Below are 40,510 nucleotides of genomic sequence, written 5' to 3' on the forward strand. Positions count from 1 at the left end.
GGAGCACACGCTCAGAAGAAATACCGAAGATCTTGCTGATATCGCTCTCAAGCAACGAGTATTGAAAAACATGCAGGATCTTAGCCTAGAAACAGAGATTTTTGGTGAACAGTTTTCAATGCCCATCGCTCTGGCACCAGTTGGTCTTACAGGAATGTACGCTCGTCGTGGTGAAGTTCAGGCCGCCAAGGCTGCCGAGAACAAAGGGATTCCTTTTACCATGTCGACCGTTTCTGTCTGTCCAATTGAAGAAGTGGTGCCTCAAATTCAGCGCCCAATGTGGTTCCAGCTCTACGTACTTAAAGACCGTGGTTTTATGAAAAACGTACTAGAGCGCGCCAAAGCCGCGGGCGTCACTACGCTGGTGTTTACCGTGGATATGCCCGTACCGGGTGCACGCTATCGAGATATGCACTCGGGAATGAGCGGCCCCAATGCAGCGATGCGTCGTGTATTGCAAGCGATGCGCCACCCCAATTGGGCGGTAGATGTTGGCCTGTTAGGTAAGCCTCATGATTTAGGTAACATATCAACCTACCGCGGCGAGCCGACTAAGCTTGAAGACTACATCGGCTGGCTTGGCGCCAACTTTGACCCTTCAATTTCATGGCAAGACTTAGAGTGGATTCGTGAGTTTTGGGATGGTCCAATGGTAATTAAAGGTATTCTTGACGAACAAGATGCCAAAGACGCAGTGAGCTTTGGCGCCGATGGAATTGTTGTTTCCAACCATGGCGGTCGCCAACTCGACGGTGTTCTGTCTACAGCCAAAGCACTGCCGAGTATCGCCGACGCAGTCAAAGGTGACTTGAAGATTTTTGTTGATTCAGGCATTCGTACTGGCCTAGATGTGGTGCGTATGCTTGCTCTTGGCGCAGACTGTACCTTATTGGGTCGTTCGTTTATCTACGCACTCGCCGCGCAAGGACAAGCCGGAGTCGAAAACTTACTCGATCTATACGAAAAAGAGATGCGCGTCGCCATGACGTTAACCGGTGCCAAATGTATTCAAGATCTCAACCGGGATTCACTGGTCAACTTTAAGTAACTCAAGTGGGTGTCACAGCAAATAACTCGATACTGTGACACCTTGTTTCTACTGGCCACCAATAAAAAATCATAAGGCCAGCAGCTCGCACAAGGAAGCCGACATGTCGACACGTAACAATGACACTATCTACCAGCAGCTCCAATCGTTACTCGCGGTTGAAATTGACACGAAACGAATCGTAACAGAGGAAGCCAAGCGCCTCGCCTATGGAACCGATGCCAGTTTTTATCGTTTGGTTCCAAAGATCGTTCTGCGCTTAAAGAGCCTCGATGAAGTCATTTATGCGATTCAGTGCTGTAAAGAGATGGCGGTGCCTTTTACGTTTCGCGCCGCAGGGACTAGCCTTTCTGGTCAAGCGGTTTCTGATTCCGTCTTGATCACCCTCACCGATGATTGGCGTGGTCACCAGATCATCGATGGCGGCGAGAAAATCCTCCTTCAGCCGGGAGTCATCGGCGCCGATGCGAACAAATATCTGGCACCGTTTCAGCGTAAAATTGGCCCAGATCCGGCTTCAATTAACACCTGTAAAATCGGCGGTATTGCGGCCAACAATGCCAGTGGTATGTGCTGTGGTACCGCGCAGAACTCCTATCGTACCGTCGATAGCATCAAAATCGTCTTTAGCGACGGTACGCTACTCGATACCAGTAGCGCCGACAGTATTGCGGCATTTCGTGTTGCAAGACCCGATATTATTGAGGGCCTAACCCGACTGGTCGCCGAAACCCAAGCCAACGCTGAGCTAAGTGAACGTATCCGACATAAATATCGCCTGAAAAATACCACTGGCTATGCGCTCAACGCCTTGGTTGATTATGAAGACCCAATAGAGGTACTTGAACACTTGATGATAGGCTCAGAAGGCACCTTGGGCTTTATCGCTGAAATTACCTACAACACTGTGGTCGAGCATCCGTTTAAAGCCTCTTCATTGTTGGTGTTCGCTGATATTGAAGAAGCCAGTCGCGCTGTGACGACACTATCAAAAACCCCCGTGGCGGCCGTTGAGCTGATGGATGGTCGCGCTCTGCGCTCGGTGGCGGATAAACCAGGCATGCCAGAGTTTATTGCACAGCTTGATATTGAAGCGGCCGCGCTGTTGGTCGAAACCCATGCTAGCTGTCAGCACAGCATCGACGACCAATGTCAGCAAATCATGGCGTCGCTGGCTGATTATTCGATTATTGAGTCCGTTCCTTTTACTCTCGATGCAAATATGGTCGCTACCCTTTGGGGCATTCGTAAAGGGATGTTTCCCGCGGTTGGCGCTGTACGCGAAGTCGGGACAACTGTCATCATCGAAGATGTCGCTTTCCCAGTAGAGAACCTTGCTAACGGCGTGCGCGATCTGCAGTCACTGTTTGATAAGTACCATTACAACGAAGCAATCATCTTTGGTCACGCACTTGAGGGCAACTTACACTTTGTCTTTACTCAAGGGTTCGACTCACAACAAGAGATTGACCGCTATGGGCAGTTTATGGATGAGGTGGCAGAACTGGTGGCCGTTAAGTATCAGGGCTCTCTTAAAGCCGAGCATGGTACCGGGCGTAATATGGCACCTTATGTCGAACTCGAATGGGGCAAAGACGGCTACCAATTGATGCAGCAAATCAAGGCATTGTTCGACCCACAAGGTTTGCTCAACCCAGGGGTGATTATTAACGATAATCCCCATTCGCATATCGAAAATCTCAAGCCAATGCCCGCTGCCGACGACTTGGTCGACCGCTGTATCGAGTGTGGTTTCTGTGAGCCGGTTTGTCCTTCACGCACGTTAACCCTATCTCCACGCCAACGGATCGTGCTTTATCGAGAGTTGCAACGACGCCGGGCGGCAGGCGAGAAAACCGCTGCCACCGAGCTTGAACAGACGTTTGAGTACCAAGGCCTAGATACCTGCGCCGCAACCGGGCTATGTGCAGACCGCTGTCCGGTTGGCATTAATACCGGCGATCTGGTCAAGCAACTCCGTACAGCAAAATACCGTAAGTTTACCCCAATCGCCAAATGGACAGCCGACCATTTTGCTACCACGACAACACTGACTCGCGCGTCACTCAAAGCCAACCAAATTGCGGTCAAGATGATAGGTGAAAATGCGGTGGGAGGTATGACAAATGGGCTGCGTAAGCTGTCGGGGGGGAAAACACCTATCTGGCTCGCCGAGACGCCACAGTCGAATAATCATAAGCTCGAACAAGCGATGGAACTGCTAGTACGATCGGATAAAAAAGTGGTTTATCTGCCCTCTTGCGCCTCTCGTACTATGGGACAACAACCTAACGCTCAAGATCAACGCAGCCTAACAGAGGTGACATTGTCACTTATTAAAAAGGCAGGATTTGAAGTCATCATCCCTGAGGCACTCAACGACCAATGTTGTGGCATGCCCTACGACAGCAAAGGCATGCATGAAGTCGCCGACAACAAAGTCAAGCAACTAGAGACGGCGCTTTGGCAAGCGAGCTATGAAGGTGAATACCCAATACTGATGGATACCAGCCCCTGCGCTAAACGAAGCGTCGAACACTTCACGAAACCGATGGAAATACTCGAGCCAACGGGTTTTGTCTCTAAATACCTACTCGATCATCTAACCATCACACCTAAAGACGAAACCGTGATGCTTCATATCACCTGTAGTTCGCGTCGAATGGGATTAGACAACGACATGCAAGCACTCGCCAAAGCGTGTGTGTCGAACGTCGTGGTTCCCGAGCACATTTCTTGCTGTGGATGGGCTGGCGATAAGGGGTTCACTACCCCTGAACTCAATGAAGCCGCTGTCCACCCGCTGAAATCACAAGTACCTGCTGACTGCCAGCGCGGATTTAGCAACAGCCGTACGTGTGAAATTGGGCTTTCTCATCACAGCGGCATCCCTTACCAGTCAATTCTTTATCTGGTTGATGAGGTCAGCTCCTCTCTCTAGCACGCTCGCTGAGTTCGAGCTACCTACATGGTAGCTCGAACAAAAACTTCCCTTCACGCGTGCATTTTTTGATGCTTTTCGCCAACGAAAATGCTTAGATATCACGAGCAGTAAGCGCGAGGAGTCACATGAAAATCATTATCTTACATGGTCTGTATATGCACGGAATGGTGATGAAACCACTGAGCTATAAACTCAATGGCATGGGTTATCAAACCCAAGTACTCACCTACAATAGCCTCGCCATCGACGAACAACGTGTGTTCAGTGATATTGATCGTGCACTGTGCCCAAAAGGAAGCAACATATTGGTCGGCCACAGTTTAGGCGGGCTGATTATCAAGCATTACCTAAAAGCCCGCCAACCTTCCACTCGCCAAGTCTCTCATGTGGTCGCCATAGGCTCACCATTAAAAGGAGCATCTATCGCTTCAAAAATTCAAGACATAGGCTTGGGAGCAATTTTAGGCAACGCGCCCGAATTTGGCCTGACTCAACACGAAGAAGATTGGCATTTTGCTCAAAAACTCGGCAGTATCGCCGGCACGCTACCCATAGGTGCCCGATCTCTTCTGATCAGCGACGACGACAAACGCTCCGACGGTACTGTTACGGTTGAAGAGACAAAAATCCCCGGCATGACTGACCATATTGAGATTAATAATAGCCATACCAGCTTAATCTATGGCGCGTCGACCTTAGAGCAAATTCATCACTTCATTCAATATGACTGTTTCAAACATTAGAGAAAGCATCCGCGTGCTTTTGGCCAAGAATACCAACAACACGAGTATGATCGCTCAACAATCAATTTGAACTATTTCAATCGTTGGCAGCGTAAAACGTAAGCATCACTCACATCCATAACCCACTACAGTGCATTTTATCAACAGCAAGGCAATGTGAATTGGTTATAATATAATGATAAATCGAGTAAATTGCGTACCGCACACTGGCACAGGTTGTCGCTCACGCAAGTTCCGGTTTCAAGACGTCAGGCTAGATCAAACATAGGGTAAACAATTTTTGGTATTTAAGTTTAAGCAGTTCACATTGAGACAGCTCGCTTTTATCGGTTCGACGCTAACCGTGGTGCTGTTTCTTGTCTGCTACATGACGTTTAAGTTGCTCTGGAGCTACGATCGAGACTTGCAAGACTCGATTCATCGACAACAATTTGAAACTGAACGTGTAAAAACCGTGTTAGCGATGGAAGAGCTCGAACTTAGAGCTTCCGTTGAAGATTACGCAGCGTGGAACAACATGGCTGATTATGTTCAATCTCCTTCTCCGGTTTTCATTGATGAGAGCATTGGTATTCACGCCTTTATATCCAAGATCATCGATGGCATTATCATCTTCGATCGCGATGCCAATCCGGTGTGGAGTGGTTTTTTTAACGGCAGCGAAGTGGTCGAGCAGTCTTTTATTGCACTTGAAAACCAAGCGACGGTCGACAAACTCTTGTTCAACGCTCGCCAATCTGACCCAGCCACCATTGCTTCTTATGTCGACTACGCCACCTATCAAAACAGTGCCTTCATGATCGCTTCGTCACGAATCTGTACCAGTAACGCGGTTGACTGTAACTATGGGTTCTTGGTCTTTATTCGCAAGATTCGACCCCAGTTCGTTGCCCAACTCGAGCTGGCGACAGGCGTCGATATTACCGTATCCGTATCCGGTGATTCGGAACATCCTCGCTCACAGCCTGCTGATAACACGAGCTTTTTATATAAAGAAGATAACTTAACGGCAAGGTTGGTCGAAATCAAAGTGATGCATAACGAAAAGCTGCCCGCTTTTATCTCTTGGCAGGAGATGACGGCTCTCGCCTTTTTCGCTTTGGTCATGTTTGGTGTCAACATGTATATCGTCAATTTCTTTATTGCACCTTTGAGTGACGCCGAACGCTATTTGAAACAGTTTGGTCGACATGGCGACAAGCTCCCCAGTGAAGACTCTTTTGTGTCTAAAGAGATGCGCAGCTTCGCGAGACAGATCAATAGCATCATCACAGAGCTGGAGCACAATCGCGCCCTCCTTAAGCAACAATCGAGCATCGATACACTGACAGGCATTGCCAACCGACGCTGTTTGTATCAACAAGCGAAACAATTTTTTGATGATTTAGAGTACCGTTATGCCGCCGTTATTTTAGTCGATGTCGATCATTTCAAACTCTACAACGATAATTACGGCCATATTCTTGGTGACGACACACTCAAACAAGTGGCGGAGGCACTCCAAGCGGTCGACAGCGATTACGAGAAAATTGTCGGTCGCTATGGCGGTGAAGAGTTTTGCATTATTTTGGCTGCGGATAAGCCCATTCCACTTAAGCCCTATCTCTCCAAGCTTATCACCGCTGTGAGAGAGATGAATATTGCTCATCATTACTCGCCGACCAGCGAACACGTCACCGTCAGTGCGGGCGCGACTCTGGCTCAAATCGACGCCTATTCGGAAATTTCACGCCTGATCCAGCAAGCCGATGACGCGTTATACCTCGCCAAAGCCAATGGTCGCAATCGAGCTGAAATTTACTCTAAACCCGAGGTCAAGGCCGTTTAGCCCTTTACTAAAGGGGATTTCCCCTTACAATTGAGCCATATTTATCTAGCAAGGTTAAGTTATGTCTATCCAATGGTTTCCGGGACACATGCACAAAGCTCGTAAAGAGATCGAAGAAGCGATCCCGCAAGTCGATGTCATTATTGAGGTCCTCGACGCACGTATTCCGTTTAGCAGCGAGAATCCGATGATTTCTGAAATTCGCGGTGACAAGCCCGTGGTAAAAGTGCTGAATAAACGTGACCTTGCAGACCCAGAACTGACCCAGCTTTGGATAGAGCATCTTGAAAAAGAGAACAATGTCAAAGCGATGGCGATCACCACTTCTAACGTTCAAGAAGTCAATAAAATCCTTGAGCTTTGTCGCAAGCTTGCACCGCATCGTGAAGAGATTGGTAAAAACATTCGCACCATGATCATGGGCATTCCGAATGTCGGAAAATCCACCATCATTAATACCTTGGCAGGACGCACCATCGCTGTCACTGGTAACCAACCCGCTGTAACTCGTCGTCAGCAACGTATTAACTTACAAAATGGTATTGTTCTCTCTGATACGCCGGGGATATTGTGGCCTAAAGTTGAAAACCCTCACAGTGGTTTCCGACTCGCGGCAACAGGCGCGGTGAAAGATACCGCAATGGAGTACGACGAAGTGGCGTTCTATACCGTCGAGTATCTCGCCAAGGCCTACCCTGAGCGCCTTAAACAGCGCTATGAAATCGAAGAGTTGCCAGATAACGATATCGAACTGATGGAAGAAATCGGCCGTCGCCGCGGCGCATTGCGTTCCGGTGGCCGTGTCGACTTACACAAATGTTCAGAAATCCTACTCCATGAGCTACGCAACGGTACTCTAGGCCAGGTGACTTTAGAGCTACCTGAGATGATCACTCAGGAGCTGATCGAAGTGGAAATAGAAGCCGCACGCAAAGCAGAAGAGAAAGCGAAAAAGAAAGAAGAGCGACGTAAGCGCTACCTGAGAAACAAACGCTAATATGAAGGCAGCCATTGGCTGCCTTTTTTATCGTCATTGCCGCCACTTTTGTTATAATATAACAAAATATTTTGGAGTCTAACGGAATGAAAACCCCAACAAACATCATCACAGGCTTTCTCGGTAGCGGAAAAACCACCGCTATTTTGCAGTTACTCAAAGAGAAACCCGCAGATCAGCACTGGGCAGTTCTGGTCAATGAATTTGGTGAGATTGGTATTGATGGTGCGATGATGACCGACCAGGGCGCTCTGATTAAAGAGGTGCCAGGTGGGTGTATGTGCTGCGCTGCTGGCGTTCCCATGTCGGTCGCGATCACCTCCCTACTTCGCACAAACCCAGACCGGCTGATCGTCGAACCCACCGGGCTGGGACACGCACACAAAGTGCTCGCGACCTTATCTTCCAGCCAGTTCGAACCTTATATAGAACTCAAAGCCACCATAGGGTTAGTCGACCCGCGCAATTTGTCTAGCTCCAAACATATGGACAACCAAAATTTTCTCGACCAACTGGCTATTTCGGACATTATCATTGGCAATAAGGTAGACCAATGCCACGTTAGCGACATTGATAAGTTCAACGATTGGGTCACGGATCAAACACCGCCCAAAATATTCAGTCAACTGGTCAAACACGGCAGCTTCCCCATTGAGCTCCTCGATAGTCAGCGCCGACAACCACTACCGACAAGTGAAACAAGCCATCACCATCAAGATGCCGAGCTAGAACCACAATTCCAGTTATCACCAGACCAAGTGTACATACGCAAAGAGAACAGCGGACAAGGTTACTTTAGCTGTGGCTGGATATTTGGCTCAGAAGTCATTTTCAATTTCGATGATCTATTTTCAATGCTTTCAGATTTAACCGCCGAGCGCGTGAAAGGAGTGCTCAACACTAACAATGGTTGCTTTGCATTTAACGTGAGCCATGGCGTCGTTTCTGTGAATCAAATGTCGTTGGAAGGGTTTGAAAGTCGCCTCGAGGTGATAGACAGTCAGCCTCTACCCTGGGATCAACTCGAAGCAGTATTAAAAGTGATTGGTGGGCTCGACTCGCATTAAGCACTCAGCAATAAAAACAAACGGTTATAAACGACAAAAGGCGCACTTGAAGTGCGCCCTATCCCTCGTTACTCAATCGTGAGTCTGCGAATCAGGATGTCATTGAGGATCGACCTGATATTAAAACGAGGCTTTCAACTGTGGTTTGAATCCATCCAAATTGTAGGTAAGGCGATATTTCCTCCATGCGGGTCGGTTCAGATTGCCTTACCCTTTAACTATGGTTCAAAACGAATAATATGCAAGGAGATATCCTGCCGGTAACATGCGTTTTTGTGATACTGGTCGACAAATTATACCTTAACTTCGACACCATCTCTGCTCCTTATAATTGCAAATCAATATTGCAATCTTACCGCTATAGATAACATTAGACAGGCGTATAATTTGCGTCATAAGCCTAAGCCAAGCCTGATATGACGGAGCCTTTTTATCAATGACCAAGAGAGAGAAGTTTAAACAATCCTTACTTGCCAACGTGCCCAAGGATGCGATCAATCAGTTTCTCTCCAAAGACAAAACGCCGATTTCCGTGCTGGTTTTATCATTAATTGTCGGTGTGCTCGCAGGTTTAGTCGGCACCTATTTTGATATCGCCGTTCACTTTGTGTCTGAAACACGAACAGAATGGCTTAGAAGTGAAATTGGTGCCGTTCTGCCGTTGTGGCTTGCCGCTTTCTTGATCAGCGCCTCACTCGCCTTTATCGGATATTTTCTTGTTCATCGATTCGCACCGGAAGCATCAGGCTCGGGTATCCCAGAAATCGAGGGTGCAATGGATGGGATTCGACCTGTGCGTTGGTGGCGAGTTCTACCCGTCAAATTCATCGGTGGGATGGGCGCGCTCGGCTCAGGTATGGTTTTAGGGCGTGAAGGTCCAACGGTACAAATGGGTGGCGCGATCGGTCGTATGGTGACCGACCTGTTCAGAATCAAAAATGACGATACTCGACATTCATTACTTGCTTCGGGGGCAGCAGGCGGACTGGCGGCTGCGTTCAACGCTCCGCTAGCAGGTATTATGTTTGTGGTCGAGGAGATGCGTCCCCAGTTCCGCTATTCATTGATCTCTATCCGTGCGGTTATCATCTCTGCGGTGTCGGCCAATATCGTGTTTCGTTATATCAATGGCCAAGATGCGGTGATCACTATGCCACAGTATCAAGCGCCTGAGCTCGCCACTTTATGGCTATTTCTGCTGCTTGGGGCTCTGTTTGGCATTTTTGGCGTGCTGTTCAACCAACTAGTGACGATAGCGCAAGATCTGTTTGTTAAGTTGCACCGCCACGATAGAAAACGATACCTGTTGATTGGCTCGATGATTGGCGGGTGTTTTGGGCTGATGCTGCTCTACTTCCCTGAGGTCACCGGAGGCGGGATTTCGTTAATTCCCACCATTACCAACGGCGGCTATACAGCCACTCTACTGTTAATGCTGTTCGTCGCTCGTATCGCCACAACTATGATCTGCTTTGGCTCTGGGGCGCCCGGAGGGATCTTTGCGCCAATGTTGGCACTGGGTACGCTGTTTGGCTACGCGTTCGGTTTGATTGCCAAAGGCTTACTGCCAGAACTCGACATCACACCGGGTATGTTCGCCATTGCGGGCATGGGAGCCTTGTTTGCAGCTACGGTCAGAGCCCCGATAACTGGCATCTTGTTGGTGATAGAGATGACGAACAACTATTACTTAATCCTGCCATTGATCATTACCAGCCTTGGCGCGGTCATTTTTGCTCAAATGTTGGGCGGTCAGCCAATTTACAGTCAATTGCTGCATAGAACTGTGAAAAATGAGAAGTTAAGACAGAAAGATCTCCCTAGCAACCCGCAATGAGGTTTGCCACGCAACCGTTTGGCTTGGTATCATCGCCGCCACAAAAACTTTGCAATGGAAAAGGCTGGCTCATCAGTGATATACAATCTGACTAACCGAGCCGCCGAATGATGATCTAAGGACTCGACTTGTTCAATTGGCGACGTTTCACTCAATTCCAGAGTGTGCCTCCTTCTCAAGCCTCACTGGCGCTTGGCATGATTGGCCTCGGCCATGCTTGGGCACTGTATATCCCTCATATTGGCCAAACTGTTCGCCCTTATATGGCTGGGCTCGGCGCACTGCTGCTGTTCCCGGTACTGGTTAAATATCTGAGTAACCACCGAACATTTATCAGCGATATTCGCCACCCACTCAGTGGTAGTCTGATGGCACCAATGAGCATGGCATTGTTGATTCTGTGTGACTATCTAGCCATTATTTCACCCGCTATCGCCTATCCTCTTTGGTTTGCGGCATTGCTGCTCCACTTAACAATGATGACGCTGTTTTTTTCTTTTCAGATGCGCAACTTCAAAATGTCTAACATATTGCCAAGTTGGTTTCTGTATCCAGTCGGCGTCATCTGTAGCTCACTCGCGGGCACGCAATTTGGTCACACGGTCTTTTCCGAAACCATCGTCACGATTTGCATCATCATTTATTTCTTTATGTTGCCACTGGTGCTTTACCGATTGGTTTTTGAAGGCATGCTTCCGAAGCGCGCCAGGCCGACATTAGCCATTATGGCCGCTCCAATTAACCTTACCCTTGCAACGTACTTGGTTAACTTTACTCGTCCAGACCCAATTCTTACCGGGGCATTGGCCGGCATCGCCATCACCATGACTCTGTTAATCTATTTGTGCTATATCCGTTTGCTGCGCCTCCAGTTTCAACCTTCTATCGCCGCCGTAACGTTTCCCTCGGTGATCAGTGCTATAGCGATGCACAGATTAACTGACTTTTTCAGTGACCAATATCCACACTGGCACTGGCTGCATCACTTTGGGTTGTTTGAACTTTCTGTCGCAACAGGCTTAGTCGGTTGGGTGACGTTTGGCTATTTTAAGATGTATTGGCCCGAGGTTTTCATACAAAACAAATAGCATAAGCAACCAGATTTATAAAACCAAACGCTATAACCTCTTCATTATACAGACGGGCCGACGCTAAGGGTGTGTGATGTCCGTCGCCACTGATGATATTTTTATTTGTAACTATACACACAAACATTAATTTATCGACTCGTAATACTATCAAAACTCATTCATATATTCGTTGTCAGCTGGCAAATGATTTGAACATAAGGATATATGAAGATGAATAAACTCAATAATTATTCGACCTTACCCGGATTTATCAATGATAAATTAAACGCATACCTGAATGATTTAATTTATTCTAATAATAATAAACACCATTTAGTGATGGGCGCGATACCAGGGAAAAATGATATTACCCTTCAAAGCAATGATTACTTAGATCTTGCAAATAACCAAGACATCATTGACCACCATATCAATGCAATTCGCTGTCAAAAAAATAGCCCATTTATGTCTGGTATCTTTTTGCAAAATGAAAAATCAAAACCTAAAACTGAACAAAAACTCGCCAATTACGTGGGTTTCAAATCGTGTCTATTGTCGCAATCTGGTTGGGCGGCGAATATGGCTTTATTGCAAACCATTTGTGACAGTACGACCCAAGTTTATGTCGACTTTTTTGCCCATATGTCGTTGTGGCAAGGGGCGAGCGTAGCAGGTTCTGATATTCACCCTTTCATGCATAACAACGTTAAACACCTAGAGAAGCTCATCAAGCGCCATGGTCCTGGTGTCGTGCTAATTGACTCGGTGTACAGTACCATAGGTACTATAGCCCCGATTGCTGAGATCATTGCTATTGCGAAGGAGAATGGATGCGCGATCGTGGTCGATGAATCACACTCGCTAGGTACCCACGGTCAAGACGGTCGCGGATTACTATATCAACTTAACCTGACCCATTTAGTCGATTTTATGACTGCCAGTTTGGCCAAAACGTTCGCGTATCGCGCCGGAGCGATCTGGTGCAACAACCAAGCCGATCAGTGCATCCCGTTTGTCGCCTATCCGGCTATTTTCAGTTCTGCCATGCTACCGCACGAACTAGATAGACTCGACAAAACATTAGAAGTTATTAAACACGCCGATAATAAAAGGCAGCGTTTGGCTGAGATTAGTCGATATATTAAAAAGGAGTTAGTCGCTACTGGAATAACCATTCGCAGCGAGTCCCAAATTATTGCGCTAGAAACAGGCGATGAAAGAAATACAGAGAACGTCAGAGATTACCTTGAGGCAAACGGTATATTTGGTGCTGTATTTTGCAGGCCCGCCACAACGCGCAACAAAAACATTATTCGCTTCTCTATTAATAGTTCGATGCAAGATAGAGAAATTGAAAAGCTCATCTCAGTGTGCCGGAATGCTTATCATCAACCAGATTTAACCATTCTTTAATTTATAAAGCCCACTCGGTGGGCTTTTTTAAATCCAATTAGCTATCTTATCGAGCAGTAAATGCGTATCTGCAGGTTTAACGATATAATCGTTCATTCCAGCTTGCTGGATTTTTTCCAACATACTGTCGCTAGAATCACCAGTATGGGCCAAAATCGGGATCTCACTATTCTCCGAAGCAGAATGGCGAATTTGTACTGTGGCCGCAAGTCCATCTACTTTTGGCATCTCTAAGTCCATAATGATCAAGTCGACACTATTCTGCGCCACTTTTTCGACCGCTTCCTGACCATTTTCGGCCTGTAAAACGTGAAAACCCTGCTGCTCAAGCAGTATCGAGGTGTACGTCCTTAACGATTGATTATCGTCAGCCAACAAGATGGTCTTGCCTGCAACGGTTTGTTTTCTTGGCAATAAGTTACGATTGGCGCTTGGCGTCTCAAACAGGAGCTCATCGAGTATCGCTCTCGATTTAAGCAAAAAGTTATGCACTTCAACAGGATAAATGGTGAGGTGACGTTCAACATCATTGTGATAGCGATTTTGCTCATTAAACAGAAACACGATTCTGCCTTCGGTGAAATGGAGCTTACTCTCTAGCTCATGGAGGGCATCTGGGTTGGCGACCGCTTCATCAAGATCAATCACGATAAGATCGTACTCAAACTCGTACTCTTGTTTGTCACGTGCCGCGTCTAGTGATAGCTGACGTAAGTTGAAACCTCGATAAAACGCTTCTTCGTTAATTAAGCGAAATGGCTTGCTCTGTCCACCAACATACAGCACGGATTTAGACTTCATAATATCGGATTTAATCACCGAGATTTCTTGAGAACCATATTTGGGGAAACTGAGGGTAAATTCGGTCCACTCACCGAGTGTAGATCGACAAGCTATTTGTCCACCTAGTGCCATCATTACTTTGCGACAAAACGGCAAACCTAACCCGTAACTCCCCGTTTTTCCGAACGTGTAAAAATCTTTGAACACATCATTAATAACCTCAGGCTCAATGCCCACTCCGTTGTCAGTAAAAATGAGCTCGTTGTGGCGTTCAAAGGACCTTAGTTCTACCGTAATCGCAAATTGATTGGCATTCTGGTAGTAGAAAGCGTTCTTGAGCAAGTTGTACAAAGCATACTTAATCAAGGCATCGCTACCAAAAAACTCAAAATCATCGCCCGGCAGTAAGGTGACCGCCTGCCTATCTTTACTGCTTTTGTAAGCAAAGCTTTGCAATGAATCCTTAACCACCTTACGAATGGAATGCTTCTTAAACGTGGTGCGCGACACCCGGTTTTCATCGATGGACGTGAGCAGTAAGTCGATCGTTTCATTGCCTGTCCGAATGACTTCATGCGCATCTGATAGCACCTCTCGTGCCATGGCGACCTCTTCTTCAGTCAATTTGTACTGGCTACTGCCACCAGCGCCAGACTTGGGCAATAACGATTCCACTACATCCAACGATGACTTTAAGGCGCTCAGCGGATTGCGCATTTCGTGCGCAATCCCGGCGCCAAATGACTTGGCTAAAGAGACTTTACTTTCATGTTCAGCCTGATTTCGAAAGTAGAATAGGTTGCCAAACACATATGTAAACAAAAAAATGGGGATATATGGCCACACGACTTGCTGCTGAATGATTGCGATATCAAAACCATACACAGATAAGTACGCCAATACGACGGCGACCAAGGCTTGCAGCAACATCAGTCGGGTCTGATGAACCAATAACACATGCAAGAATATCGACGCCATAAACGACATGGCCCAAATCGTCGACCATTCGTTCATAAACATCATAAAGCTGAAAAAGAAGGGTAAGCATATCCCAATCGATATGAAGTAATATTCCGCGAGGTACTGTTGTAGATATTTCGGCAAGTAGTGACGAAGGGCAATGCCCGCAAACAGTAATGAACACGCTAAACGAAGGGTTAGGTTTTCATACGGCTGCGGGAACAAGTCACTCCAAATGTAGTAGTAGGTCGGAAAGCCAATCAATCCCATCCAACCTACTAAAGTTAGGTTGGGTTCTGCATATTGATAAACCTTACGAATCGAGTCGAGAATTGCGTCCATTCAGTCCCTTATCGAACAACGACTTCATTAGTGGTTTTTATAAATTTCATAACGTTATTTAAGTTTTAGCACACTTTAGCTAAAGCCTTATCTCAATCCGCGCACCACACATCGTTTATGTGACCACCAGCTGAATTGTACTGCCAACTCGGCTTGCAATGACGTCTATCCTTTGCGCCATTTGCTCCTTAAGTTCACTCACATGAGAGATAATACCGATCATTCGCCCCGATTGCTGCAAGTCAATAAGAGTTTGGATGGCCAAATCTAGTGACTCAGGGTCTAAACTACCAAAACCTTCGTCGATAAATAACGTATCTAGGCGAATTCCCCCACTATAGGACTGAACCACATCAGAGAGGCCGAGTGCTAATGCCAGAGCCGCCATAAATGATTCACCACCAGAGAGTGTTGCGACATCGCGAACTTTGCCTGTATAACCATCCTCCACACTCAAGTCGAGACCTCGACCCGCAGCGCCCTTAAAGCCTTCTGTTTTTCGAACTAATTGATAGCGTCCTTTACTCATCAGCGTCAATCGCTGTGAAGCCTGAATCAACACATCATCGAGTAGCACACCCAATACAAAGCGGTGCAAGCTGACTCGACTCCCAGTCTTGCCACTAGCGACATCATAAAGTGTGCCGTATACCCTATACTCGGCTTCTAATTGGCTGTTTTTTTGATGCAATTGCGCAATGTCTGCACGCACTTTTTCAACACGCTGATAGTTTGAGTAGGTGTTATCGAGGGCTTCTCGAGCGGTTTGATAGCTCTGTTTCGTTTGTTCCAGGGCCTGTTCAAGCGCGGTTAGATCCGGCTTCTCGGTTTGTTGCAATTGCTCTGACAAGTCACTTAACGTTTGCTCGAGTTTGGTGGTTTGTTGGTTATACTCTTCAACCGTTTGTTGCCACTGTTGCAGTTGCGCATCGGCTGCCCGGCTGAGAAGAAATTGCTGTTCGTCCTCAAACTCAGACTGTTCGAGACGATGTTGCCACGTCTTTTGAGTCTCATCGCGTTGCTGCTTCGTTTGCTCTAGCAAGTCGGCGTTGGTTTGCCATTGGCTATCTATGTTCGTTTTCGCTAACTGCGACTGTTGCGCGGCTTGTTGAGCAAGGTCTAACGCTGACTTAAGCTGTTCAATTTGCAATTGATTAGCTTGATACGCTTGTTCAACATCGGTCAGCCTAGTGTAATGCCCCTCCATCGACTGATTCAGTTTTTCCAATTGCTGACGCTGCATTGCGAGGGCGGATTCATTCGCCGACTGATCCCGTTTGAGTTGGTTAATTTTTTCATCACCATTAATGCATCGTTGATTCAGTTCAGCCACTCGTTTTTCTTGCGCGTCTATATCGATAGCAGACAGTTGCACCAGCCTTTGCTGCTGCTGACGCAATAATTGGTCAATAGAAGTGAGCTCTCGCTCGGCGTGTTCACCAAGTTCTTGACGAGCTTGGGCAAGTGAATTCTGCCTCTGCTCAATGTGATGTAAATGTTGACTCAACACATTGCTAACACGGTTGTATTCATCCAATGCCAATCGCTCTTGTTGGCGAGCAGCTTGTACCGCTTGTTTATTGACGTCATCATTGCCAGCCAACGCAGGAGATGGGTGCTCACAACTGCCACAAACTGGACACGGCTCCCCCTGTTGCAGCTTTTGAGCGAGGAGCGACGCTTGCGCTCTGTGCCAACGCATCTCTAACTCATCCGCAAACGTCTGTTTGTCATTTAATGCCTGTTGAGCCTGGCTCTGTTGCAGCTGCAATCCCTTAGTGGATGACTCAAGTTGAGTTAACTCAGCTTGTAACTGGTCACGTTTTCGTAGGTCCGACAGCAATCGTTCGTTACGGACCACCTCTGTCTCTAATGCTGCTTTTTCGGTCAGGGCTTTACGCGCAGTTTCTAACTGCTGATTACCCTCTTCGGCCTCACGCAGTAACTTTTCTTTGTGTGTTTGGTACTGGGCGAGTGTTTGCTCAAATTCGGTGCGCAGGCCAGTTAAATGGGCTAAGTGCTGCTCAAGTTGCGTCTTTTCGGCCAGTTTCTGTTTGATCTGTTCGAGTTTAAACTGCTGCTCACTTAACCCACTCACTTGCTCGGCCTGCTTCTGGGCATGTTCGAGAGCTTTAAGACTCTGTTTATGCGCCTGGTCGGCCTCGTCTCGCTGCTGTTGCAACTGCGTTAGCTTGGCTGTGAAAGTCGCCACTTGTTGGTGAAGAGATTGCACGCTGGAATAGATGACTTCGAGCTTGCTCGCACGCTGTGCCTGCGCGATCTGCTCACTCAGCTTGTCTATGTTAGGCCTGTTTTGTTGGTGGTTCAGCAGCGCTGACTGCGTTGTATCTAACTTAGTGAACTGCTGACAAAGCGTTTGTGCGGCTTGATATTCTCTCTGAGCCGCATCGAGTCGCTTGCGTTGTGCTTGTTCGGCATCCTTAGCCGCAGATAAGCCTTGCTCCAGTTCTTGATAACGCAAGAGCAACTCATCTTCACTACTGGCCTCAGCGACCTGTAATGCCCCGCGAATCTGGTTGTCGAATTCATCTTTGGCTTTACTGATGGCGCTCGCTTTATCTTTGAGCGCATACTCGATTTTTTTGTACACATCGGTCTGAAACAGCTGACCGAAAATCTCTTCCCGCTCTTTAGAGCTCGCCAGTAATAACTCTCGAAACTTACCTTGTGGCAGCACCATCACTTGTCGAAACTGAGTGTCATTCAATCCAAGTAACGACGCGACCTCAGTTTTGACTTGTGCGGTTCGGCTTGTGAGTAGTTTCTCTTCGCCATCGATTTGGTAAAGCGCCGCACTGTGTTTACGGGTTGTCGTCCCTTCACCGCGAGTTTTAGGCGCTTGCTGCTCTGGCGAACGTATCACACGGTAACGCTTATTGTGTAGTTCAAACTCCAACACCACTTCAGTGGGCAAATCCAATGGTGCTTGGTCGCAGCGCATTTGAATGCCTTGGCGCTCACTGCTGGTGGTTTCACCATAAAGTGCAAAACATATCGCGTCGAGAATCGAGGTTTTCCCCGCCCCTGTAGGCCCGTTAATCAAAAACAACGGGTTAGATCCAAAACGAGTAAAATCAATGGTTTCTTTGGTCGCAAACGGGCCAAATGCCTGAAGTGTTAAGGTAATCGGTCTCATCGTGGTCCCTTACTGCTGATGGAGCTGTTTGATGATGTCGTTAATCGCAGCGTCTTGCTCTTTAGTTAGTGAGGTGTCTTGCGCCTCTAAAAAGAAATCACGAAACATGTCCATTTCACTGCGCGCCAACTTAGCTTTGCTCATCGGTTGCTCAACACCGACTAACATGCCGGGCTTTTCTAGATGCAGGACATTGGGATATACAGCACGAAGCTTCTCCATCGGATTTAAAATTGCATGGTTATCCATCAATCGAACTAATAAATAGTCGTGACCATTGGGGTCGGTTTTCGCCTGTTCGATAATCGACTCCATTTCACCTTCAATGATGCGCATTTGATGCGGAGCGGCGAGATCAATGTGGGTGGCCGAATGAAAACCCTGATGATCGAGTTCAACTAATGTCATGCCCTTTTTCTGATGCTGCTCAGAGAAGCTGTATTTCATCAAAGACCCGGAGTAACGAATGTACTCTTCGCCTTTCTTTTGCGGCTGATGCAAATGACCAAGTGCGACATAGTCAAAGTCGCTGAAGTGTTCATGACTGACTCTATCCGAGCCGCCGATTGAGAGCGGTCGTTCAGAATCTGATTCTATCGCGCCGTCGACGAAACAGTGGCTGATCAACACATTCTTGTGCCCTTCTACCCATTGTTCTCGGATTTTTTCGGCTAATAGTTGGTGTGCCTCATCGTGGGTGGAAAGGCTCTGCTTATAGTGGTGACGCACAAGCTCTGGGTCGTTATAAGGCATGCCGTAAAATGCCACCGGCCCCTCGCTCGAATCTATAACTACCGGCGTAAGCATTTGCTCAAAGTTGCCGATGATATGTAAACCCGATGTCCGCATTCGCCCCGAGCCAAAACCCAGGCGCTGGGCGCCGTCGTGGTTACCTGGAATAAGAATGATTGGCAGTTTTAGCTCTCCGCACACGCGATCAACAAAATCATTCATGACTTCAATCGCCGAAGTGGGCGGGACCGAACGGTCATAGATATCACCCGCAATGACAAGCGCATCGACCGGATGATGAGTGACATATTCGATGATCTGCTGCAAGACAACTTTTTGGTCATCGAGTAAGGAGACGTTGTGAAACTGACGGCCTAAGTGCCAATCCGAGGTATGAAGAAACTTCATGCAAGCCCTTTATCATTCTTATACTTTTCGCCCCAACTTAGTGCTGGACGAACTTTGTAGTTTTATCGTACTGCGCTTAAAAACTACAAACCGCGCCAGAGCGCGGTTTGACATGGTCAATTCGTCTAAGTCACTGACCTTTTCGCTGGCAATACGTTATCGCTTCATCCAGCAACTCTAGTGCGGATTTATCGCATGGTGGTAACGCGGCATCGCTCTCGGAAATAGGCGTAACACGTTGACCCCACTTGATGTGGCCAGCCCCCCAAGTAAGCCCCGCGCCAAACGCGGCTAACAGCAGATTATCGCCCGGTTTAACAAAGCCTTGTTCCAGCGCTTCACACAGAGCGATAGGTACGGTCGCGGCAGACGTATTACCGTAATTGTGAATATTGACAAACGCTTTGTCTTGGCTGATGCCCGATAAGTCACACAAGGTCTGGATAATACGGATGTTGGCTTGGTGCGGGATCACCACATCGACGTCTTCGGTCGAGAGCTGGCTACGAGTGAGAACGCTTTGCGCCGCTGCGCCCATGCCTTTCACCGCTCGCTTGAAGATCTCTTTGCCGACAAAGTTGAAATCCCAGTAACCGTTATCTGCGGCAAAGCGGTTCATTGACGTACCAAATTCAGGCACAGATAGAATGTCTCGACCTTTCGAGTCACAACCAAGCTGTGCTTGCTGTAACCCAACAGGCTGATCGGTGCGGCTCAATACCACAGCGCCCGCACCGTCACCAAACAGTACCGCTGTGTCACGCATCGTCCAATCAATGAAAAAAGACAAGCGCTCAGCCCCAACCACTATCGCGTTTTGATAGTTGCCCGCCTGCATCAGGCGAGTCGCCGTTTCCAAACCATACACAAAGCCAGTACACGCGGCGTTAAGATCGAACGCCGTTGCCGCCTTGATACCTAAATTTTGCGACACTTTTGAGGCAATGTTTGGGATCAGTGAATCCGGTGAACAAGTCGCGATAATGATAAGGTCAATTTGATCTGCGTTTACGCCAGCGCACGCAAGCGCGTGTTTCGCCGCAACCGTCGCCATATCGGACGTATTCACGTGGCTAATACGACGGTTTTCGATCCCAGTTCGAGTACGAATCCATTCATCCGATGTGTCGAGAAAGGTGCTTAAGTCCTCATTGGAGAGTGTCGCTGGTGGCAGGCATTTCCCCCAGCCGACAATTTCTGCATAGAAATTTTTCATTCTGAGCCTATGATTTTGTTATTTGAATCACTCGTTGGTTTCAGAGTATAACTAGCTATGGCAATTACTGTCACCTAATTGAAAAGAACAACGAGAGAAAAGTCATGTCTACCTTTAACACACGCTGTCCGTCTTGCTCGGCCGTGAATCGCGTGCCAAACGAGCGTATCTCTGAAAGCCCTACCTGTGGTAAGTGCCAAGCACCACTGTTAGATGGCGCACCAATCGAAGGCACGGAAGTAAACTTTGACGCAATTTTATCAAGCAACCATCCAGTTGTGGTCGATTTTTGGGCCCCTTGGTGTAATCCATGCGTTGGATTTGCGCCAGTGTTTTCCGACGTTGCCAAAGAACGCGCTAAGTCTGTTCGATTTGTAAAAATTGATACCGAAAGCCAGCAAAATATTGCTGCTAAGTATCAGATTCGCAGCATTCCAACGATAATGGTCTTTAAAAACGGAAAAAAAGTGGATGTCATTAACGGCGCTTTGCCAAAGAGCCAATTCGATCAATGGCTTAATCAAGCACTGACTAAATAAATATGATTTTATAGTAGCGATGAAAAGTGACTTATTTAATTGAAATGAGTCACTTTTTCTTTTATTTATTGGCCAATCATGACGATAGACATTTTTTGTCGTTATGGTTAAAACTTTTCGTTTTACCTCCCCTCCCTTTCACTCCATAGTCGCGCCGATTTTTAGAATTTTTACTCCATACTATCGAGGCAAAAACGTTGCAAAATTCGGTTGTCGCTACTCAACAAGCGCGTATTTCTGTTCCGGTTATCGCGTTGGCACTATACGCGGTTGCATCCGGTTACCTTATGAGCCTGATCCCGCTAATGCTGCCTCATTATGGCCTCGACTCCACATTAGCCAGTTGGTTGGCAAGCGTGTTTTACGCGGGCTTACTCATCGGTGCTATTGGTATCGAACCGTTGGTCACTAAGCTGGGACATCGTAATGCATTTGTTCTCTGTTTGGTCACATTGATGACGACCATCGTCGTGCTACCCTTGCTGCCTCTCTCTTCTGTTTGGGTGAGCGCTCGTTTAATTGCGGGAATTGCGGTCGCTGGCGTATTTGTGATCGTTGAGTCTTGGCTTCTACACGGCGATGACGCCGCGCGCGCGAAGCGTCTTGGTCTCTACATGGGCGCCTTATATGGTGGTAGTTCGCTCGGCCAACTGGGTATTGGCATGATTGGTGTGTCTGGTGGGGTGCCATTTATCGCTATTGTCACCTTGCTGATATTGGCTGTGATGGTTCTTCTTTTCGGCGAAAGTGACCAACCAGAAAGTCAGCACAGTACACCATTAACACTCAAACAGATCTGTAAACTCAACCACGCTGCTATTATTGGCTGTGTGGTTTCCGGACTAACGCTCGGTGCGATGTATGGCTTAATGCCAGTCGAGTTACACAAGCGCGGCATCAACAATGCAGACATCGGCAGCTTAATGGCGGTAGTAATTTTAGGTGGGATGGCGGTACAACCGTTAATCCCTTGGTTGTCCAAGTTTTTAGGACGCACGCTGCTAATGGCGATGTTCTGTTTACTTGGAGTCGCAGCGATCACGCTAACCACTATGTTCCAAGGACTACACGCCCTCGCTTCGGGCCTATTCCTATTGGGTATGGCAACGTTCGCGCTGTATCCTGTTGCAATCAACCTTGGCTGTGACAAGTTGGATGCAAGCTACATTGTCTCGGCAACGCAAGTGATGTTGTTTAGCTATAGTATCGGCTCAGTCGCTGGTCCCGTCGTAGCTGATGGGTTTATGGATGGTAGCCAAGGCTTAATGAAGTACCTATTTGCCACATTACTCGCGACATGCTTCTACATGCTCATTGCCAGTATTAAAACCAAGCGCCAAGCGGTGGCGGGCGAGTAGAGCTAAGGGGTGCATTATGCATCCCTTTGTTCTTTTATCGACTGCTTACGTCGATGACGGTTAGATACATTCGCAACAGGTTTACCCGGCACGGCACGTCGCTCATGAAGTAAATGCCGAATAGCAAGCCATGGATGAGGAAACAACATTCGAGGTCCTGCGTAACGCATCACTAAGCGCATTTGGCGCTTTTGTTCCGCTTTATAGCAATGAATAGGGCATCGATTACAGGTCGGTTTCTGTTCACCATAGGGACAGCGATCAAGCTTAGTTTCCGCGTATTCAAGCAGTTGTTGACACTCAGCGCAAAACGTTTGATCACTATTGTGGTGATCGCGGCAATAGATCCTCACCATCGCTTGCACCGTTTTGAATTCGGTGACAAGTGGGCCTTGAAGTAATTTAGAGCTATTCATGTTTTGTTGAGAAGGCTTGGCTGATAAATAAGTCTCTCTACTGTATCACTAAACTGGTTCAGAACTTTGATGTAGCTAAAACCCAACCTAACCCGCTACGCTAGATGGGCATGATTTTAGTACTTTAAAAGTGAGCTGAACACCTACACTTAACGTAATACAAAGCGATGATGTTACTATTTTGACGAGCCGAGGAGTCAGGTTATGCGAACGATGATCCTGATATTGATCGCCACGCTATTCAGTGCGGTGTGTGCAGCCTATCCAAGTCACTCCTATCAATGGTCTCATCGTAGCGTGATCTACTTTGCCCCCAGCAACGATGAGTACGTTAAACAGTTTCTCCTCGAAACCTTGATCAATGAATGTGAATTGCAAGATAGAGACTTGGTGACCCTCGTCGTCACTGAAGATGGTTTTACCCAACCCAAATGGGTCAAGTTTGAGTTCAACCTCGCTGAACTGTTCGCCGTCTATGATATTGTTCCCGGCTCTCATACCGCGGTTTTGATAGGCAAAGATGGCAGTGAAAAACTGCGCTGGGAGAAGTCGACCGATTGGGACAAAGTCAAACGCGTCATCGACGGAATGCCGATGCGTAAGCAAGAGATGGCGCGAAAGACCAGTCCTTGCTCCGCATGAGTCTCACCCTCGTCCCGACTCAATAGCTATTTAATGACAAGTTTCGTACTATTGGCCCTAACCTGACAGTCGCAGGTAGAAGGGATGGCATGAAAGAGTATTTGGATAGAATCAAACGGCTAGAGCAAGAGAACCAGCAGCTCAAAAAAGACAATGCTCGTCTACAAGAAAAGCTCAACGTTGCTCTAGATGGCAATGGCTTGTGTTTATGGGAGCAGCACGTCCCCAGTGGCACGCTCACCATTTTCAACATGCAGTGGGGCAAGATGCTCGGTTATCAACCTCATGAGTTAACCGCCACTGTCGAGACCTGGAAAAACAACTTACACCCCGACGACTACGACCTCGCGGTAGGCGCATTTGAAGACCACATCGCGGGCAAAACGGACCTCTATCAGGTGGTTCACCGCATGGTTCACAAAGATGGCAGTGATAGCTGGGTATCCGACAGAGGAAGGATTGTCGAATACGATAATGATGGCAATCCGTTAAGAATGATGGGAACTCACATCGACATCACCCAAGAAAAACGCTATGAGCAACAGTTAGCCAAGCTGGCCAATAGCGATCCCTTGACGGGGCTACTTAACCGCAGCGCTATCGAACAAGCCTTTTACGAACAACAGCAACATAGCAGGCCTGATGCAATCCAAGCGTTGGTTTTTGTTGATATTGATAATTTCAAGTCAGTCAACGATGATCTGGGTCATCACGCTGGCGACCGCTTACTGATCACTATCGCTGATAAGTTAAAACATCTTTGTCCAAACGATGTTCAAATTGGTCGCTTAGGTGGCGATGAGTTCGTTATTCTGTCGCACTCGTTATCGCAAAATGCATTAATGATGTTATGCGACAACCTACTCACCGATACTGAGCCGCACAGCCTTGATGCTCGTCAACAGTCGCAAATAGGCTTCAGTATTGGTGTCTGCTTTTATCAAGGTTTGACACATAGATTTGAAGATATTTACCAACAAGCAGACAGTGCAATGTATCAAGTGAAGAAAAACGGCAAACACGGCGTTACCGTGGTGGATCTCACCACTAGCGCAACCCGCGCGTACCTAACTGAATAAAAGATCTAAATGCAAAAAAGCCAGTCGCGATGACTGGCTTTTTAAATGAATGGAGGCGCGTCCCGGAGTCGAACCGAGGTCCACGGATTTGCAATCCGCTGCATAGCCACTCTGCCAACGCGCCAGACCAAGTTTTGGGTCTCTATAAGAGATGGTGCCCCGGGCCGGACTTGAACCGGCACAGCGCGAACGCCGAGGGATTTTAAATCCCTTGTGTCTACCAATTCCACCACCAGGGCACACAAATTACTTTGTGATGCCGTTTAGTACGATAAACACCATCTAAAATATTTCTGCGAAACTCGCTAGAGAAAAGAAAATGGAGGCGCGTCCCGGAGTCGAACCGAGGTCCACGGATTTGCAATCCGCTGCATAGCCACTCTGCCAACGCGCCCTTTTCTTTCAACGCTTTAGGTTCCCCCTTGCGTTCGCTGCATACTTTACGGATTGCGCGATGAGAGTCAAACAAAAATAGCATTTTTTATTTTGTTTGCTGAGTTTTGAACCAATATGCTGATTGTTTGATCTGATTTACCGCAAACTCGCGTGCGTTTAGGCTAAGAGTGCGCGTTGAGCCTTAGGGAGTTTACTTACCACCAACTGATACGAGCGTTCACACAAGTCTTCCACCAAACCATCTTCCACATCGCCAGGATAATACACGGTCACCCAATGTCGCTTATTGGTATGATAGCCAGGTGTAATATCGACAAATTGCGAGGTCAGGACCTCGCCGTCTTCAGGCACAACTTTAACCGTCACATACTCGCGCCCTTCACGTTCAGCCAAAATTGCGAACATTTTACCTTTTACTTTATAAACAAGCGCTTCGGGCCCAAAGGGATAGTCAGCTTCAGCACAATTAAATGTGTCTAAAAACTTTGCAAGCGTTAGATTATCCATATTTCATCCTGAGCTAAAAAGGAGCACTAAGCTCCTCAATAAGTTATTTAGTCGCTAACGCATCACCTTCGAATTTGACGCCTTGCCAACCGAAAGAGATAAAATTGCGAATGTTTGCATGGTCCTGTCCATCTGGGTTACCCAGCACATCCTCGCGATAAAACTGACCAAAACAAGCTAATGTCGATGGCACGTCGAGTTGGTTAAGCTGACCAAAAGCAAAGATTTTGCATGAGCCATTGTTTTGGTTGGCATCATTCAAGGTTTTGCCATTTACAAACGCTGTCGGCGTGAAATCGTAGTTCGCGTCAATGACAGCCATGGTATCTTCAAACTGAATTGAATCAGGGCTTGTCGAGAGGCTTTCAAGAAATTTTGCTAGTTCCATGTTGTTCGGTGCTCCTTATTTGCTACCCACACTCTATAGCAGAGCACTCGAGAAGCCAACCGAACCATGCCGTTTGCGTCGAAAGAAACTACATTCTTATCCCGCCGTCCACTTCAATCACTCGCCCATTGATATAGTCGTTCTCAAAGATAAACTTCACTGTGTTTGCAATTTCTGAGGTCTCTCCCATACGACCAGCTGGGATCATAGATTCTAATCGAGCAATAGCCTCTGGCTTCATCTGCGCAGCCATTGGTGTCTTAATAACGCCGGGGGCGATCGCCGCTGCTCGGATTCCATACCTTGCCAACTCTTTCGCCCACGTGGTCGCAAGGGTCGCGACGGCGGCTTTGGAAGCGGCGTAGTTGCTTTGTCCGATATTACCTGCACGTGCCACACTGGAGATATTGATGATCACCCCTTTCGAGTCGGTTTCAATCATTTTCACTGCGGCCTCTCGGCCACACAAAAATGTTCCGGTTAGGTTTACATCTAGCACCGAACTAAACTGCTCGAGAGGCAGCTTGGTCACTTTTCCCTCTTTGACTTTCACCAACAACCCATCTCGCAGTATGCCGGCATTGTTCACTAGGCCATTAAGTTGTCCAAAGTCGTCGATGATGTCGTTAAATATCTGTTCTACTTGATTTTCTTGGGTTACATCGACTTGATAGGTTAAGGTTTTCGTACCGAGCATCAAACACTGTTGCTTAGTCTCATTTAGTGCCTCTTGGTTAACATCGAGTAAGGCGAGCTCTGCGCCAGCATGGGCAAGGGTCACGGCCATCATCTGCCCCAGCCCTTGTCCTGCCCCGGTGATCGCAACGACACTCTGCTTCAAATCCATGTCGCTCTCCTTTAACCTTGCTGTTGACGATAAAACTCGAATAAACTCGAAAAATCTGTTTCTTGATGTCCGTTCTGAGTGTGAAACGCGTACAAATTGCGGGCCAAAGCCCCCATGGGAACCGGCGAGTGACTTTGCGCGGCCGCCTCAAGGCCCAGGCCTAAATCTTTGAGCATCAGTTTGGTCATAAATCCCGGCTGATACTGATTCGACGCAGGCGCGTTTTCCATTACGCCCGGGCACGGGTTGTACAGCTCTAGAGCCCAATTGCGTCCGGAGCTTTGCAGCATGATATTGGAAAGAACCTTGGGGTCGAGTCCGTTCGCGATACCCAAATTAAGCGCCTCACAAGTACCAGACATCAAAATACCTAACATCAGATTGTTGCAAATCTTGCCTATTTGACCACAACCACTTTCTCCCGCATGAAAGATATTCTTACCCATATGACGTAAAACTTGCTCTGCACGTTGAAAGGCTTGATCGCTACCGCCGACAATAAAAGTCAGCGTACCCGCCTTCGCGCCCGCCACCCCGCCAGAAACAGGCGCATCGGCAAAGTCAATCCCACGTTCAGCCGCCGCGGCCGCGACGATACGAGCAGACTCAGGATCGATCGTCGACGAGTCAATTAACAACGTCGATTCCTGTACAGAGTCGACCACACCTTTAGACTTATTTGCTCCTAAATAGACGCTTTTAACATGCTCACCCGCAGGTAACATGGTCACCACGGCATCGGCGCCTACAACGACTTGTTCAATCGACCCACACACTACGGCGCCCGCTTTGCTCAGTGGTTCAGTCAAGGCTTCAATCCGGTCGAAGACTTGTACTCTCAGACCTGCCGCGAGTAAGTTGTGCGCCATAGGCGCTCCCATGTTGCCCAAGCCAATAAACGCAATGGTTTGCATAGTCTACTCTCCTTTAATAGTGTCCAAGCTGTGCCAGAGGGTGAGCATCGAGCGGCCACAGTGAACGACACAGTTCATCAATGACCTCGGGTTCCACCGCCGCTACGTTTGGATATCGCCACCTAGGTTGGCCGTCTTTATCGACCAATCGAGCTCGCACACCTTCTTGGAACTCTCCAAGTAGCGCGCTACGCACTGAAATGTTGAGCTCTAAACGAAAGCAATCTGCGAGAGATAAATCGCGATATTGAGTCATCTGGCGAAAGCAGAGGTGCGCGGTAATGGGGCTGCCCAACTTTGAGTTTGCTTTGGCGACGTCGAGCCACTTACTGTCACCTTGAATCGCTTGAATGTTATCCAGAACTTGAATCACGTTGTCGGCGCTGCACGCCAAACGAATTTGACCTAAGTAAGGGACCATCTGCGCTTGTGGCTGGTGATTCACCTGCAAAGCAAAGCCTTCTAGCAGTTCCGTGACCACTTCATAGACATCATCGACACATTCCCAGTCTGCTATCTGCAATTGCTCGGTGAGTTGTTGCCTGTGCTGCGGCATCACCAAATGGTCGGCGAGATGAATGGCAACGGCATCGGTGGCATTGACCATCACACCAGTAAGGCCTAAAAACATGCCTACGCCACTGTCTAGCCGGTTGAGAAACCAGGTCCCTCCCACGTCGGGGTAGAGGCCAATGCTGACTTCCGGCATCGCCAATCGTGAATCGGGGGTCACCACCTTATGACTCGCCCCCATATAAAGGCCCATGCCTCCCCCCATGACGATGCCCTGTCCCCACGCAATGATCGGCTTGCAGTAGGTATGGATAAGATAGTCACATTGGTATTCAATGGTAAAAAAGTGACTGCACCTTTCTTGGGTTTGCTCAGCAGGACCGCTTTGCATCCATTGATGCATGGTGCGTACATCTCCCCCGGCGCAAAAGGCTTTCTCGCCCGCGCCTTCAAGCACCACACAAACAATGCTTTCGTCGTCATGCCATAACACTAACTGCTGTTTTAAGTCGGTGAGCATATCGAGCGTTAGCGCGTTGAGTGATGCCGGATTATCGAGTGTCGCGACAGCGATTTTATGCACTCCATCACTGCAAGGGAGCTCAGTAAAGTGAACATTATCACTCATAATACACCTCCATTACCCTAGCGGTTTTTCCACTGCGGTGGGCGTTTTTCAAGAAAGGCGTTCACGCCTTCTTGTTGATCTTCAGTATCAAAAAGTTGAATAAACAGCTCGCGCTCTTTGACTAACCCGTGCGCGATAGGCGCAGAGCGGTTATTTTGGATCAGGGCTTTACAAGCGCTGACCGACGATGGGGATTGATGAGCAACCTTCTCCGCCAGCGCGATAGCGCAAACTCGCGCCTCACCACTTGCCACGACCTCTTCCACTAAGCCGATATCGAACGCTTGCTTTGCGGTTAGTTGTTCACCACACAAAATCATCCGTTTCGCCCAGCCTTCACCGACCAATGCGGTTAAATTTTGAGTACCACCCGCACAGGGCAATAACCCTACCTTCGCTTCAGGTAACGCTAATTTGGCTTGCTGCTCAGCGATTCGAATGTCACAAGCGAGTGCTGCTTCAAGGCCGCCGCCCATCGCAAAACCATTGATCGCAGCAATCGAGACACCGCGAAACGCTGCTAGGGCCTCAAACGCTTCGCCAAATACGCGCGCCATGTCGGCCGCTACCGATTTGTCGCCAGAAGCAAATAGGTTGAGATCGGCGCCCGCTGAAAAAAACTTACCCCCCTGCCCTGTTAACACCAAAGCGTACACATCCAAGTTCTTATTAAGCCGAGTCACTAACTGCTTTAGGGCAATCAAGCTCGCTCGGGTCCAGGTATTGGCGGGTGGGTTATTGATTGTAAGCAACGCAACATGGTTGTCGATTGTGCACTGTATCCACTGTTCACTGTCCTGTGTCATGTTCTATTCCTCATAGTTGCTTGGCACTATCTTCCAGTAGGCGTCTGGCGATAATCAAACGCATGATTTCATTGCTTCCCTCTAAGATCTGATGGACACGCACGTCTCTAAAATAGCGCTCCATAGGGTACTCTTTGATATAACCGTAACCGCCGAACAGCTGCAGAGCTTGATCGCAGACACGAAACCCAACATCGGTGGCAAAACGTTTCGCCATCGCGCAGTAAGTTGTGGCATCACGATCTTGGTTATCCAGCTTGCTCGCCGCCATTCTCACCAATTGGCGCGCAGCCACTAACTCGGTAGCTAAATCGGCAAGCTTAAACTGAATAGCCTGAAAATCGCCGAGGGATTGACCAAATTGACGGCGCTGCTGAACATAGTCGAGCGCTTCATTCAGCGCTTGTTGCGCGGTACCAACAGAGCAGGTCGCAATATTAATTCGCCCGCCATCGAGCCCCTTCATCGCAAAGACAAAACCTTGCCCTTCTTGGCCGAGTAAACTGTCCTGACTCACCAAAACATTGTCAAAACTGATGCTGCGGGTGGGCTGCGAGTTCCAACCCATTTTGGGCTCTTTGCGCCCATAACGAATGCCTTGACTGTCTGCGGGTAGCACAAAGGCCGACACACCTTTTGCACCTGCACCACCGGTGCGCGCCATTACCACCAGCACATCCGTTTCACCCGCGCCAGAAATAAACACTTTATTGCCATTGAGTAAGTAGCCTTGATCTACTTTGGTTGCACTCGTGGTGAGCGAGGCGGCATCGGAGCCAGCATTAGGTTCTGTTAAACAATATGAACCCAACCATTCGCCAGTTACCAACTTAGGGCAGTAATGCGCTGCTGCGTTGTCTGTGGCGAAGCTGGCCACCATCCACGTAACCATGTTGTGAATGGTCATAAACGCGGTCGTCGAGGTGCAACCCATGGCCAATTGTTCAAAGATGATTGACGCATCTAAACGGCTTAACCCCAGCCCTCCGCGAGCCTCAGGAGTATACAAACTGAGAAAGCCGAGCTCGCCTGCCTCACGCAATACCTCTTTAGGAAAAATTTGCTGTTCGTCCCACTGCGCAGCGTTAGGGGCTAGATTGTCGCGGGCAAATTGCGCGGCCGTATCTGCAAACGCGACTTGATCCGGATTGAGTTCAAAGTCCATGTTGCCTCCTAGCGCAATTGAATAGACATATTCGGACCGGTTGGAATGTCATCATCGAACCAACGCGCGGTCACGGTTTTAGTCTCGGTGTAAAACCGCACCGCTTGCTTGCCATACGCATGCAAATCACCGTAGAAACTGCCGCGCCAACCAGTAAACGAAAAGAAAGGCAAAGGCACTGGAATCGGCACATTGATCCCGACTTGACCGACTTGGATCTGATGCTGGAACTTTCTCGCCGCCCCGCCACTTGAGGTGAAGATAGAAGTCCCGTTGCCATAGGGGTTATGGTTGATTAACTCAATCGCCTGTTCCAAGGTGTCCACTTCTATACAAACCAATACTGGACCAAAAATCTCCTCTTGATAGATAGCCATCTCGGGCTTTACGCCGCTAAACAGGGTTGGGCCTAACCAATTACCATCGGGATGATCCTCGACTTCACAGTGGCTACCATCGAGTTCACATTTTGCCCCTTGCGCTTTGCCTTGTTCAATCAGGGCGAGCACTCGCGCCTTGGCTTCTTTGCTGATTAACGGTCCATAGCCCGCTTGTTGATCGTCCCACACTCCCGGCTTGACCTTGGCCAACTCGTGAGCCAAATCCCCCAACCAGGCACTGGAATCACCAACAAACACTGCCACAGAAATGGCCATACAGCGCTGTCCGGCTGCGCCGACTGATGCTCCAACTAAGTTATTGATCACTTGGGATTTGTTGGCATCAGGCATCACCACCAGATGATTTTTTGCCCCGGCGAAAGCTTGGACTCGCTTGTTGTACGCCGTTCCTGTGTGGTAAATGTGCTTAGCAACGGGCACCGAGCCAACAAAAGAGACGGCTTTAATGCTCGGGTGCGCCAAAAGATAATCCACTTGCGCTTTGCTGCCATGGACAACTTGCAAAACGCCTTTTGGTGCCCCCGCTTGGGCGAATAACTCAGCCAAGCGCATCGCGGTGAGCGGGACCTGTTCTGAAGGCTTGAGAACAAAGGTATTGCCTGCCGCGATTGACAATGGAAACATCCATAGAGGGATCATGGCAGGAAAGTTAAAGGGGGTAATGCCGCAGCACACACCGAGAGGTTGAATCAGCGAGTAGCTATCGATGTCGGTCGCCACGTTTTCAACCGTTTCCCCCATCATGTTGCTGGCGATGTTGGCGGCCTGCTCGACAACTTCTATCCCACGCCAAACATCACCTTTGGCGTCGACGGTCGTTTTCCCCGTTTCTTTTGAGACTAACCAAGCAAGTTCGTCATGATGCTCTTTCAACAGGTGTTGATAACGCAACATAAGCCGCGCGCGTTCTGAGACTGCGACCTCTTTCCAGCTATGATAAGCAGCTTGTGCGCTTTCTATTGCCCGCTCTATTTCCGCTGCCGTAGCGCAAGGAAGCTGAGCAATAATCTGATTGTTGGCTGGATTGGTGACCTCTATCCATTCGCTGGTGTCAGACTGACAAAAATCCCCACCGATAAATAAAGAGACTGGTTGTGTCATGTGACTGTCCTTATCTTGGTTGTTTAGAGAGGGATTTCAACCGCCACGGCGCAAGCCTCGCCGCCGCCGATACAAATTGCGGCTATCCCTTTCATCGTTTTCCGTTTGGTCGCATCGCCATCCACACCATAGGCTTGCAACTGACGTAGGCTGTATATCAATGTAGTAAGAATACGTGCCCCACTGGCACCTATCGGGTGTCCTAACGCGCACGCGCCTCCTTTGATGTTGACTTTACTCGGGTCGAGTCCCAACTCTTGAGTCGCAATTTGCGCCACGACGGCAAACGCTTCGTTGATTTCCCACAAGTCAACCTCAGACGCTTCCCAATCAAGCTTTGACAATAGTGCTTCAATCGCATAAACCGGCGCCACGGTAAATTCTGCTGGCAAGCGAGCATGAGTGGCGTGACCTTTGATAACGGCAAGAGGGGCAATATCATGTTGCTCCGCGCTAGATTGCGCCATGACGATGAGCGCCGCAGCGCCATCAGAAATCGCGCTTGAATTGGCTGCGGTTATCGAGCCATTTTCACTAAAAGCGGGACGAAGCTTGGCGATTTTGCTTGGGTCTATCGTCGGAGGTAGCTCGTCATAATCGAGCCAAATTGATTGCTTAGGGTTGGTTTCGATGGCCACTAACTCAGCCGCGAACATACCTTGAGACTGCGCCGCTAGCGCTCGCTGCAGTGATTGCTCCGCCCAAGCGTCCATCTCCTCGCGGCTAATATTGAGTTTATCCGCAGTTTGCTGCCCATAAACCCCCATCAGCTCGCCCTCATAAGCATCTTGCAAGCCATCGAGAAACATATGGTCAAACGTGGTTTTGTGCCCCATGCGCATGCCGCTACGCGACTCTTTCAACAAGTACGGGGCGTTGGTCATGCTCTCCATCCCCCCAGCCACAGCGCTGCGTATCGAACCAGACAAGATAAGGTCGTGGGCGAGCATGACGCTTTTCATGCCAGAGCCACACACTTTGTTGATGGTGGTGCATGGGACTGAATGCGATAACCCCGAATGAAGGGCAACTTGTCTGGCTGGCGCTTGCCCACAGCCCGCAGGCAATACACAGCCAATAAAGACCTCTTCAATCAATGAGCCCTTGCCAAGCTGCTCGATCGCAGCACGAACCGCAATACTGCCTAGTTCTGGAGCAGAAAAGGAGGCAAGTTGACCTTGAAATCGCCCCATTGGTGTACGCTTCGCCGCAACTATCCATATCTCATCTTGATTCATCATGACACTCAGAGAATTTCTTGACGTTTACGTAAGCATAGCACTAACATTTACGTAAACGTAAAGAAAGCAACAAAACATTTTTTGGCTCAGTTGGCTTTTTGTTGTCAGAGCCGTTTCGCCTAAGAAAACAGTAATGAGGAAAAGACGCTCAGTGGATAAATATAAGATTAGTGACTTGGCTAGAGAGTTTGATATTACCACCCGCAGCATCCGTTTTTACGAAGATGAGGGGTTAATACAACCTGAGCGAAAAGGCAGTATGCGTATTTATAATCGCCGCGATAAAACCCGCTTAAAGCTGATTTTGCGTGGCAAGCGATTAGGCTTTTCATTGGCCGAAATACGCGAACTTTTTGAGTTATACGATACTCACCAGGGTGATACTCAGCTAAAAGAGATGCTGAAAATCATTGATGATAAAGAAGCGTTGCTAATGCGGCAGCTCGAAGATATCCGAAGTATGCTAGACGACCTGAATGTTGCTCGTGAGCGTTGTGAGCAAGCACTTGAGGTTAAAAAAGTCGGCTAAACTTCATTATCACGTCTTCTGTTGCCCTGCATTCGCGGCGATGCGGAGGCGTTATGATTGCTCCTTACTCCCCTCTTGATTTCGGTCTCGACCATTCGTTGACCCTGCTGCGTGATCACGTTTACGCTTTTTCGCAGCAACAAATTGCTCCACTCGCGCAGCAAATCGACGAGGCCAATGCTTTTCCCAACCAATTGTGGCCTCTGTTTGGCGAAATGGGCTTACTCGGCGTAACCGTCAGCGAACAATACGGCGGCGCAGGCATGGGCTATTTAGCTCATGTCATCGCATTAGAGCAGGTCAGCCGGGCTTCGGCTTCTGTTGGCCTTAGCTACGGCGCGCACTCTAATCTGTGTGTCAACCAAATCTATCGTAACGGTAGCGCTGAACAAAAAAAACGATTCTTACCCAAACTAATCGAGGGTAGCCACATTGGCGCATTGGCAATGAGTGAACCGAATGCCGGTTCGGATGTGGTCAGCATGCAGCTTAAGGCAACGTTAAACGGCGATCACTACCTACTTTCCGGTAGCAAAATGTGGATTACTAATGGACCAGACGCCGATGTGGTAGTGGTGTACGCCAAAACCGAACCCGACCAGGGGACGCATGGAATTAGCGCGTTTATCGTCGAGAAAAGCGTGAGCCCGTTTAGTCACGCCCAAAAAATCGATAAGTTGGGGATGCGAGGCTCCAATACCTGTGAGCTGGTGTTTGATCACTGCCCTGTCCCGGTCGAAAACCTATTGGGTGAGGTGAATCAGGGCATCAAGGTGCTAATGAGCGGGCTGGATTACGAGCGGGTGGTGCTGGCTGCGGGCCCGCTTGGCATCATGCAGGCGTGTTTGGATCTCGTGGTGCCCTACACGCGTGAGCGCAAGCAGTTTGGCCAATCAATTGGTGAGTTTCAATTGGTTCAAGCAAAGCTTGCTGATATGTACACCAAAACCAATGCCGCCCGAGCGTACCTTTATGCCGTTGCTGCGGCCTGCGACCGAGGGCAACCAAGTCGCAAAGACGCCGCCGGTGTGATCTTATATTGCGCCGAAACCGCGACCCAGATCGCTCTAGATGCGATTCAATTGCTCGGTGGTAATGGTTACACCAACGAGTTCCCCGCGGGTCGACTGCTGCGTGATGCCAAGCTGTATGAGATTGGCGCGGGCACTTCGGAAATTCGCCGTATGTTGATCGGCCGCGAGCTATTTAACGAGTCTTGGTAGGGAGCCTCTATGCCTGCGATTGAAACTAAAATTAAGCTCGACTCTGATCTCTATCGCCAAAACTACCAAGCGATGTCGTCGCTGGTCGAGCGTTTGCATCACGATCTTTCGACCATCAAACAAGGTGGTGGCGATAAGGCGCAGCAGCACCAGCGCAGCAAAGGTAAGATGCCCGTGCGAGAGCGGATCGTACTGCTCCTTGACCAAGACACCGAACTACTCGAAATTAGCCAAATGGCGGCGTGGGACGTCTACCCAGAGTCGGTTCCGTGTGCGGGCGTAGTCGCGGGGATTGGTCTAATACACGGCATGCCTTGCATGGTCATTGCCAACGACCCGAGCGTCAAAGGGGGCACTTATTACCCATTGACGGTCAAAAAACACCTTCGCGCCCAAGAAATCGCTCAGCGTTGCCGCCTACCGTGCGTGTACTTGGTCGACTCAGGTGGCGCAAATTTACCCCATCAAGCGGAAGTCTTCGCCGATAAAGAGCACTTCGGGCGGATATTTTACAATCAAGCCCGCATGTCGGCCCAAGGTATTGCGCAAATCGCGGTAGTACTTGGTCTATGCACTGCTGGCGGCGCCTACATACCAGCAATGTCGGATGTGGCCATCATGGTCAAGCAACAGGCGAGTATTTTTCTTGCTGGCCCTCCACTGGTGAAAGCCGCGACTGGAGAAGTGGTGAGCGAAGAGGAGCTCGGCGGTGCAGAGGTGCACTGTCGCAAATCTGGCGTGGCCGACTATTATGCTGATAACGAAGCGCATGCTATGACGCTTGCCCGTCAAGCATTAGCCAACACAGGATTGCCCGTACCTGCCGAACCAGCCAGCGACGCCCCGCCACCACGCTATCCCGCCGAGCAGCTTTACGGCATCGTCAATGCCAACCTCAAGCTATCGTTTGATGTTCGAGAAGTCATCGCTCGTTTGGTCGACGACTCCGATTTTGATGAGTTCAAAGCCCTATTTGGCACCACACTAGTGTGCGGTTTTGCCCGTATCGGGGGGCAACTGATTGGCATTCTGGCCAACAATGGCATTCTGTTTTCTGAATCTGCGCAAAAAGGCGCGCACTTTATCGAGCTATGTACTAAACGGCAAATCCCCCTACTGTTTTTACAAAATATCACTGGCTTTATGGTTGGCAAAAGAGTCGAAGAAGGCGGCATTGCCAAGAACGGAGCGAAGCTGGTCATGGCGGTCGCGTGCGCTGAAGTGCCCAAGTTTACCGTCGTCATTGGTGGCTCCTACGGCGCTGGGAATTACGCCATGTGTGGTCGGGCGTACGACCCGACTATGATGTGGATGTGGCCGAATGCACGTATCTCTGTCATGGGCGGCGAACAAGCAGCGGGAGTGTTAACGCAGGTTAGAAGCCAAGTCATGGCGCGTCAAAACAGCGATTGGCCAAAGGAAGAAGAGCAAGCCTTTCGTCAAAGCATTCTCGAGTTGTATGAGCAACAAGGCCATCCCTACTACGCTAGCGCTCGCCTTTGGGACGACGGGATCATTGACCCAAAAGAAACGCGCAGCGTACTCACCCGAGCACTAACAGCAGCGATGCAAGCGCCGCTCGAGTCGACTCATTTTGGCATTTTTAGGATGTAGCTATGACCACTCATTCGTATCAGCATATTCGTTTCACTCTTGAGCCAAACGGACTTGCCTACCTCACACTGAATCGTCCCGAGCAAGCGAACGCGTTTAATGCACAAATGATCACAGAGCTTCTCGACGCGATGGATTTTCTGGCGACACAACCGAGCGCGCGCGGCCTGATGCTCAGCGGCGAAGGCAAGCATTTTTGTGCAGGTGCAGATATCGATTGGATGCGTTCGATGGCGGATAAAGACCACAGTAGCAATCTGACCGACGCCTATCAGCTTGCCACGCTAATGCACACACTCGATACGTTACCCTTACCGACTTTGGCGCTGGTCCAAGGCAGTGCGTTTGGTGGTGCATTGGGATTGATCTGCTGCTGCGACATGGCGATCGCCAGCGACGACGCTCGTTTCTGTTTGAGCGAGGTTAAACTCGGTTTGGTTCCGGCAACCATTGCCCCTTACGTAATCCGCGCGATGGGCAACAGGCAAGCGCGCCGCTATATGTTGTCGGCCGAGATGATCAACGCCTCAAGCGCGCTATCTCTCGGTCTTGTTCATCATATAGCTTCCGCGCCAGCGGCGAAAAATGAAGCTCAACAGTGGTTGGAGAATGTGGCGCAGCATGGCCCGGAGGCACTGCGAATGACCAAAGCGTTGTGCCAGCACTGCGACCATCACATGATTAATGAGTCACTCATCCAATATACCAGTGATTTGATTGCTCAGGTTCGCGTATCTGCTCAAGGGCAAGAGGGACTCAACGCTTTTCTCGACAAACGCGCCCCCAATTGGCAATCCACATAGGACGCTCAATTATGAACTCATCACTCGACCACTCTTCACTGCCGCCGAAGGTCACTATCGTTGAGGTGGGTCCACGTGACGGTTTGCAAAATGAAGCCGTCGTCTCGGCGCAAGACAAGGTGGAGTTTATTCAGCGCCTTGCTCAAAGTGGCTTGAGCCATATAGAGTGCGGCGCCTTTGTTTCTGCTCATCGAGTGCCACAAATGGCTGATTCAGCTCAAGTATTCAGCGCTCTCAATCGTTGTAAACATGTCTGTTATTCCGCCTTAACTCCCAACTTACGCGGTCTAGAAGCGGCCATTGACGCCGGAGCCAGTCGGGTGGCGGTGTTTACCTCTGTGTCTGAGGGATTTTGCCAACGCAATATCCACTGCTCAGTCGCCGAGAGCCTCAAACGGTTTGAGGATGTGTTCGCACTGGCCGACAAACACCGCATTCCGGTGCGAGGTTACCTCTCCTGTGTGATAGATTGCCCTTATGATGGCGCCACCCAGCCGCAAAAAGTCGCGACGCTCACCCACAACATGATCCAAATGGGCTGCGATCAAGTCTCTCTGGGCGATACCGTGGGAACAGGGACACCCGTTCGGGTCGCACGCATGCTAGATGCGACGCTCAACCATGTCCCCGCCACCAAACTCGCGGCCCACTTTCACGACACTTATGGTCAAGCACTGGCAAACCTTTATCAAGCATTGAGTATGGGCATTCATGTGATTGACTCAAGCACCGCCGGTTTGGGTGGCTGCCCCTACGCCAAAGGCGCAGCTGGCAACGTGGCCACCGAGGATGTCTTGTATCTGTGCCATGGGTTAGGCATTGAGACTGGAGTAGATATACAGAAGATAGTCGACGCAGCGTGGTACATCTGCGGAAAATTGAACAAACAGCCAGCTTCGAAGGTCGCTCTAGCAAGGGCCCCAATCGCGAGATGATTTGCCTAATAGCGGTGAAGGCTCGCATCGTAACCCCACCGCTGTAAGCGGCTTTTATAATGATATTAACAACATCTAAAACGCCTGAGTTTCAACCGTTGAAGCATTGAACACATTGACATAGCGTGTGTACATTCGGCTACTCGTCTCCGATTGTGAATCCGTGTCGGTTTCCATACTCAAATGCTTGGTATTTTTGTCGTGCGACAAGTAAAGGCCTAAATGTGTGTTTTTTAAGACCTGTTCCCCCGCAACTTCTGCCCATTGCCACTGTTGAGTCAAGCTAAAACTGCACGGCTGTGCCTTGGATAAATCATCACTATCTAAGCACCACTTCGCATTGTAAGCACTAATATATTGCCCTTCACTGCTATAAATAAATGCCTGATGACTGTCATTCTCATCACACTTATTGACCGCCACCGTTTGATCCGTATTGACCGTGATACATTGATTTTTAAACCCACCTAGCTGTAAGTTTACGGGTCTTCCTCCCGTGAATACGGGGTGATCCCAGTCCACCACAAAATTAATGTTCTTGTTTACCCGTTTCACTTGGTGATCATCATCTTTGGCATAGTACGTACGCACGCCAAAGAAGGGGGTAACATTGGTCATGTATCTAAATCCAGTAATATCAACGGATGAATCGATATCAAACTCTGTTGTGCCCGTTGCCCCGGGGTCTGCTGCATAGATCACTTCCATTTTTGGTAGAAAGCTGGCGTGGCTAATCTTATTGATACGGCTTTCATCGACCGGCAGCGTAATGCCGGCAGTATAGCCATGTATCGTCGTTTTCATCACCGACTCGGCGGTAGGATATTGTTCTCTCGCCCATTCAAACCCTACATGCTGAGGGCCGTCTGAGTGACGGTCAACACGATAATCCTTAGTGTCGTAAGATAACCATTTAGACTCTGTCCAGTTCGCTGACGCCTCCAATTTCCCCTTCGCACCATCGCCGCTCACCTCGCCTCCACCAACAATACCAAAAGAAAATGTCGATATTTCTCGGTTTGTGTAATTGGTGTTTAAGTTATTTTTTGGCACAGTACGTAAGATGCTGGCTTTTTCATTTGACGCATTAAAATTAAAGTCGTAGTTCTGTGCAATGGCTGTCGTCACCATTTCATGTTCATCACCACCTTCGGGCCAAGCTATACCACGAGTCACAAGTAATATTTTGCTAAAATCACGATTAAGCTTTATTCCAGAGCCAGCACTATCGTCGTCTATAGCAATTCTCACTATTTTTGCGTCAGGCGTCGCACTGCCAATGGTTCCATACGCTAATGAACGCTGTAACGTCACTTGGTAGATTAGTGATATGTGGGCGTCCGTACACATCCACCGGCTGGTCACAGGCCCCTTATAAGTGTTCCAAGTTGGGTTACATTCTTCGTCATAAATACGACGCTTGGCCTCTATATAGAATGCAACGCGCGGAATACTATTATTATTCGCAGATTCACTCGCTAAAAAGGCACTGCGTTTCACCCGTTTTGACTTAGGTTTATACTCAAGCCTCCCTATATTGCTGTCGTCAGCACCTTCTAGAAGAGTAAACATCAGCTTTCCTTTGTGTTCACTCACAACAATCATTTCACCCAGGGTAAATAGCCCCAAGCTTTGACGAAGTTTGTTTTGCGCGATCGCTTTGTCCGAAGCGTTCTCGATGGTACTAAAATCAATCAAATATCGTTTGTTGCCTGTAAGTACTTGCGATTGCACTTCAGAAAGTGACGGTACATCGGCCTTACTATCCACTAGGTAAGCAGCGTTTATGTAGTTAACATGACTTGAATCCTGAAGGTGACTCAACAGATTCACCGCAGCGCCAACAGGCTCATCTATCCCATCTGCCAGCGCATAAGGACTTATCGCCCCTAAAGCAGTCAGTAAGATTAGGTTGGATTT

33 protein-coding genes and 3 tRNA genes (1 of these 36 cut by a window edge) are annotated in these 40,510 nt (G+C 48.7%); 18 read left to right on the plus strand and 18 right to left on the minus strand.

What is annotated here, in order from left to right:
- The 9 genes from lldD to cqsA all read left to right on the plus strand — a co-directional run.
- Positions 1-1,048, plus strand: partial view of an FMN-dependent L-lactate dehydrogenase LldD gene (gene lldD / locus FCU94_RS14120; RefSeq protein ID WP_176289149.1) — the 3' portion only. It extends 92 nt beyond the left edge of the window; only the last 1,048 of its 1,140 coding nucleotides appear in the window; its start codon lies beyond the left edge, outside the window; it ends in the stop codon at positions 1,046-1,048.
- A 103-nt stretch (positions 1,049-1,151) separates the two neighbouring features.
- The gene (locus FCU94_RS14125; RefSeq protein ID WP_176289150.1) at positions 1,152-3,989 is read left to right on the plus strand and encodes an FAD-binding and (Fe-S)-binding domain-containing protein; all 2,838 of its coding nucleotides are present in this window, start codon (positions 1,152-1,154) and stop codon (positions 3,987-3,989) included.
- A gap of 128 nt (positions 3,990-4,117) precedes the next feature.
- The gene (locus FCU94_RS14130) at positions 4,118-4,735 is read left to right on the plus strand and encodes a PGAP1-like alpha/beta domain-containing protein (protein ID WP_176289151.1); all 618 of its coding nucleotides are present in this window, start codon (positions 4,118-4,120) and stop codon (positions 4,733-4,735) included.
- 307 nt (positions 4,736-5,042) lie between these two features.
- Positions 5,043-6,563: a sensor domain-containing diguanylate cyclase gene (locus tag FCU94_RS14135; protein ID WP_255199274.1), complete on the plus strand. Its 1,521-nt coding sequence runs from the start codon at positions 5,043-5,045 to the stop codon at positions 6,561-6,563.
- Between the two features lie 61 nt (positions 6,564-6,624).
- Complete coding sequence (gene ylqF, locus FCU94_RS14140) at positions 6,625-7,560, plus strand: ribosome biogenesis GTPase YlqF (protein WP_176289153.1); 936 nt, start codon at positions 6,625-6,627, stop codon at positions 7,558-7,560.
- Positions 7,561-7,646: 86 nt separating this feature from the next.
- Positions 7,647-8,627 carry a CobW family GTP-binding protein gene (locus tag FCU94_RS14145; RefSeq protein ID WP_176289154.1) on the plus strand — a complete coding sequence of 327 codons (981 nt, stop codon included), beginning with the start codon at positions 7,647-7,649 and terminating at the stop codon, positions 8,625-8,627.
- A 436-nt stretch (positions 8,628-9,063) separates the two neighbouring features.
- Positions 9,064-10,464 (plus strand): H(+)/Cl(-) exchange transporter ClcA, encoded by a 1,401-nt coding sequence (clcA, locus tag FCU94_RS14150; RefSeq protein ID WP_176289155.1) that lies wholly within the window; start codon positions 9,064-9,066, stop codon positions 10,462-10,464.
- Between the two features lie 128 nt (positions 10,465-10,592).
- Positions 10,593-11,552: a TDT family transporter gene (locus FCU94_RS14155; protein WP_176289156.1), complete on the plus strand. Its 960-nt coding sequence runs from the start codon at positions 10,593-10,595 to the stop codon at positions 11,550-11,552.
- 213 nt (positions 11,553-11,765) lie between these two features.
- Positions 11,766-12,947, plus strand: a complete 1,182-nt coding sequence (gene cqsA / locus FCU94_RS14160; protein WP_176289157.1) for an alpha-hydroxyketone-type quorum-sensing autoinducer synthase — start codon at positions 11,766-11,768, stop codon at positions 12,945-12,947.
- A gap of 27 nt (positions 12,948-12,974) precedes the next feature.
- Here the strand turns inward: cqsA and FCU94_RS14165 are convergent, their stop codons facing one another.
- The 4 genes from FCU94_RS14165 to FCU94_RS14180 all read right to left on the minus strand — a co-directional run bounded on the left by FCU94_RS14165 (position 12,975) and on the right by FCU94_RS14180 (position 20,545).
- The gene (locus FCU94_RS14165) at positions 12,975-15,032 is read right to left on the minus strand and encodes a hybrid sensor histidine kinase/response regulator (protein ID WP_176289158.1); all 2,058 of its coding nucleotides are present in this window, start codon (positions 15,030-15,032) and stop codon (positions 12,975-12,977) included.
- Positions 15,033-15,147: 115 nt separating this feature from the next.
- Entirely contained in the window at positions 15,148-18,189 is a 3,042-nt protein-coding gene (locus FCU94_RS14170) for an AAA family ATPase (protein WP_176289159.1), read from the minus strand.
- Between the two features lie 9 nt (positions 18,190-18,198).
- A complete protein-coding gene (locus FCU94_RS14175) occupies positions 18,199-19,329 on the minus strand; it encodes an exonuclease SbcCD subunit D (RefSeq protein ID WP_176289160.1) in 1,131 nt (376 codons plus the stop codon).
- A gap of 130 nt (positions 19,330-19,459) precedes the next feature.
- Positions 19,460-20,545: a ketoacyl-ACP synthase III gene (locus tag FCU94_RS14180; RefSeq protein ID WP_176289161.1), complete on the minus strand. Its 1,086-nt coding sequence runs from the start codon at positions 20,543-20,545 to the stop codon at positions 19,460-19,462.
- A gap of 104 nt (positions 20,546-20,649) precedes the next feature.
- Here FCU94_RS14180 and trxC point away from each other — a divergent pair, with 104 nt between their 5' ends.
- Complete coding sequence (gene trxC / locus FCU94_RS14185; protein ID WP_176289162.1) at positions 20,650-21,084, plus strand: thioredoxin TrxC; 435 nt, start codon at positions 20,650-20,652, stop codon at positions 21,082-21,084.
- Between the two features lie 197 nt (positions 21,085-21,281).
- Positions 21,282-22,442 carry an MFS transporter gene (locus FCU94_RS14190; RefSeq protein ID WP_176289163.1) on the plus strand — a complete coding sequence of 387 codons (1,161 nt, stop codon included), beginning with the start codon at positions 21,282-21,284 and terminating at the stop codon, positions 22,440-22,442.
- Between the two features lie 14 nt (positions 22,443-22,456).
- Here FCU94_RS14190 and FCU94_RS14195 read toward each other — a convergent pair whose 3' ends face one another.
- Positions 22,457-22,858, minus strand: coding sequence for a nitrous oxide-stimulated promoter family protein (locus FCU94_RS14195; protein ID WP_176289164.1), 402 nt, complete (start codon positions 22,856-22,858; stop codon positions 22,457-22,459).
- A gap of 204 nt (positions 22,859-23,062) precedes the next feature.
- Between FCU94_RS14195 and FCU94_RS14200 the strand changes: the two genes are divergently transcribed.
- Positions 23,063-23,500, plus strand: a complete 438-nt coding sequence (locus FCU94_RS14200; protein WP_176289165.1) for a DUF4174 domain-containing protein — start codon at positions 23,063-23,065, stop codon at positions 23,498-23,500.
- Positions 23,501-23,589: 89 nt separating this feature from the next.
- Positions 23,590-24,579, plus strand: a complete 990-nt coding sequence (locus FCU94_RS14205) for a sensor domain-containing diguanylate cyclase (RefSeq protein ID WP_176289166.1) — start codon at positions 23,590-23,592, stop codon at positions 24,577-24,579.
- Positions 24,580-24,629: 50 nt separating this feature from the next.
- Here the strand turns inward: FCU94_RS14205 and FCU94_RS14210 are convergent.
- The 12 genes from FCU94_RS14210 to FCU94_RS14265 form a co-directional block, all read right to left on the minus strand.
- Positions 24,630-24,703, minus strand: a tRNA-Cys gene (locus FCU94_RS14210).
- A gap of 28 nt (positions 24,704-24,731) precedes the next feature.
- A tRNA-Leu gene (locus FCU94_RS14215) sits at positions 24,732-24,818 on the minus strand.
- 81 nt (positions 24,819-24,899) lie between these two features.
- Positions 24,900-24,973 (minus strand) — tRNA-Cys (locus FCU94_RS14220).
- A 158-nt stretch (positions 24,974-25,131) separates the two neighbouring features.
- Positions 25,132-25,482 carry an MmcQ/YjbR family DNA-binding protein gene (locus FCU94_RS14225; protein ID WP_176289167.1) on the minus strand — a complete coding sequence of 117 codons (351 nt, stop codon included), beginning with the start codon at positions 25,480-25,482 and terminating at the stop codon, positions 25,132-25,134.
- A 43-nt stretch (positions 25,483-25,525) separates the two neighbouring features.
- Entirely contained in the window at positions 25,526-25,870 is a 345-nt protein-coding gene (locus FCU94_RS14230; protein ID WP_176289168.1) for a HopJ type III effector protein, read from the minus strand.
- 88 nt (positions 25,871-25,958) lie between these two features.
- Positions 25,959-26,717, minus strand: coding sequence for an SDR family oxidoreductase (locus tag FCU94_RS14235; protein WP_176289169.1), 759 nt, complete (start codon positions 26,715-26,717; stop codon positions 25,959-25,961).
- Between the two features lie 11 nt (positions 26,718-26,728).
- A complete protein-coding gene (mmsB, locus tag FCU94_RS14240) occupies positions 26,729-27,631 on the minus strand; it encodes a 3-hydroxyisobutyrate dehydrogenase (protein ID WP_176289170.1) in 903 nt (300 codons plus the stop codon).
- A gap of 13 nt (positions 27,632-27,644) precedes the next feature.
- Positions 27,645-28,772 (minus strand): enoyl-CoA hydratase/isomerase family protein, encoded by a 1,128-nt coding sequence (locus tag FCU94_RS14245; RefSeq protein WP_176289171.1) that lies wholly within the window; start codon positions 28,770-28,772, stop codon positions 27,645-27,647.
- A gap of 17 nt (positions 28,773-28,789) precedes the next feature.
- On the minus strand, positions 28,790-29,578 hold the full coding sequence (locus tag FCU94_RS14250; protein WP_176289172.1) for an enoyl-CoA hydratase: 789 nt from the start codon (positions 29,576-29,578) through the stop codon (positions 28,790-28,792).
- A 10-nt stretch (positions 29,579-29,588) separates the two neighbouring features.
- Complete coding sequence (locus FCU94_RS14255; protein ID WP_176289173.1) at positions 29,589-30,743, minus strand: acyl-CoA dehydrogenase family protein; 1,155 nt, start codon at positions 30,741-30,743, stop codon at positions 29,589-29,591.
- Positions 30,744-30,751: 8 nt separating this feature from the next.
- Positions 30,752-32,245: a CoA-acylating methylmalonate-semialdehyde dehydrogenase gene (locus tag FCU94_RS14260; protein ID WP_176289174.1), complete on the minus strand. Its 1,494-nt coding sequence runs from the start codon at positions 32,243-32,245 to the stop codon at positions 30,752-30,754.
- Positions 32,246-32,268: 23 nt separating this feature from the next.
- A complete protein-coding gene (locus FCU94_RS14265) occupies positions 32,269-33,483 on the minus strand; it encodes a thiolase family protein (RefSeq protein ID WP_176289202.1) in 1,215 nt (404 codons plus the stop codon).
- Positions 33,484-33,637: 154 nt separating this feature from the next.
- Here FCU94_RS14265 and FCU94_RS14270 point away from each other — a divergent pair, with 154 nt between their 5' ends.
- The 5 genes from FCU94_RS14270 to FCU94_RS14290 are packed head-to-tail and all read left to right on the plus strand — an operon-like array spanning position 33,638 to position 38,590.
- Positions 33,638-34,015, plus strand: a complete 378-nt coding sequence (locus FCU94_RS14270) for a MerR family transcriptional regulator (protein ID WP_176289175.1) — start codon at positions 33,638-33,640, stop codon at positions 34,013-34,015.
- A gap of 53 nt (positions 34,016-34,068) precedes the next feature.
- On the plus strand, positions 34,069-35,238 hold the full coding sequence (locus tag FCU94_RS14275) for an isovaleryl-CoA dehydrogenase (protein ID WP_176289176.1): 1,170 nt from the start codon (positions 34,069-34,071) through the stop codon (positions 35,236-35,238).
- Between the two features lie 9 nt (positions 35,239-35,247).
- On the plus strand, positions 35,248-36,852 hold the full coding sequence (locus FCU94_RS14280) for a carboxyl transferase domain-containing protein (protein ID WP_176289177.1): 1,605 nt from the start codon (positions 35,248-35,250) through the stop codon (positions 36,850-36,852).
- A gap of 2 nt (positions 36,853-36,854) precedes the next feature.
- On the plus strand, positions 36,855-37,655 hold the full coding sequence (locus tag FCU94_RS14285; RefSeq protein ID WP_176289178.1) for an enoyl-CoA hydratase-related protein: 801 nt from the start codon (positions 36,855-36,857) through the stop codon (positions 37,653-37,655).
- 11 nt (positions 37,656-37,666) lie between these two features.
- Complete coding sequence (locus FCU94_RS14290; RefSeq protein ID WP_176289179.1) at positions 37,667-38,590, plus strand: hydroxymethylglutaryl-CoA lyase; 924 nt, start codon at positions 37,667-37,669, stop codon at positions 38,588-38,590.
- Positions 38,591-38,665: 75 nt separating this feature from the next.
- On the opposite strand, the gene FCU94_RS14295 is transcribed toward FCU94_RS14290, so the two are convergent.
- A partial coding sequence (locus FCU94_RS14295) for a leukocidin family pore-forming toxin (RefSeq protein WP_176289180.1) occupies positions 38,666-40,510 on the minus strand: 1,845 nt, incomplete at its 5' end.

This window comes from Vibrio sp. JPW-9-11-11 (genome assembly GCF_013369335.1).
GTDB lineage: Bacteria > Pseudomonadota > Gammaproteobacteria > Enterobacterales > Vibrionaceae > Vibrio.

Coding starts and splice junctions, on each gene's coding strand:
- clcA (WP_176289155.1), top strand. CDS start 9,064: ATGACCAAGAGAGAGAAGTTTAAACAATCCTTACTTGCCAACGTGCCC.
- FCU94_RS14180 (WP_176289161.1), bottom strand. CDS start 20,545: ATGAAAAATTTCTATGCAGAAATTGTCGGCTGGGGGAAATGCCTGCCA.
- cqsA (WP_176289157.1), top strand. CDS start 11,766: ATGAATAAACTCAATAATTATTCGACCTTACCCGGATTTATCAATGAT.
- FCU94_RS14230 (WP_176289168.1), bottom strand. CDS start 25,870: ATGGAACTAGCAAAATTTCTTGAAAGCCTCTCGACAAGCCCTGATTCA.
- FCU94_RS14205 (WP_176289166.1), top strand. CDS start 23,590: ATGAAAGAGTATTTGGATAGAATCAAACGGCTAGAGCAAGAGAACCAG.
- FCU94_RS14255 (WP_176289173.1), bottom strand. CDS start 30,743: ATGGACTTTGAACTCAATCCGGATCAAGTCGCGTTTGCAGATACGGCC.
- FCU94_RS14290 (WP_176289179.1), top strand. CDS start 37,667: ATGAACTCATCACTCGACCACTCTTCACTGCCGCCGAAGGTCACTATC.
- FCU94_RS14245 (WP_176289171.1), bottom strand. CDS start 28,772: ATGAGTGATAATGTTCACTTTACTGAGCTCCCTTGCAGTGATGGAGTG.
- FCU94_RS14285 (WP_176289178.1), top strand. CDS start 36,855: ATGACCACTCATTCGTATCAGCATATTCGTTTCACTCTTGAGCCAAAC.
- mmsB (WP_176289170.1), bottom strand. CDS start 27,631: ATGCAAACCATTGCGTTTATTGGCTTGGGCAACATGGGAGCGCCTATG.
- FCU94_RS14260 (WP_176289174.1), bottom strand. CDS start 32,245: ATGACACAACCAGTCTCTTTATTTATCGGTGGGGATTTTTGTCAGTCT.
- FCU94_RS14275 (WP_176289176.1), top strand. CDS start 34,069: ATGATTGCTCCTTACTCCCCTCTTGATTTCGGTCTCGACCATTCGTTG.
- trxC (WP_176289162.1), top strand. CDS start 20,650: ATGTCTACCTTTAACACACGCTGTCCGTCTTGCTCGGCCGTGAATCGC.
- FCU94_RS14200 (WP_176289165.1), top strand. CDS start 23,063: ATGCGAACGATGATCCTGATATTGATCGCCACGCTATTCAGTGCGGTG.
- FCU94_RS14125 (WP_176289150.1), top strand. CDS start 1,152: ATGTCGACACGTAACAATGACACTATCTACCAGCAGCTCCAATCGTTA.
- ylqF (WP_176289153.1), top strand. CDS start 6,625: ATGTCTATCCAATGGTTTCCGGGACACATGCACAAAGCTCGTAAAGAG.
- FCU94_RS14165 (WP_176289158.1), bottom strand. CDS start 15,032: ATGGACGCAATTCTCGACTCGATTCGTAAGGTTTATCAATATGCAGAA.
- FCU94_RS14195 (WP_176289164.1), bottom strand. CDS start 22,858: ATGAATAGCTCTAAATTACTTCAAGGCCCACTTGTCACCGAATTCAAA.
- FCU94_RS14225 (WP_176289167.1), bottom strand. CDS start 25,482: ATGGATAATCTAACGCTTGCAAAGTTTTTAGACACATTTAATTGTGCT.
- FCU94_RS14130 (WP_176289151.1), top strand. CDS start 4,118: ATGAAAATCATTATCTTACATGGTCTGTATATGCACGGAATGGTGATG.
- FCU94_RS14170 (WP_176289159.1), bottom strand. CDS start 18,189: ATGAGACCGATTACCTTAACACTTCAGGCATTTGGCCCGTTTGCGACC.
- FCU94_RS14175 (WP_176289160.1), bottom strand. CDS start 19,329: ATGAAGTTTCTTCATACCTCGGATTGGCACTTAGGCCGTCAGTTTCAC.
- FCU94_RS14265 (WP_176289202.1), bottom strand. CDS start 33,483: ATGAATCAAGATGAGATATGGATAGTTGCGGCGAAGCGTACACCAATG.
- FCU94_RS14250 (WP_176289172.1), bottom strand. CDS start 29,578: ATGACACAGGACAGTGAACAGTGGATACAGTGCACAATCGACAACCAT.
- FCU94_RS14235 (WP_176289169.1), bottom strand. CDS start 26,717: ATGGATTTGAAGCAGAGTGTCGTTGCGATCACCGGGGCAGGACAAGGG.
- FCU94_RS14280 (WP_176289177.1), top strand. CDS start 35,248: ATGCCTGCGATTGAAACTAAAATTAAGCTCGACTCTGATCTCTATCGC.
- FCU94_RS14145 (WP_176289154.1), top strand. CDS start 7,647: ATGAAAACCCCAACAAACATCATCACAGGCTTTCTCGGTAGCGGAAAA.